Annotated in this window: 55 protein-coding genes (2 of these 55 only partly in view); 18 read left to right on the forward strand and 37 right to left on the reverse strand. The window is 71.6% G+C overall.

What is annotated here, in order from left to right; genetic code table 11:
• Positions 1–3,130, reverse strand: partial view of an ATP-dependent DNA helicase gene (locus AB0B33_RS16890; protein WP_360772783.1) — the 5' portion only. Its footprint begins 44 nt before the window's first position; only the first 3,130 of its 3,174 coding nucleotides appear in the window; its start codon is at positions 3,128–3,130; its stop codon lies off the left edge, out of view.
• A gap of 139 nt (positions 3,131–3,269) precedes the next feature.
• Here AB0B33_RS16890 and AB0B33_RS16895 point away from each other — a divergent pair, with 139 nt between their 5' ends.
• Both AB0B33_RS16895 and AB0B33_RS16900 read left to right on the forward strand, forming a co-directional pair.
• Positions 3,270–3,593, forward strand: coding sequence for an MGMT family protein (locus AB0B33_RS16895; protein ID WP_360772246.1), 324 nt, complete (start codon positions 3,270–3,272; stop codon positions 3,591–3,593).
• A 28-nt stretch (positions 3,594–3,621) separates the two neighbouring features.
• Positions 3,622–4,479, forward strand: a complete 858-nt coding sequence (locus AB0B33_RS16900; protein ID WP_360772249.1) for a siderophore-interacting protein — start codon at positions 3,622–3,624, stop codon at positions 4,477–4,479.
• A gap of 110 nt (positions 4,480–4,589) precedes the next feature.
• Here the strand turns inward: AB0B33_RS16900 and AB0B33_RS16905 are convergent, their stop codons facing one another.
• Together AB0B33_RS16905 and AB0B33_RS16910 are read right to left on the reverse strand one after the other, a co-directional pair.
• The gene (locus AB0B33_RS16905) at positions 4,590–5,399 is read right to left on the reverse strand and encodes a uroporphyrinogen-III synthase (protein ID WP_360772252.1); all 810 of its coding nucleotides are present in this window, start codon (positions 5,397–5,399) and stop codon (positions 4,590–4,592) included.
• Complete coding sequence (locus AB0B33_RS16910) at positions 5,392–6,360, reverse strand: YafY family protein (protein WP_247014481.1); 969 nt, start codon at positions 6,358–6,360, stop codon at positions 5,392–5,394. The genes AB0B33_RS16905 and AB0B33_RS16910 overlap by 8 nt, the downstream gene beginning before the upstream one ends.
• Before the next feature lie 63 nt (positions 6,361–6,423).
• On the opposite strand from AB0B33_RS16910, the gene AB0B33_RS16915 reads away from it, so the two are divergent.
• Entirely contained in the window at positions 6,424–6,819 is a 396-nt protein-coding gene (locus AB0B33_RS16915; protein WP_360772256.1) for a DUF3224 domain-containing protein, read from the forward strand.
• Between the two features lie 9 nt (positions 6,820–6,828).
• Complete coding sequence (locus tag AB0B33_RS16920; RefSeq protein WP_360772259.1) at positions 6,829–7,926, forward strand: crosslink repair DNA glycosylase YcaQ family protein; 1,098 nt, start codon at positions 6,829–6,831, stop codon at positions 7,924–7,926.
• Positions 7,927–7,955: 29 nt separating this feature from the next.
• Here the strand turns inward: AB0B33_RS16920 and AB0B33_RS16925 are convergent, their stop codons facing one another.
• The 12 genes from AB0B33_RS16925 to AB0B33_RS16980 form a co-directional block, all read right to left on the reverse strand.
• Positions 7,956–8,621 carry a DUF4097 family beta strand repeat-containing protein gene (locus AB0B33_RS16925; RefSeq protein ID WP_360772262.1) on the reverse strand — a complete coding sequence of 222 codons (666 nt, stop codon included), beginning with the start codon at positions 8,619–8,621 and terminating at the stop codon, positions 7,956–7,958.
• A 101-nt stretch (positions 8,622–8,722) separates the two neighbouring features.
• Positions 8,723–9,826: a uroporphyrinogen-III synthase gene (locus tag AB0B33_RS16930; RefSeq protein WP_247014485.1), complete on the reverse strand. Its 1,104-nt coding sequence runs from the start codon at positions 9,824–9,826 to the stop codon at positions 8,723–8,725.
• Positions 9,823–10,167: a nitrite reductase small subunit NirD gene (gene nirD, locus AB0B33_RS16935; RefSeq protein ID WP_360772265.1), complete on the reverse strand. Its 345-nt coding sequence runs from the start codon at positions 10,165–10,167 to the stop codon at positions 9,823–9,825. The genes AB0B33_RS16930 and nirD overlap by 4 nt, the downstream gene beginning before the upstream one ends.
• On the reverse strand, positions 10,164–12,671 hold the full coding sequence (gene nirB, locus AB0B33_RS16940) for a nitrite reductase large subunit NirB (RefSeq protein WP_360772268.1): 2,508 nt from the start codon (positions 12,669–12,671) through the stop codon (positions 10,164–10,166). Before nirB ends, nirD begins: the two co-directional genes overlap by 4 nt.
• A gap of 1 nt (position 12,672) precedes the next feature.
• Positions 12,673–14,064: a nitrate/nitrite transporter gene (locus AB0B33_RS16945; RefSeq protein ID WP_360772271.1), complete on the reverse strand. Its 1,392-nt coding sequence runs from the start codon at positions 14,062–14,064 to the stop codon at positions 12,673–12,675.
• Complete coding sequence (locus AB0B33_RS16950) at positions 14,061–15,488, reverse strand: FAD-dependent oxidoreductase (protein WP_360772274.1); 1,428 nt, start codon at positions 15,486–15,488, stop codon at positions 14,061–14,063. The genes AB0B33_RS16945 and AB0B33_RS16950 overlap by 4 nt, the downstream gene beginning before the upstream one ends.
• Positions 15,485–17,533 (reverse strand): molybdopterin oxidoreductase family protein, encoded by a 2,049-nt coding sequence (locus tag AB0B33_RS16955; protein WP_360772276.1) that lies wholly within the window; start codon positions 17,531–17,533, stop codon positions 15,485–15,487. Before AB0B33_RS16955 ends, AB0B33_RS16950 begins: the two co-directional genes overlap by 4 nt.
• Before the next feature lie 193 nt (positions 17,534–17,726).
• Positions 17,727–18,152, reverse strand: coding sequence for a hypothetical protein (locus AB0B33_RS16960; RefSeq protein WP_360772279.1), 426 nt, complete (start codon positions 18,150–18,152; stop codon positions 17,727–17,729).
• Positions 18,153–18,271: 119 nt separating this feature from the next.
• A complete protein-coding gene (locus AB0B33_RS16965; RefSeq protein ID WP_360772282.1) occupies positions 18,272–19,069 on the reverse strand; it encodes a TIGR02569 family protein in 798 nt (265 codons plus the stop codon).
• Positions 19,070–19,202: 133 nt separating this feature from the next.
• Positions 19,203–20,378 (reverse strand): adenylyltransferase/sulfurtransferase MoeZ, encoded by a 1,176-nt coding sequence (moeZ, locus tag AB0B33_RS16970; RefSeq protein ID WP_247014492.1) that lies wholly within the window; start codon positions 20,376–20,378, stop codon positions 19,203–19,205.
• A 95-nt stretch (positions 20,379–20,473) separates the two neighbouring features.
• On the reverse strand, positions 20,474–21,625 hold the full coding sequence (locus AB0B33_RS16975; protein ID WP_360772284.1) for a DUF3152 domain-containing protein: 1,152 nt from the start codon (positions 21,623–21,625) through the stop codon (positions 20,474–20,476).
• Positions 21,626–21,705: 80 nt separating this feature from the next.
• Positions 21,706–22,749, reverse strand: coding sequence for an alpha/beta hydrolase (locus AB0B33_RS16980; protein WP_247014494.1), 1,044 nt, complete (start codon positions 22,747–22,749; stop codon positions 21,706–21,708).
• Positions 22,750–22,862: 113 nt separating this feature from the next.
• Between AB0B33_RS16980 and AB0B33_RS16985 the strand changes: the two genes are divergently transcribed.
• A complete protein-coding gene (locus AB0B33_RS16985; RefSeq protein ID WP_086863845.1) occupies positions 22,863–23,489 on the forward strand; it encodes a TetR/AcrR family transcriptional regulator in 627 nt (208 codons plus the stop codon).
• Between the two features lie 65 nt (positions 23,490–23,554).
• Here AB0B33_RS16985 and AB0B33_RS16990 read toward each other — a convergent pair whose 3' ends face one another.
• Together AB0B33_RS16990 and AB0B33_RS16995 are read right to left on the reverse strand one after the other, a co-directional pair.
• Positions 23,555–24,469, reverse strand: coding sequence for an alpha/beta hydrolase (locus AB0B33_RS16990; RefSeq protein ID WP_360772289.1), 915 nt, complete (start codon positions 24,467–24,469; stop codon positions 23,555–23,557).
• Positions 24,466–25,374: a diiron oxygenase gene (locus tag AB0B33_RS16995; RefSeq protein ID WP_360772291.1), complete on the reverse strand. Its 909-nt coding sequence runs from the start codon at positions 25,372–25,374 to the stop codon at positions 24,466–24,468. Before AB0B33_RS16995 ends, AB0B33_RS16990 begins: the two co-directional genes overlap by 4 nt.
• Positions 25,375–25,429: 55 nt before the next feature.
• On the opposite strand from AB0B33_RS16995, the gene AB0B33_RS17000 reads away from it, so the two are divergent.
• Positions 25,430–26,197 (forward strand): TetR/AcrR family transcriptional regulator, encoded by a 768-nt coding sequence (locus tag AB0B33_RS17000; RefSeq protein WP_247014498.1) that lies wholly within the window; start codon positions 25,430–25,432, stop codon positions 26,195–26,197.
• Positions 26,194–26,511, forward strand: a complete 318-nt coding sequence (locus tag AB0B33_RS17005) for a DUF4873 domain-containing protein (RefSeq protein ID WP_247014499.1) — start codon at positions 26,194–26,196, stop codon at positions 26,509–26,511. Before AB0B33_RS17000 ends, AB0B33_RS17005 begins: the two co-directional genes overlap by 4 nt.
• A gap of 20 nt (positions 26,512–26,531) precedes the next feature.
• Here the strand turns inward: AB0B33_RS17005 and AB0B33_RS17010 are convergent, their stop codons facing one another.
• From AB0B33_RS17010 to AB0B33_RS17020, 3 genes are all read right to left on the reverse strand, one after another.
• Positions 26,532–26,981 carry a pyridoxamine 5'-phosphate oxidase family protein gene (locus tag AB0B33_RS17010; RefSeq protein WP_360772294.1) on the reverse strand — a complete coding sequence of 150 codons (450 nt, stop codon included), beginning with the start codon at positions 26,979–26,981 and terminating at the stop codon, positions 26,532–26,534.
• Positions 26,982–27,293: 312 nt separating this feature from the next.
• On the reverse strand, positions 27,294–27,524 hold the full coding sequence (locus tag AB0B33_RS17015; protein WP_125307071.1) for a DUF3107 domain-containing protein: 231 nt from the start codon (positions 27,522–27,524) through the stop codon (positions 27,294–27,296).
• A 119-nt stretch (positions 27,525–27,643) separates the two neighbouring features.
• Positions 27,644–28,297: a ferritin-like fold-containing protein gene (locus AB0B33_RS17020; RefSeq protein ID WP_247014501.1), complete on the reverse strand. Its 654-nt coding sequence runs from the start codon at positions 28,295–28,297 to the stop codon at positions 27,644–27,646.
• Between the two features lie 417 nt (positions 28,298–28,714).
• Between AB0B33_RS17020 and AB0B33_RS17025 the strand changes: the two genes are divergently transcribed.
• Together AB0B33_RS17025 and AB0B33_RS17030 are read left to right on the forward strand one after the other, a co-directional pair.
• Positions 28,715–30,319: a DEAD/DEAH box helicase gene (locus tag AB0B33_RS17025; RefSeq protein ID WP_360772785.1), complete on the forward strand. Its 1,605-nt coding sequence runs from the start codon at positions 28,715–28,717 to the stop codon at positions 30,317–30,319.
• Positions 30,320–30,343: 24 nt separating this feature from the next.
• On the forward strand, positions 30,344–31,687 hold the full coding sequence (locus AB0B33_RS17030) for a hypothetical protein (RefSeq protein WP_360772298.1): 1,344 nt from the start codon (positions 30,344–30,346) through the stop codon (positions 31,685–31,687).
• Here AB0B33_RS17030 and AB0B33_RS17035 read toward each other — a convergent pair.
• From AB0B33_RS17035 to AB0B33_RS17065, 7 genes are all read right to left on the reverse strand, one after another.
• Positions 31,680–32,474, reverse strand: a complete 795-nt coding sequence (locus AB0B33_RS17035) for a hypothetical protein (protein WP_360772301.1) — start codon at positions 32,472–32,474, stop codon at positions 31,680–31,682. The two genes, AB0B33_RS17030 and AB0B33_RS17035, sit on opposite strands and share 8 nt — an antisense overlap.
• A gap of 12 nt (positions 32,475–32,486) precedes the next feature.
• The gene (locus tag AB0B33_RS17040; RefSeq protein ID WP_360772787.1) at positions 32,487–33,338 is read right to left on the reverse strand and encodes a PD-(D/E)XK nuclease family protein; all 852 of its coding nucleotides are present in this window, start codon (positions 33,336–33,338) and stop codon (positions 32,487–32,489) included.
• Positions 33,339–33,484: 146 nt separating this feature from the next.
• Entirely contained in the window at positions 33,485–35,947 is a 2,463-nt protein-coding gene (locus AB0B33_RS17045; protein ID WP_360772303.1) for an alpha-L-rhamnosidase C-terminal domain-containing protein, read from the reverse strand.
• A 136-nt stretch (positions 35,948–36,083) separates the two neighbouring features.
• Entirely contained in the window at positions 36,084–36,713 is a 630-nt protein-coding gene (locus AB0B33_RS17050; protein ID WP_360772306.1) for a MarC family protein, read from the reverse strand.
• A 1-nt stretch (position 36,714) separates the two neighbouring features.
• Positions 36,715–37,587 (reverse strand): PHP domain-containing protein, encoded by an 873-nt coding sequence (locus AB0B33_RS17055; protein WP_360772309.1) that lies wholly within the window; start codon positions 37,585–37,587, stop codon positions 36,715–36,717.
• A gap of 40 nt (positions 37,588–37,627) precedes the next feature.
• The gene (locus tag AB0B33_RS17060; RefSeq protein WP_247014507.1) at positions 37,628–38,188 is read right to left on the reverse strand and encodes a PH domain-containing protein; all 561 of its coding nucleotides are present in this window, start codon (positions 38,186–38,188) and stop codon (positions 37,628–37,630) included.
• Positions 38,189–38,208: 20 nt separating this feature from the next.
• Entirely contained in the window at positions 38,209–38,373 is a 165-nt protein-coding gene (locus tag AB0B33_RS17065) for a hypothetical protein (RefSeq protein WP_163046845.1), read from the reverse strand.
• Between the two features lie 184 nt (positions 38,374–38,557).
• Between AB0B33_RS17065 and AB0B33_RS17070 the strand changes: the two genes are divergently transcribed.
• On the forward strand, positions 38,558–38,971 hold the full coding sequence (locus AB0B33_RS17070; RefSeq protein ID WP_247014508.1) for an NUDIX domain-containing protein: 414 nt from the start codon (positions 38,558–38,560) through the stop codon (positions 38,969–38,971).
• 89 nt (positions 38,972–39,060) lie between these two features.
• Here AB0B33_RS17070 and AB0B33_RS17075 read toward each other — a convergent pair whose 3' ends face one another.
• Positions 39,061–40,155: a DUF2332 domain-containing protein gene (locus AB0B33_RS17075; RefSeq protein ID WP_360772313.1), complete on the reverse strand. Its 1,095-nt coding sequence runs from the start codon at positions 40,153–40,155 to the stop codon at positions 39,061–39,063.
• Between the two features lie 7 nt (positions 40,156–40,162).
• Positions 40,163–40,666 (reverse strand): MaoC family dehydratase, encoded by a 504-nt coding sequence (locus AB0B33_RS17080; RefSeq protein WP_247014510.1) that lies wholly within the window; start codon positions 40,664–40,666, stop codon positions 40,163–40,165.
• Between the two features lie 312 nt (positions 40,667–40,978).
• Between AB0B33_RS17080 and corA the strand changes: the two genes are divergently transcribed.
• From corA to AB0B33_RS17095, 3 genes are all read left to right on the forward strand, one after another.
• Positions 40,979–42,061: a magnesium/cobalt transporter CorA gene (corA, locus tag AB0B33_RS17085; RefSeq protein ID WP_247014511.1), complete on the forward strand. Its 1,083-nt coding sequence runs from the start codon at positions 40,979–40,981 to the stop codon at positions 42,059–42,061.
• 183 nt (positions 42,062–42,244) lie between these two features.
• Complete coding sequence (locus AB0B33_RS17090; RefSeq protein ID WP_360772317.1) at positions 42,245–42,895, forward strand: metallophosphoesterase; 651 nt, start codon at positions 42,245–42,247, stop codon at positions 42,893–42,895.
• Positions 42,892–43,731, forward strand: a complete 840-nt coding sequence (locus tag AB0B33_RS17095; protein ID WP_360772319.1) for a chromosome partitioning protein ParB — start codon at positions 42,892–42,894, stop codon at positions 43,729–43,731. The genes AB0B33_RS17090 and AB0B33_RS17095 overlap by 4 nt, the downstream gene beginning before the upstream one ends.
• 212 nt (positions 43,732–43,943) lie before the next feature.
• Here the strand turns inward: AB0B33_RS17095 and AB0B33_RS17100 are convergent, their stop codons facing one another.
• Together AB0B33_RS17100 and AB0B33_RS17105 are read right to left on the reverse strand one after the other, a co-directional pair.
• Positions 43,944–44,684: a hypothetical protein gene (locus AB0B33_RS17100; RefSeq protein ID WP_360772322.1), complete on the reverse strand. Its 741-nt coding sequence runs from the start codon at positions 44,682–44,684 to the stop codon at positions 43,944–43,946.
• A complete protein-coding gene (locus AB0B33_RS17105) occupies positions 44,684–45,178 on the reverse strand; it encodes a SigE family RNA polymerase sigma factor (protein ID WP_360772325.1) in 495 nt (164 codons plus the stop codon). Before AB0B33_RS17105 ends, AB0B33_RS17100 begins: the two co-directional genes overlap by 1 nt.
• Before the next feature lie 177 nt (positions 45,179–45,355).
• Here AB0B33_RS17105 and AB0B33_RS17110 point away from each other — a divergent pair, with 177 nt between their 5' ends.
• Genes AB0B33_RS17110 through AB0B33_RS17120 form a run of 3 tightly spaced genes read left to right on the forward strand, consistent with a single transcriptional unit; the run spans position 45,356 to position 47,975 of the window.
• Complete coding sequence (locus AB0B33_RS17110; protein ID WP_360772328.1) at positions 45,356–46,192, forward strand: type II CAAX endopeptidase family protein; 837 nt, start codon at positions 45,356–45,358, stop codon at positions 46,190–46,192.
• A complete protein-coding gene (locus tag AB0B33_RS17115; RefSeq protein ID WP_360772331.1) occupies positions 46,189–47,322 on the forward strand; it encodes a histidine kinase in 1,134 nt (377 codons plus the stop codon). Before AB0B33_RS17110 ends, AB0B33_RS17115 begins: the two co-directional genes overlap by 4 nt.
• On the forward strand, positions 47,319–47,975 hold the full coding sequence (locus tag AB0B33_RS17120) for a response regulator transcription factor (protein ID WP_360772334.1): 657 nt from the start codon (positions 47,319–47,321) through the stop codon (positions 47,973–47,975). Before AB0B33_RS17115 ends, AB0B33_RS17120 begins: the two co-directional genes overlap by 4 nt.
• A gap of 47 nt (positions 47,976–48,022) precedes the next feature.
• Here the strand turns inward: AB0B33_RS17120 and AB0B33_RS17125 are convergent, their stop codons facing one another.
• On the reverse strand, positions 48,023–49,522 hold the full coding sequence (locus AB0B33_RS17125) for an MFS transporter (protein ID WP_247014519.1): 1,500 nt from the start codon (positions 49,520–49,522) through the stop codon (positions 48,023–48,025).
• 119 nt (positions 49,523–49,641) lie between these two features.
• Between AB0B33_RS17125 and AB0B33_RS17130 the strand changes: the two genes are divergently transcribed.
• On the forward strand, positions 49,642–50,307 hold the full coding sequence (locus AB0B33_RS17130; RefSeq protein ID WP_247014520.1) for a TetR/AcrR family transcriptional regulator: 666 nt from the start codon (positions 49,642–49,644) through the stop codon (positions 50,305–50,307).
• 240 nt (positions 50,308–50,547) lie between these two features.
• On the opposite strand, the gene AB0B33_RS17135 is transcribed toward AB0B33_RS17130, so the two are convergent.
• Positions 50,548–50,742, reverse strand: coding sequence for a PspC domain-containing protein (locus AB0B33_RS17135; RefSeq protein ID WP_247014521.1), 195 nt, complete (start codon positions 50,740–50,742; stop codon positions 50,548–50,550).
• 253 nt (positions 50,743–50,995) lie between these two features.
• On the opposite strand from AB0B33_RS17135, the gene AB0B33_RS17140 reads away from it, so the two are divergent.
• A complete protein-coding gene (locus AB0B33_RS17140) occupies positions 50,996–51,895 on the forward strand; it encodes a hypothetical protein (RefSeq protein WP_360772339.1) in 900 nt (299 codons plus the stop codon).
• Positions 51,896–51,950: 55 nt separating this feature from the next.
• Here the strand turns inward: AB0B33_RS17140 and ugpC are convergent, their stop codons facing one another.
• The 4 genes in view from ugpC to AB0B33_RS17160 are tightly spaced (at most 4 nt apart) and all read right to left on the reverse strand, a layout consistent with a single transcriptional unit that may run on beyond the window.
• Positions 51,951–53,132, reverse strand: coding sequence for a sn-glycerol-3-phosphate ABC transporter ATP-binding protein UgpC (gene ugpC, locus AB0B33_RS17145; RefSeq protein WP_247014522.1), 1,182 nt, complete (start codon positions 53,130–53,132; stop codon positions 51,951–51,953).
• Positions 53,133–53,136: 4 nt separating this feature from the next.
• A complete protein-coding gene (locus AB0B33_RS17150) occupies positions 53,137–53,976 on the reverse strand; it encodes a carbohydrate ABC transporter permease (protein WP_155549210.1) in 840 nt (279 codons plus the stop codon).
• The gene (locus AB0B33_RS17155; RefSeq protein ID WP_281506199.1) at positions 53,976–54,938 is read right to left on the reverse strand and encodes a sugar ABC transporter permease; all 963 of its coding nucleotides are present in this window, start codon (positions 54,936–54,938) and stop codon (positions 53,976–53,978) included. The genes AB0B33_RS17150 and AB0B33_RS17155 overlap by 1 nt, the downstream gene beginning before the upstream one ends.
• Positions 54,935–56,128: the 3' portion of an ABC transporter substrate-binding protein gene (locus AB0B33_RS17160; protein ID WP_360772341.1), read on the reverse strand. The gene runs 129 nt beyond the window's last position; the window shows 1,194 of its 1,323 coding nt (coding positions 130–1,323); its start codon lies off the right edge, out of view; it ends in the stop codon at positions 54,935–54,937. The genes AB0B33_RS17155 and AB0B33_RS17160 overlap by 4 nt, the downstream gene beginning before the upstream one ends.

Raw genomic sequence — 56,128 nt, forward strand, 5'->3', positions numbered from 1 at the left:
AGCCGCGGGCCGGGCAGCGGTCGCAGTCCGGGTTCTCCTGCGCCTGGTAGTCCGGCCCGGCGGCCGACGCCGCGGCGTCGCGGACCAGCTCCAGCCACTGCTTGCCGCCCACCTCGTCCAGCGGCGGCTGGGACCGTTCGGTGGCGCCGGTCTGTTTGTTCGCCTTCGCGACGTAGACCAGCTTCGCGCCGCCGGGTTCGTTGCTGCCCTTGATCGCCCCCAGCAGCACCGCGAGCTGGTACGCGGCCAGCTGCGGGTGCGCCTCGGCGTCCGCGCCGGAAACGGGCACCTTCCCCGTCTTGATGTCGACGATCACCGGCCGCCCGTCGGCGTCGAGCTCCACCCGGTCGACGCGGCCCCGCAGCAGCACCCGGACCTCGTCGGCGCCACCGGCCGGCAGCTCCACCTCGATGTCCTGCTCGACGCCGGCTTCCTTGAGCTCCGCCCGGCTGCGCTCCAGCCACGTCACGAAGTTCTGCAGCATCTGCTCGACGCGCCGCCGTTCCCGCCGCGAGAACCACGGCGCCCCGGCGTCGACGCGCACCCAGGCATCGTCCAAAGCGGACTGCAGCTCCGCGTCCGTGCGACCGGACGCGACCGCCTGCGCCAGCCCGTGCACCAGGGTGCCGGTCACCGCGGCCAGCTGGGCGGGGTCGCTGCCGCCGTGGCGCTCGATCATCCAGCGCAGCGGGCACTTCGTCAGGATTTCCACTGTGGACGGTGAGATCCGGATGAGGTCGCCGGGCGGGTGCACCGGGACGTCGGTGGACGCCGGGAGCAGGCCGTACCACGTCGACGGGTGCGCGCCCGGCACCTTCGCGTCGGCCAGGCGCGCCAGCTGCTTCGCCGCCCGGCGCCGGCGCGCGGGCTCCGCCTTGTCGTCGCAGACGACCTCGCGCAGCTCCCCCACCAGCTCGGCCAGCACCAGCGACCGCCCCGGCGGCTTCATCCGCGAGTCGAGACCGCCGTCGTCGGCGCCGTTCTCCTCCAGGTCGTCGAGGAACCGGGACGGCTGCTCGTCCTCGCCCGAAACCGCAGTGACGAGCAACGTCTGCTTCGCGCGGCTCATCGCGAGGTAGAACAGCCGCCGCTCCTCGGCGAGGATCGGGGCGGTCTGGGACACGGCGTCGTCGTCGACCCCGGCCATCAGGTCCTTGAGCCGTTCCACGCCCAGCACGGATCCGCGCAGCCGCAGGTCCGGCCACGCGCCCTCCTGGACACCGGCGACGGCGACGACCGTCCACTCGCGACCGGCGGCCGAGTGCGCCGTGAGCAGCGAAACGCCGTCGCCCGGCACAGCAGCCGGAGCGAGCGTGTCGCCCGCGATCCGTTGCGCACCGAGGTAATCCGCGAAGGACGCGACACTCGCGCGCGGTAGCCGGTCGACGTACCGGCCGGCGGCGTCGAACAACGCCACCACGGCGTCGAGGTCGCGATCGGCCTGCGCGGCCAGCGACCCGCCGCGCTCGACCTGGCGCAGCAGCTTGTCCTGCAGGCCGCTTTCCCGCCACAGCTGCCACAGCACCTGCTCGACACCGTCACCGCGGGCCACGGCCTGGTGCGTGACGCGCAGCAGCCCGCCGACGCGCCGCACCGGCTCGGCCTCGGCGTCGGCCAGCCCGGCGAGGACGTCCCCGCCCCGCAACGCTTCCACGAGCAGCTCGTCGCTCGAGCGCTGCCCGCCGCCGGCCAGTTCGAGGCGACGCAGACCGCGCCGCAACCGCCGCAGCGCCAAGGGATCCGCGCCGCCGAGCGCGGACGACAGCAGCATTTCCGCGAGGTCGACGTCGAGGAGGTCGGGGGCGGGCGCGAGCTTCAGCACGGCCAGCAGCGGACGCACCGCGGGCTGCTTCGCCAGCGGCAGCTCCTCGGTCGCCGACCCGATCGGGACGCCGGCGGCACGCAAAGCGCGTTGCAGCACCAGGAAAGTCCGCGCCGGCGACCGGACGAGCACCGCGATCTCCGACCACGGCACGCCGTCGACGAGGTGCGCGCGGCGCAGCTGGTCGGCGATCCAGCTCGCCTCGGCGGCGGGCGTCGGCATCACGCGGACGCGCACGTTCCCGCCGGTGGCGCCCTTCGGCGGGACGATCTTGCGGTGCTGCGACGCACCCGGCAGCGTCGCGCCGATCTTCGCCACCGCCAGGCGCACGGCCGGGGCCAGCCGGTGCGACGTCGTGAGCGTGACGGTCCGGCTGCCGTCCGGATCGGCGTCGGCGAACAGGCTCGCGTCCGCGCCGCGGAAGGAGAACACGTTCTGGTCGGGGTCGCCGGCCACGACGAACTCGGCCGCGGTGTGCCCGATCACCCGGACCAGGCTGGTCTGCAGCGGGTCGAGGTGGTGGGCGTCGTCGACGAACAGGTGCCGGACGCGGGTGCGCTCGCGTTCGCGCAGCTCGTCGTCGTCCTCGAGGGCGAGCAGCGCGGAGGTGACCAGCTCCGCGGCGTCCAGCGCGGGCGAGCTCGCGACGCCGAGCGCGTTGCCGCCCGCGCCCTGCAGCTGCGTGACTTCTTCGTACTGGGCCCAGAACTGGCCGGCGGCGATCCACTCGTCACGGCCGCGGCGGCGGCCCAGCTCGGCGAGGTCCTCCGGGCCGAGCCCGCGCTCGGCCGCGCGCATCAGCAGGTCGCGCAGCTCTTCGGCGAAGCCGGGGACGATCAGGGCGGGCCGCAGCGGTTCCGGCCAGTACTCGGCTTCTTCGTCGAGGTCACCGGCCAGCAGTTCGCGCACGACGACGTCCTGCTCGGCGCCCGCGAGCAGGCGTGGCGGCGGGAGCTCCCCGGCCATCGCTTCCAGCCGCAGCAGGGAATAGGCGTAGGAGTGCACGGTGCGCACGAGCGGTTCGCGGACGGTCCGCGGCAGCGGCCGCGCCTGGTCCGGGTCGGCGGTGAGCCGGCGCGTGATGTCGGCGCGCAGGGCGTCCGCGGCCTTGCGGGACGTGGTGAGCACGAGCACGCTCTCGGGGTCCGCGCCCTCGGCGATGCGGCGGGTGGCGGCCGAGGCGAGCAGCGACGTCTTGCCGGTGCCGGGCCCGCCGAGCACGCGGCGGAACCCACCGGGTGCGGAGAGCACGCGCCGGGCGCCTTCGTCCCAGGTGAACGTGGGTGCGTCGGGGACCGGCGTGCGCACCAGCCGCGCGTCCGCCTGCGCCGTTCGCCTCCCGTTCACCCCGCGATGGAACCACGTCCGGAGTAGTGGGTGCGGCACCGGCACGGCTTAGCGGCGGACGGCCACGAAAAGTGTCGTACCCATCCGGCAGAGTGTCGGTATGGACGACGTTCTGCACGAGCGCGTGCGGGAGATCATCGAGTCGGTGCCGGCCGGCACGGTCGCGACGTACGGCGACATCGCGGCGCTCGCCGGCGCGCCTTCGCCGCGGATGGTGGGCGCCATCCTCGCCGAGGACGGGCACGACCTGCCGTGGCACCGGATCCTGCGCGCGAACGGCACCCCGGCACCCCACCTGGTCCACGACCAGCTGGAGCGGCTGCGGGCAGAAGGGGTGCTGGCCGACGGCCAGCGCGTGGACCTGCGGAAGTACCGCTGGAAGCAAGGAGGTGACGAGGATCCCGGTCCGGAAGGGCTGTTCTGACCGCTGTTGCTTAGGTTAGCCTCGCCTAATGGCGACTCAGGCGGAGCGCACCACCCTGACTTACCACCGGGCCTCGGTCGCGGTGGTCCGGCCGCTGTCGCCGCACCTGGTGCGCGTGACGCTCGCCGCGGAGACGTTCCGCGACCTGGTGCCGCAGGCGCCCGACCAGTACGTGAAGCTCTTCTTCCCGCTCGCCGGGCAGGAGGAGCCGGTGCTGCCGGAGACCGCTTCCGACGTCATGTCCTGGTACCGCACGTACCTGGCGATGCCGGACGATCTCCGACCACCGATGCGCACGTACACGGCCCGGGCGATCCGGCCGGACGCGGCAGAGGTCGACATCGACTTCGTCCTGCACGGCGACGAGGGCCCGGCGTCGGCGTGGGCGTCGCGCGTCAGGCCGGGCGACCAGGTGGCGTTCATGGGCCCGCACGGCCTGTACGCGCCCACGCCCGCCGCCGACTGGCAGCTGCTGGTCGGCGACGAAACGGCGTTGCCCGCGATCGGTGCGATCATCGAGCAGCTGCCCCCGGGCACCCGGGCGTCGGTGTTCGTCGAGCTGGCGGACCGGGCGGACCGGCAGACGTTCGACACCTTGGGCGCGGTCGAGGTGCACTGGGTGCTGCGCGACTCGCGTCCGCTGGGCGAGGCGTTGCTGGAAGCCGTCCGCGGCGCGACGTTCCCCGGCGGGACGCCGTACGCGTGGGTGTCCGGCGAGGCGGGCGTGGTGAAGCTGGTGCGACGGCACCTGGTGCGGGAGCGCGAGGTCGGCAAGCGGGCGATCTGCTTCACGGGCTACTGGCGGCGCGGGCTGAGCGAGGAAGCCGCGAGCCGGGAAGCGGTCCGGGCGGCCGAGGCCGGCGAGGTCCCGGCCGAGGAGGACTGACCTCGGCGGCGCCCCGGCGAGGAGCTGCGCGAGGACAACTCCACGCTGGCCGGCTGCCGACGCCCGGGGGCGTCTTCGAGACGTACTGGACGAAGCTCTGCCCCGGCAGCTCAGTGCTGACTGTCGCCGAGGGTCGCGACCAGCAGTTTGACCAACGCGCCCAGCCGCTGGCGGTCCGGCTGCAGGGTCGATATCCCGGCCTCCTCCAGCGGTGCCGCCGTCACCGGCCCCACGCACGCGACCACCACCGGTCCCCGCAACGCGGCCACCACCGCCTCGTACCGCCCGTAGGACCGCGCCAACGAAAGGAAGTTCGCCGCCGCGGGAGCGCTCGTGAACGCCAGCGCGGCCACCTCCCCCGCCACCGCCGCGTCGATCAGCTCGTGCACCGGCGCCACGTCCGCCGGCGAATGCCACCGGTACGGCTGCACCTCCACCAGCGACGCCCCGGTCAACAACTCCGTGTGCTCCGGCAACGGCGTCCCGTGCAGCTGGACGGCCACCCGCGCACCCTCGACACCCGCCGAAGCCACCGCCCCGAACAGCTCCGCGTTCGACTCCGACTCCGCCGAAAAGAACTCCCGCAGCCCGGCACCCCGGACCGCACCGACCGCCTTCGGGCCGCGCGCGTAGATCCGGGACTCCCGAAGCCGCTCCAGCAACGGCTCGCGCAGGCCCCAACCATCAGCCGCGTCGAGCCAGCCGCGGAAGCCCGCGCCCGTCGTCACCGCCGTGAACGCGACCGGCTCCGCCAGGACCGCTTCGGTGGCCGACCGCAGCGCGGGATCCGACTCGAGCGGCACGATCGTGATCGTCGGCGCGTGGCGGACCTCGGCGCCGTAGCGTTCGAGGGCCGCGATGAAGTCCTCCGCCCGGCGTTCGGCCGTGACGCCGATGGCGATGCCGCTCAGCTCACCCATAGATCGCGCCCATCTCCTCGATCGCTTCCGCCAGCTCCGCCCGCAGGTCCGCCGGTTCGAGGACCTCCAGGTGCGGCCCGAAGCGCAGCAGCTCGCCGATGGCCGGTTCGCCGCGCTCCACCGGCAGCTCCACGGTGAGCCAGCCGTCCGCGTCGGGTTCGCCCACGGCCGACCGCAGCGCGCGGGCCCCGGCCGGACCCGCGTAGAACGGTACGAGAGCCTGCGCCCGCGGCGACAGCCGCACCACGGCCACGCGCGGGAACATCCGGCGTTCGAACTGCTCCGACCACTCCTGCCAGTACCGCGCGAGGTCGAAGCCGGCCGGCCGCTCGAACACCTCGCCGAGGTCCTCCAGCGCCTGCACCCGCGAGATCCGGTACGTCCGGTCGGTGCCTTCGCACCGCGCCGCGAGGTACCAGTTGCCCGCCTTGAGGATCAGTCCCAGCGGCTCGACGTCCCGCTCGACGACGCGCTGCCCCCACCGTTCGTAGCGGATCCGGATCCGGTGCGACGACCACACCGCGTCGGCGACGGCGGACAGCGCCGGCAGGCTCTCGATCCCCCGGTGCCAGCCAGGAACGTCCAGGTAGAACCGCTCGGCGACGCGGCCGGCCCGGTCGCGCAGCTCCGACGGCAGCGCCGCGTACAGCTTGAGCTGCGCCGCCGCGAGGACCGTCCCGAGCCCCAGCTCGGCGGCCGCGACCGGCAGCCCGGCCAGCGACAGCGACTGCGCCTCTTCCTCGGTCATCCCGGTCAGCCGGGTGCGGTAGCCGTCGACCAGGCGGTACCCGCCGGTCCGCCCGCGGTCGGCGTACACCGGGACACCGGACGCCGACAGCGCGTCGATGTCCCGGTAGATCGTGCGCACCGAGACTTCGAGCTCTTCGGCCAGCTCCTCGGCCGTCATCCGGCCGCGGTTCTGCAGCAGCAGGAGGACGGACAGGAGGCGGCTCGCGCGCATGCCGCCGATTCTGGCAGAAATACCTGACACAAGCTGACAGGTATGTCCGGCAGGGTGACTTCCATGAACGAGTTCATGACGAAGAACTGGGAAGAGAAGATCGTCAGCGGCACCGAAGGCGGCCCGCGGGTGGCCTACGCACACGTCACGTTCGCGTACGAAGGCGTCATCGAGGGTGAATCGATCTGCGACCTTCTGCTGTACTACGCGGGCGAAGGCTACAACAGCGGGCAGACGACGTCGCCGAGCTTCGAGCGCTTCGAAGGCAAGGTCGACGGTCGCGAAGGGACGTTCATCGTGCGCCACGAGTACACGTTCGACGACAAGGGCTTCACCTCGACGTTCAAGGTCGTCCCCGGTTCGGGTACCGGCGGACTGGCCGGCCTGACCGGCAGCGGGACCGCCGGCGGCGCGACCGGCGTGGACAAGGTGGGCTACACGTTCGAGTACGCGTTCTAGGAGTCGCAAGTGGACCGCCGCCAGGTACTCGCCTACCGCATCGCCGAGCACGGCCTGCACCGCACGGCCGGCGACGTCGCCGACCTCGCCGTCGTCAAGGCCGGGCTGCAGGACAGCATGCGCGACACCGCGCTGCTCGCCCTCGTGGCCCGACTGGACGGCGAGGCGTCCCTTGTGGACGATCCGCGGCTGGTGCTCGCCTGGACGTTGCGCGGCGCGCCGCACTACCACCTGGACCTCGCCGAGGTGACGCGAGCGCTGGTGCCCCTCGACGACGCGGACGCGCTCGCCCGGATGCTGTGGCAGCGCAAGGAACTGGCGGCGACCGGACAGTCGGCGGCCGAGGTGGTCTTCACGGCGGCGGCCGCGCTGCGGAAGGTCGTCACCAAGCCGATGACGAAGGGCGCGGCGAGCACCGCGGTGACGAAGGCGCTGCCGCCGTCGTTCTCCCGGTGGTGCCGCGGGTGCGGTGCCACCCACATCCAGGAACAGCTGATGCGGATCGCGGCCCCGCACGCGGGTGTCCGCCTGGTCGCGGGCGCCTCCCCGGCGACGCTGGCGCCGCTCGAAGGACGCGGCCGGCTGCGCCGCACCCCGGACCCGGCGGCCGCGGCGAAGGTGGTCGAGGACTACCTGCGGCTCAACGGCCCCGCGTCCCCGGGTGAAGCGGCGGAGTTCGTCGGGACGGCCAAGGCGGTCGTGGACCGGACGTGGCCGGCGGACCTGGCCGAGGTGAAGGTGGACGGACGGCGGAAGTACCTGCCGGCCGCGCAGCTGTCCGCCTTGGAGAACCCGCCGGAGCCCGACGTCGTGCGGCTGCTTCCACCGCTGGACCCCTTCATCCAGGCACGCGACAAGGCCCTGCTGGTCCCGGATCCCGCGCGCCGCAAGGAGGTCTGGAAGATGCTGGGCAACCCCGGCGTCCTCGTGGCCGACGGCGACATCGCGGGCACCTGGCGCACGAAGGGCAGCGGCGCGAAGCTGACGTTCACGGTGACGGCGTTCGACCCCCTCCGCCCGGCGGTCCGCGAGGACGCCGAAGCCGAAGCGGCGCGGGTGGCGGCGGCGCGCGGGTTCGAGAAGCACGCGGTCACCTGGGTGGGCTGAAGCGCGGCTCCAGCCCACCCCGAGCGCGGTCACCGGGCGGCCGCGTCGATGTCGCCGTACGCCGTGGTCGCGTGGATGGTCAGGGCCGCCGCGCCCTCGGTGTTCTTGAGGGAGTTGCGGATCCGGCCGTACGTGGTGCCGGCGTCGAGGGACGCGGACACGCCGGTGGCCGCGCCGACCGTGATGTCGCCGGCCTGGGTGCTCAGGACGAGGTTGCCGCTGACGGCCTCCGCGATCCGGATGTCGCCCTTGCCGGTGGTGATCTCCGCCGGGCCGGTGAGGCGCCCGACCGAGACGTCGCCGGCGTGGGCGGTCAGGTGCAGGCTCGCGGCCTCGTCGAACACGGCCTCGCCGTGCGCGCCTTCCACGGTGACGTCGCCGAGGCGGCCGACGCCCCGCAGCGCGACGCTGGCGGCCTTGGCCCGGACGTCCGAACCGGCGGGCAGCTTGACCACCACGTCGAGGGAGCCGGACGGGCCGAAGTACTGGTTCCCGGCCGCGCCTTCGATGTGCAGGACGCCGTCGGCGAAACCGACCTCGACCTGCTCGGCCGCCCTCACGTCGCGGCTCTTGGCGGGGTCGGCGGGCCGGACGTCGACGGTGGTCTCGCCCGGCTCGGCGGCGACGAACCGGACGCGGCCGGCGGGGATGTCGAGGACGGTGGCGATCGGGGCGGTGGTGGCGAAGTGCTGCATTTCGGGGCTCCTGAGTGGCTCTGTTCCGGTGATGAAGCCACTTTCACCGGGGCCGCTGACACCGGGTGGCCACCGCGCTGACACGCCCGCTGACACGCCGGTCAGGCCTCGACGGCCAGCCGGTACCCCCGCTTCACCACCGTCTGGACGACCTTCCCGCCGCCCAGCGCCGTCCGCAGGCGGCCGATCGCCGTCTCCACCGCGTGCTCCTCGCCGCCGCCCGGCAACGCCGAGATCAGCTCGCGGCGCGACACCACCCGGCCCGGTGACGCCGCCAGCGCGCGCAGCAACGCCATCGGTGCCGGTGCCACCTCGCGCCAGTCACCGTCCACGATGGCCGCCTGGCCGCGCAGTTCGATCTCCCGGCCGCCCGCGAGGAACCTCGGCGACCGCGTCACCAGCGTCTCCGCCACCGTGCGGGCCAGCGCGCCGATCCGCGCCCGGTGCGGCTGGACCGTCGGCACCCCCAGCGCCGCCAACGGTCCCGCCGTGATCGGGCCGACGCACGCCGCCACCACCGGGCCCGACAGCGCCGCGACCAGGCCCGGCAGCCGGCCGGTGCGCCGGGCCAGCGCGAGCAGCGAAGCCGCCGCGGGCGCGCTCGTGAACGGCAGCGCGTGGATCGAGCCGTCCAGCACCCCGTCCAGGAGCCGGTCGACCGGGCCCGGGTCCACCGGGCCGACCCAGCGGTACACCGAGATCTCGATGACCTCCGCCCCCGCCGCCCGCAGCGTCTCCACGAAGTACGGCAACGGTTCGCCGTGCAGCTGCACCGCGATCCGCTTCCCCGACACGTCCGCCGCCAGCAGGTGCTGCAGCAGCTCCGCGTTGCTCTCCGACGCCGGCGAGTACGCCTCCGTCAGCCCCGCCGCCCGGATCGCGCCGGTCACCTTCGGGCCGCGGGCCAGCAGGGCGCACTCCGCAAGGCGCGAGAGCAGCGCGTCGCCGAGGCCCCAGCCTTCGGCCGCCTCGAGCCAGCCGCGGAAGCCGATGCCCGTCGTCGCCACCACCGCGTCCACCGGCGCCTCGAGCAGCCCGGCCGTCGCCGCGTGCAGCTCCGTGTCGTCGGTCAGCGGCACGATCCGGATCGCCGGGCCGTAGCGGACACCCGCCCCCTTGCGCACCAGAAGCGCGCCGAGCTCGTCAGCCCGGCGCGCCGCGGTGATGCCGACCACGAACCCGGTCAGCGGGAGGACATCGGTCACGGGCTCTCCACTTCGACCACGCCCCCTCGCACGCGCACCTCGTACACCGGCACGGACACGTCCTCGGCGTCCAGGCACTGTCCACTGTCGAGCGCGAACCGTTCCTTGTAGACGGGCGACGCGACGACCGGGACGCCGCCCGTGTCCCCGACGATCCCGCGGGAGAGCACCGCCGCGCCGCTGCACGGGTCCCAATTGGACAGTGCGTACCAGCGCTCGCCCGGCAGGCGGAAGATGGCCACCTGCACGCCGCCGTCGAGCAGCGCCGCCACCCCGGCGTACTCCGGGACCGCCTCGGCGGCGCAGACCGCCGTCCAGGTTCGCTCGATCGACGTCGTCATCGCCGCACCTCCGGGACACCCAGCATGACCGGGACCTTCTGCTCGCGCTCCGAGCGGAACGAGATCGCCGGGTCGGGCGTGCCCGGCGCGTTGACGAACGACGAGAACCGGGCCAGCTTCTCCGGGTCCTCGAGGACGCCCTTCCACTCGTCGGCGTAGTTGTCGACGTGCTTGGCCATCGCCGCGTCGAGGTCTTCGCAGATGCCGAGGGAGTCGTCGACGATCACCGCGCGCAGGTGGTCGAGGCCGCCGTCGAGCTCCTCGATCCACGGCGCCGTGCGCTGCAGCCGGTCGGCGGTGCGGACGTAGAACATGAGGAACCGGTCGATCGTGCGGATCAGCGTCCCGGTGTCCACATCGGACACGAGCAGGTCGGCGTGCCGGGGCGTGGTGCCGCCGTTGCCGCCGACGTAGAGGTTCCAGCCGTTCTCCGTGGCGATGATCCCGAAGTCCTTGCTGCGCGCCTCGGCGCACTCCCGCGCGCAGCCCGAGACCGCCGACTTGAGCTTGTGCGGCGACCGCAGCCCGCGGTAGCGCAGCTCCAGCTCGATCGCCAGCCCGACGCTGTCCTGCACGCCGTAGCGGCACCACGTCGACCCGACACACGACTTGACCGTGCGCAGCGCCTTGCCGTACGCGTGCCCGGACTCGAAGCCCGCGTCCACCAGCCGCCGCCAGATCAGCGGCAGCTGGTCCACGGTGGCGCCGAACAGGTCGATCCGCTGGCCGCCGGTGATCTTGGTGTACAGCCCGAAGTCCTGGGCCACCTGGCCGATCACGATCAGCTTCTCCGGCGTGATCTCGCCGCCCGGGATCCGCGGGACGACCGAGTACGTGCCGTTGCGCTGCAGGTTCGCCAGGTACCGGTCGTTGGTGTCCTGCAACGTCATCTGCTCGCCACCGAGCACGTGCCCGTTGCCGAGGGTGGCCAGGATCGACGCCACCACCGGCTTGCAGACCGCGCAGCCGCTGCCCGAGCCGTAGCGGCCGATCAGCTCGCTGAACGTCGTGATGCGGGTGGCCTGGACGATCTCGAACAGCTCCGCGCGCGACTGCGCGAAGTGCTCGCACACGGCCTTCGACTGCTCGACACCGGCCGCGCTCAGCAGCCGTCCGAGCAGCGGGACGCACGAGCCGCACGCGGTGCCCGCGCGGGTGCACGCCTTGAGCCTCGGCACGGTGTCGCAGCCGTCTTCGTGGATCGCGCGGGTGATCGCGCCCTTGGACACCGCGTTGCACGAGCAGATCTGCGCCGCGTCCGGGAGCGCGTCGACGCCGACCGCCGCCCCGCCACCGGCCGGGGCGAGGATCGCGCCCGGCTCGGCCGGCAGCGGACGGCCGACCAGCGCGCGCAGGGTGTTGTACTCGGTCGCGTCGCCGACGAGCACGCCGCCCAGCAGCGTCTTGCCGTCGTCGGTGACCACGAGCTTCTTGTACGTGCCGGCGACCGCGTCGTTGACGGCGACTTCCAGCGCGCCTTCGGTGCGGGCGTGCGCGTCACCGAACGAAGCGACGTCGACGCCCATCAGCTTCAGCTTCGTGGACGTGTCCGGCTCCGGGAACTCGCCGGCACCACCGGTGAGCTGGGCCGCGACGATCTCGGCCATCGCGTACCCGGGTGCCACGATGCCGTAGACGCGGCCGTCGACCGCGGCGCACTCGCCGATCGCGTACACGGCGGGATCGCTGGTGCGGCAGGACGAATCCGTCAGCACACCGCCACGCGGACCGACGTCCAGACCGGACTGCCGGGCGAGGTCGTCCCGCGGCCGGACACCGGCGGAGAACACGACGAGGTCGACGTCGAGTTCGGTGCCGTTGCCCAGCTTGGCGAGCAGCCGCGAGCCGTCGGCCTCGATGGCGTCGGTCGACGTTCCCGTGTGGACGGTGACGTCGAGGTTGGTGATGAGCCGCCGCAGCAGCGAGCCGCCGCCCTCGTCGACCTGCAGGGGCATCAGCCGCGGCGCCATCTCGACGACGTGCGGCGAAAGACCCATGTCCCGCAACGCCTTCGCAGCCTCCAGGCCGAGGAGGCCACCGCCGATGACCACGGCGGACCGCCGGCCGCGGCCGGGCTTGTCGACGGCCGCGGCGCGGATCGAGTCGAGGTCTTCGATGGTCCGGTAGACGAAGCAGCCGGGCAGGTCGTGGCCGGGCACCGGCGGTACGAACGGCCGTGAGCCGGTCGCCAGCACCAAGGCGTCGTACCCGACTGTGGCACCGGACGCCGTGGTGACCGTCTTCGCGGTCCGGTCCACCGAGACGGCCGGCTCACCGAGCCGGAGGTCGACGTGCGGGTCGCCCGCGTAGTCCGAGCCGGGCAGCGCGAGCGCGGCCGGGTCCCAGGTGTCCACGTAGGACGTGAGCGCCACCCGGTCGTACGCCGGGCGCGGCTCCTCGGACAGGACGACGACGTGCCAAGCGCCGGGGCTGTCTCGATGGCGCACCGCCTCCACGAGCCGGTGGGCGACCATGCCGTGTCCGGCGACGACCAGGGTGGGCATCTCAGACCTCCGCTCCCGCGAGCGCCAGACCGCGCTCACTCGTGGGCTGTTCGGCGGGCTTGCGCAGGTAGACCGCCCAGGTGACGGCGAAGCACAGCCCGTAGAAGACGAGGAATCCGATGAAGGCGGGGACACCGCTCTTCGCGTCGGCGAACGACTGCCGGAAGGCGAGGTTGATGAACAGCCCGCCCTCGGCACCGATCGCGCCGGCCAGGCCGATCAGCGCGCCCGAGAGGCGGCGCGCCTTGAGCAGCTCGGCCGTCTCTTCGGCGCCGTTCGCGATCGCCACCTTCGCCTTGGCGCGGAAGATCGCCGGGATCATCTTGTACGTCGAGCCGTTGCCGACGCCGGTGAGCACGAACAACACGATGAACGCGACCGTGAACAGCGCCAGGGACTTCGAGGTCGAGGCGAGGATCAGCACGACCGTGGCCAGCGCCATCCCGATGAACGTGAAGAAGGTGATCTTGCCGCCGCCGACCCGGTCGGCCAGCCAGCCGCCGGTCGGCCGCGAGAGCGAGCCGAGCAGCGGACCGAGGAACGTCACCGCGGCCGCCTGCAGCGGGGTGCGGCCGAACTGGTTCTGCAGCACCAGGCCGAAGGCGAAGCTGTAGCCGATGAACGAGCCGAACGTGCCGACGTAGAGGAACGACATCACCCAGGTGTGCGGGTCCTTGACGACCTCGCGCATCGCCTTGGTGTCGCCCTTCATCGTGGCGAGGTTGTCCATGTAGAGGTACGCGCACACGGCGGCGACGACGATCAGCGGCAGGTAGACGAAGAGCACCACCCGCGGCGCGGTCGCGCCCGCCGTGCCGATCACCAGCAACCCGACGAGCTGGATCGCGGCGACGCCGAGGTTCCCGCCACCGGCGTTGAGGCCGAGGGCCCAGCCCTTGTGCTTCTCGGGGTAGAAGGCGTTGATGTTCGTCATCGACGACGCGAAGTTGCCGCCGCCGACGCCGCCGAGCGCCGCGACCAGCAGGAACGTGCCGAGCGACGTCCCGGGGTGCAGCACGACGGCCGCGAGGACCGTCGGGATCAGCAGCAGGACGGCGCTGACGATCGTCCAGTTGCGACCGCCGAACTTCGCCACGGCGAAGGTGTAGGGCAGCCGCATCAGGCCGCCGATCAGCGTCGGCGTCGAGACGAGCAGGAACTTGTCGGCGGCGGAGAACCCGTAGTCCTTGCCCATGAACAGGACGATGACCGACCACAGTGTCCAGACCGAGAAGCCGATGTGCTCGGCCAGCACGGAGAACCAGAGGTTGCGGCGGGCGATCTTCTTGCCCTTCGCCTCCCAGAACTCTTCGTTCTCCGGTTCCCAGTGCTCGATCCAGTGCTTTCCTTGGTGTACCACGGCGTTCTCCTCAGAGCGGGTCGGGTCGGTCATTGCGCCGCGAGCCAGTTGGCGATGCCGCCGACGGTGTCGGTGCACCCGCCACAGCCCGTCGTGGCTCGCGTGGCCCGCGCCAGTGCGGGAGTGTCGGTGGCGCCGCCCTTCCAGGCTTCGATCAGGCGGCTCTTGGTGACGTTGTTGCAGCGGCAGATCACCGCGGCGGCGGGCAGGTCGGCCGGGCTGGCGGCCGGGGTGCTGCCGGTGGGCAGCGCGCGGCCCAGCAGGACGGCGAGCCGGTCGTCGGGCAGCAGCGTGCCGCGGTCGTGGAACTGGGTGATGGTCGCGGCCGCGTCGGGCAGCCCGAGCAGGATCGCGCCGGCCACGCGGTTTTCGCGGACGACGAGCTTGCCGTACCGGCCGCCGGTGGGGTCGTTGAACGTCAGCACCTCGGCGTCGGGGGTACCGGCTTCGAGCTGCGTCTCGCCGAGCGCGGCGAGGTCGATACCGCGGGCCTTGAGCCGGGTGACGGCGGTCGTGCCGCGGTAGCGGGCGGCCGCGTTCGTGCCGGTCAGCACGTCGGCGAGGACCGCGGCCTGTTCCCACGCGGGCTGGATCAGCCCGGCCGGGGCGCCGGGGTGGCGCGCGCAGTCGCCGAGGGCGTGGATGCGGCCGTCGCTGGTGCGCAGGGTGTCGTCCACGAGCACCGCGCCCTCGACGTCCAGCCCGGCTTCGGTGGCCAGGCGCGTTTCGGCGCGGACACCGGCGGCGACGACGACCAGGTCGGCCGGGACGAGGGTGCCGTCGTCGAGCTTGAGCCCGTCCCCGGGGAGGTAGCGGGCGGCGGTGGCGCCGAACTTGAACGTCACGCCCATGTCGGTGAGCCGGCGGGCCAGCACGTGCCCGGCGGCCGCGTCGAGCTGGCGTTCCATGACGTGACCCAGCGGGTGCACGACGGTGACCTGGTTGCCGCGCCCGGCCAGGCCGCGGGCGGCTTCCAGACCGAGCAGGCCGCCGCCGAGCACCGCGACGGGCGCGCCGAACCGGGCCGCTTCGAGGATCTTGGCGCAGTCGTCGAGGCTGCGGAAGGCGACCACGCCCGGCCCGGCTTCGAGACCTTCGACCGGCGGGATCCACGGGTTGGCGCCGGTGGCGAGCACCAGGGCGTCGTAGTCCACGCACGCACCGTCGGCGAGTTCGACGCAGCGCTTCTCGCGGTCGATGCGGGCGACGTCGACCCCGAGCCGTAGGTCGATGTTGTGGCGCGCGGCCCATTCGTCGTCGTGCAGGCGGACGCTTTCGGCGCTCATCCCGCCGGCGACGACGGCCGAGAGCAGCACCCGGTTGTAGGCGGCGTGCTTCTCGGCGCCGAGCACGGTCAGCCGGACACGTTCGGCGATCGGGTCGCGGCGGCGGATCTCGTCGGCCAGCCGGGCACCGGCCATGCCGTACCCGACGATGACGACTTCACGCGGTGTCATGCGGCACCATCCACAGTAGACAGAGAAACGGCACACACCTTGAACTCCGGCATCCGGCTGACCGGGTCGAGCGCCGGGTTGGTGAACAGGTTCGCGCGCTGCTCACCCGGGAAGTGGAACGGCAGGAACACGAGATCAGGCTTCAACGACTGCACGAACCGCACCTTGGCCACGGTCTCGCCGCGCCGGGAACGGATTCTCGCGGGATCGCCTTCCTCGAGACCGGCACGCTTGGCCGTGTCGGGGTGGACCTCGACGAACGCCTCCGGCACGACGTCGTTCAGCTCGTCGATCAGCCGGGTCTGCGCGCCCGACTGGTAGTGCTGGAGCACGCGGCCGGTGGTGGCCTGCAACGGGAACTCCTCGTCCGGCAGTTCGGCCGGGCCGGTGTACTCGACCGGCACGAACCGCGCGCGGCCGTCCGGGTGGGCGAAGGCGTCGAGGAACATCCGCGGGGTACCGGGGTGGTCGTCCGCCGGGACCGGCCAGTGCAAGGCTTCGCCGTTGCGCAGCCGCTCGTAGCTGACGCCGGAGTAGTCGGCGATGCCGCCCTTGGACGCGATCCGCAGCTCTTCGAACACCGTCTCGGCGTCGACGGGGAACCGGTTTTCCGGCTGTCCGAGCCGTTTCGCGAGTCCGTTGAGGACGTCCAGATCGGACCGGACACCGGGCGGCGGGTCGAGTGCCTTGCGGCGCAGCAGGACCCGGCCTTCGAGGTTGGTGAGCGTGCCGTGCTCCTCGGCCCACTGGGTGACCGGCAGGACGACGTCGGCGAGGGCCGCGGTCTCCGACAGCACGAAGTCGGCGACGACCAGGAAGTCCAGTTCGGACAGCCGATCTTGGACGCGCTGCGAGCGCGGCGCCGAGACAACGACGTTGCTGCCGAACACCATCAGCGCCTTCGGGCCGCCTTCCTGGCCGAGCGCCTCGAGCAGTTCGGTGGCCGAGCGGCCGGGTCCGGGCAGGCTGTCCGGGTCGACGCCCCACACGCCGGCGACGTACTCGCGGGCGGCCGGGTCGTCGAGCTTGCGGTAGCCGGGCAGCTGGTCGGCCTTCTGGCCGTGCTCGCGCCCGCCCTGGCCGTTGCCCTGCCCGGTGAGGCAGCCGTAGCCGGAGCCGTCCCGGCCCGGCATGCCGAGCGCGAGGGCGAGGTTGATCCAGCCGCCGACGTTCGCGGTGCCGGTGGCGTGCTGCTCGGTGCCGCGCGCGGTGAGGATGTAGGCGTTGCGGGCCCCGGCGAGCTTCTCCGCGGCGAGGCGCATGTCGGCGGCCGACACCCCGGTGACGCGCTCGGCGCGTTCCGGCCACCAGGACGCGACGATCCGCCACACGTCCCCGAAACCGTTGGTGCGATCATCCACATAGGACTGATCGAGGTGACCGCCTTCGACGACGGCGTGCAGGATGCCCAGCGCCAGCGCGAGATCGGTGCCGGGCCGGGGAGCGAGGTGCAGGCTCGCCAGCTCGGCGGTCGGCGTCCGCCGCGGGTCGACGACGATCAGGTCGGTCCCGCGCAGGTGCTGGGTGAACGGCGGCATCGTCTCGGCCGGGTTCGCCCCGGCGAGCAGCACGACGTCGGCCCGCTTGAGATCGGTGACGGGGAACGGCATCCCGCGGTCGGCCCCGAACGCCTTGATCCCCGCGGCGGCGGCCGAGGACATGCAGAACCGGCCGTTGTAGTCGATCTGCGAGGTGCCGAGCGCGACGCGGGCGAACTTGCCGAGCAGGTAGGCCTTCTCGTTGGTCAGCCCGCCGCCGCCGAAGATCGCGACGCCGTCCGGACCGTGTTCGCCGGTGATCCCGGCCAGCTTGCGCGCGACGAAGTCGAGGGCGAAGTCCCAGCTGACCGGCTCGAGCCCGCCGTTGACGCGCAGCAGCGGGGTGGTCAGCCGCTTCGGCGAAGTGAGGAGACTGCCGGAGGTCCAGCCCTTCTGGCAGAGGCCGCCGGCGTTGACCGGGAAGTCCCGCGGCGTGACGCGGGCACCGTCGAGGCTCATCCCGCACTGCAGCGCGCAGTACGGGCAGTGGGTGTCGACCTGCGGCACGGGCACCTCCTCGGCGGTTCGGGAATGCCCTGACGCTAAGGAGGCCGTGTTACTCGGAATCGACCGAATGTTTCAGGCAGTTGACATTGCGGCGGCGCGCCCGCCGCCCGGCCGGTGAGATCCGCGTCCACGGACCGGGAGACCTGAGGTCAGCGGCGCCTCCCCGGCCGTGACGGCGACCTTGCGACCTCGGTCACAGCCGTCCCCAGCCGCTTTGCTCGAACAGCCGCCGCTCGAACCACCACGGCGAGGGGTTGAGCGGATCGGGCAGCGTCCGCGCGGCGAACCGCCGATCGACCCGCGACAGCACGGCGCCGACCAGCGCCCGGTCCCGGCGCGGCAGCTCGGCCAGCACCCGAGCGAGGAGCCAGCGTGTGCCGACCGGGTCGCAATCTGGGTGCGGGGAGGCGGGCAGGGTCAGCCGGAAGGGCGGCCGGGTGGCGCGGTCCCAGTCTTCGAGCAGGTCGGCCACGAACCCGGGCGAGCCGCCCGCGGCGGCTTCGGCGAAGGCGAGCTGCCGCTGCGCGCGCCGGGAGAGGTGGGGAATCTTGGCCGGCGGCGGTCCGGCGACGTCGAGTCGCTGGGCGCGGCGCAGGCTTGCGGGCCGCCTACGCGGCATGGCCCTTTCGGCAGCGGGTGCTCATGAAGCCAGCATCCCAGGCGGCCGGGGCCCGTCACAAGACAGCAGGCGCCGGGTACCCGAGGCGCGATCCCGCAGCGACGGCCGGGCCGCCACCCTTACAAAACCCCGCTCACCTCGCGAGCCGCGGCCCGCAACCCGTCCAGCGAGGCCTGCGTCGAGCGCGGGTTCAGCGCGTTCGCCGCCAGCCGGAACAGCACCGCCCGCAACAGCAGCTGCGGCCACTCCGGCAGGTGCGCCCACCGCTCCAGCAGCTCCCGCGTCGCCCCGCCCCACGCCAGCGCGTCCACCGCGACGATCGCGGCGCCGTACTCACCCGGGCGGTAGTACGGCACGAAGTCCACCAGGCCCGGTGCCCCGGTGCCGTCGAACAGCAAGCCCGCCAGCAGTTCGCCGTGCGCCACCTGCGACGGCAGGCGGATCGGACGGCGGGCACCCGCGAGCACCTCGAACCACCGGCCGCCCTTCGTCTCTTCCAGCGGAACCTCGAGTTCCTCCCACGCCACCCGGTCGGCGATCGCGTCGACGTCGCGGCGGGTGGCCAGGAACTCCGGCCGGGGCAGGCCCAGCGTCGCGCGGTGGAGCTTCACCGCCGCCAGCACCGACGCGTCGCCGCGGTGCTCGGGCGTGCCGGAGACGAAGCGGGACGCCGTCCAGCCGCCGACGATCCAGCGGCCGTCGCTGGAGCCGACCGGCTTCGCGACCCGCAGTCCCGGCTCGGCGATGTAGTCGAGGGCGCGGGCGGTCCACAGCGTCTTCGCCTTATCGGTGACCGGCTTGAGCACGAGGTCGCCGCAGCGCCACGCCGTCGAGTCCGGCAGCGGTTCGCTGGCGTCGTCGAGGCCGCCGAAGGCCGAGCAGACGTGCGCCGGAGGGCGTTCGAGGGTTGACCGCACGAGTCTTGACGTTACCCGGCCGGGTGGTCCACGTTCGAGAAGACGCGCTGGTCACACAGTGTTTTGCGACTCGGACGAAACGCCGCGAAGGCCGCCCCCGGAAGCCGGAGGCGGCCTTCGCGAAAAGCCACTGTCAGTAGGTCGGCAGGCTCGGGTCGATCTGCTTCGCCCACGCCAGGACGCCGCCACCGAGGTGCGTCGCGTCCTTGAAGCCGGCCGCGTGCAGGGCGGCGAGGGCCTCCGCCGAGCGGGCGCCCGACTTGCAGTGCAGGACGATCGGCTTGTCCTGCGGCAGTTCCGCCAGCGCCTCGCCCGAGAGGATGCGGTCCTTCGGGATCAGCGTCGCGCCCTTGATGTTGACGATCTCGTACTCGTGCTGCTCGCGGACGTCGATCAGGGCGAAGTTGTCGCCGTTGTCGAACTTGGCCTTGAGCTCCGCCGGCGTGATCGTGCTGCCCGACGCGGCCTGGGCGGCCTCGTCCGAGACGACACCGCAGAACGCCTCGTAGTCGATCAGCTCGGTGATCTTCGGGGTCTCCGGGTCCTTGCGGATCTTGACCTCGCGGTACTTCATCTCCAGCGCGTCGTAGCTGATCAGGCGGCCGAGCAGCGGCTCGCCGATGCCGGTGAGCAGCTTGATCGCTTCGGTCACCATGATCGAGCCGATGGACGCGCAGAGCACGCCCAGCACGCCACCCTCGGCGCAGGAGGGGACCATGCCCGGGGGCGGCGGCTCCGGGTAGAGGTCGCGGTAGTTGAGGCCCTTGCCGTTCGGCGCGTCCTCCCAGAACACGCTGACCTGGCCCTCGAACCGGAAGATCGAGCCCCACACGTACGGCTTGCCCAGCAGCACGGCGGCGTCGTTCACGAGGTAGCGCGTGGCGAAGTTGTCGGTGCCGTCGACGATGAGGTCGTACTGCTCGAAGATCTCGAGCGCGTTCGACGAGTCCAGCCGGTCGGTGTGCAGGTGCACCTTGACCAGGGGGTTGATCTCGGCGATCGACTCCTGCGCCGACGCGGCCTTGAGCTTGCCGACGTCGGACTGGCCGTGGATGACCTGGCGCTGCAGGTTCGACTCGTCGACGACGTCGAAGTCGACGATGCCGAGCGTGCCGACGCCGGCCGCGGCAAGGTAGAGCAGCGCGGGGCTGCCGAGGCCGCCGGCGCCGATGACCAGGACCTTGGCGTTCTTCAGCCGCTTCTGCCCGGTCACCCCGACGTCCGGGATGATCAGGTGACGGCTGTACCGCGCCACCTCTTCCTTGGTGAGCTCGGCAGCCGGCTCGACGAGCGGCGGCAGTGCTGACATGGGTCCTCCATCTCGCGCGCGGTTCGCGTCCATCCCACTATGCACAACACGCGCAGGCAAACAGACCTTCCCTGATGCCACATGCTGGGAAGGTCTTACGGAGTGGGATTGGGCCACGCGTTCGGCGTGCAGACGCGGCCGTCCTTGGCCACCTTGCCCTTGTCGCCGCCGGGGATGTCGTTGAGCATCGAGACGTAGTCGTCGGAGACGCCGAACGACTGCTGCATCATCACCGGGGCCGGCTGGCCGTTACCACCGCAGCCGACGTGCTGGTTGCCCAGGGCGTGGCCGACCTCGTGGTTGATGGCGTACTGGCGGTAGCCGGTCATGTCCGCGTAGAACGCCTTCGCGCCGCGCACCCAGCGGGCCAGGTTGATCAGCACCCGGCCCATGCTCTTGCGGTAGCAGGACGCCTCGAAGGTGATCTGGAAGCCGCACGCGTCGGCGCGGTGCGTCGTCTCCGGCGTGGTGAGGCTCACGCGGAACGACGGGTTCGGGAAGTTCGCGTCGACGCGCTGGAGGGCGATCTTGCCGTCCCACGTCCAGCTCTTGGGATCGGACAGCGTGCCCTGGACCGCGGCGGCGAAGGCGTCGTCGCCGGCGTAGCTCGAGGCGTCGATGCCGTCCTCGACCTCGACGGTGTAGGTGTACAGCTTGCCGCTGCCGACCTTGGGGCCGCTGCCGGGGACGACGTGCCAGCTGCCCCGGCCGGCCTGGGTGAACGGGCTGCCGTTCGGCAGGTCCGCCGTCGGGACCTTGAGGTCGACCGGCTTGGCCGGGTTCTCCGGGATGCCCGCTTCGCCCTCGCCGTCGATGGCGCCGCCGGCCGCGTCGCCGCCCGCCGACTCGACGCCGGGCGCGGCGCTCTGCTCAGCGATCGGCTGGGCCGGGCTGGTGGCCGTGTTGACCACGACGAGCACGGTCAGCACGACGAGGATCGGCAGGGCGTAGACGCGCCAGCCGTAGGTCTTGGTGAGCTTCGCGAGACCGGACTTCGGCGGCGCTTCCTTCGGCTGCTCGCGCGGCGTCTCGACGTGGGGCTTCCAGGAGGCGCTCAGCGGCTCGGCGCTGGTCCGCCGCCCGCCCGGGCGGTAGCGGTCCTCGGTGACGCGCTGCGCCGGCGCCTTCGACGACGGGCGGTACTGCCCGGTGCGCGGCGACTCCTCGGGCTCCGGGGTCCGGCGGCCCGACGCGCGGTGGGGAGCCCGCCGATCGTCGCCTCGCGCGTCCTGCTTCACCCGGTCCACCGCACCAGGGTGCCACAGCGCCACCGAACCGTTATCGGCGACTGGCTGACCACGCAGGGGTTTGTCCTCACTCGATCGGGCTACCAGGTACCGGCTTCGACGTGCTCCCACATGCCCAGAACGGCCTTGGCGACGACCACCGGACGCTCCATCTGCGCCACGTGCCCGGTCCGCGGCAGCACCAGCAGCCGCGCCCGCGGGATCGCCCGCGCGGTCCGCACGGCCCGCTTCACCGAGATGACGCGGTCCTCCCGGCCCCAGACCACCAGCGTCGGCGCCGTCACCCGTGGCGCGACCGACCACAGCGACGCCTTCCCGAGCGTCGACCAGGCCCGGAAGATGGCGAACGTGCTGCGGGCCATCGCGGGCGCCGCCCAGGTGAAGCCGGCGCGGGCGCCGTGCTCCTCGGTGAGCTCGTCGAGCCGGCTGTCCGGGAACCTCGACGGGTCCGCGAAGCAGAGCTTGATGACCTGCGCGGCGCGTTCGCGCGGCCCCAGCGCCGCGAGCTGGGCCCGCACGCGGGCGCCGACCAGCGGCAGGTAGGCGAGCGCCATCCGCGGGTCGGACAACCGGCGCGGGTCGGGCCGCCGGTCCGGGACCGCCGGCGAGATGAGCGTGAGCGTCTTGACCAGCTCCGGGCGCCGCGCGGCGACGAGCAGCGCGATCGCCCCGCCCATCGAGTTGCCGAACAGGTGCACCGGCCCACCGACCGCTGCCGAGACAGCCGGAGCTTCGCCCCGGGGCGGGGACTCCGCCACCCGCGCCCCCGAAAAACCGGTTTCGATGTGCCGCGCGACGACGTCGGCGTGCGCGTCGAGGGTGAAGTCGAAGCCCGCTTCGGGCTCGGAGTAGCCGAATCCGGGCAGGTCGGGGGCGGTGCCGCCGGCGACCGGCGCGAGCAGCGCGGCCAGGTCGGTCCAGTTCGTCGACGAGCCGCCGAGGCCGTGGACGTACACCGCGGGCACGCCGTCGGGTCCCGGCGTGCGGCGGACGTGGAGCCGCGCGGTCCCGACTTCTTCGAAGGCCGCCGGCCACGGCGGTTTCAACGGCTCGAGAGACGGCAATTCCCTGGTCGACAGGGGCACGTGCGTCAGCGGCGCCCGCGCGGTCACGGCGGTGTTCACGGAACCAGGATGCCCGACCCGTGGCACGGCATACATACCGGCGAGTAATCTTCAGGACGACTTCACGCGGTGGCGACCCCGCCCGTCGAAGGTGTGAAGACGGGAGGATGAGCATGACGGAGATGACGCGGCTGCAGCAGCGCGGGGTGCGGCTGCCCCGGACGGAGCGCCGGGCCCAGCTCCTCGCCGCGGCCCAGCGGGTCTTCGCCGAGAACGGCTACCACGCCGCCGCGATGGACGAGATCGCCGAAGTGGCCGGTGTCAGCAAGCCGGTTCTCTACCAGCACTTCCCCGGCAAGCTCGATCTGTACATCGCGCTGCTGGAGAGCCACGTCGACGAGCTGGTCAAGCGCGTGCAGACGGCGCTGGACTCGACCACCGAAAACCGCCAGCGCGTCCCGGCGACGGTCGGGGCGTTCTTCGACTTCGTCAGCGAGGACGCGGGCGCGTTCCGGATGGTGTTCGAGTCCGACCTGCGCGGCGAACCGGCGGTCCAGGAAGCGGTCGACCGCGCGACGTCGGCGAGCGTGGACGCGATCACGGAGACGATCACGGCGGACGCCGGCCTCGACGAGGACAAGGCGCGGCTGCTGGCGGTGGGGCTGGTCGGGATGAGCCAGGTCAGCGCCCGGTTCTGGCTGCAGCACCACCAGTCGATGAGCCAGGAGGAGGCGGTGGCCCTGACGGCCAACCTCGCCTGGCGCGGCATCGGCGGCGGCTTCCCCCTCAAGGACGCCTGAACCGCACTTTCATAGGGAAAGCTCCGCTTTGTGTCGCAAAGCGGAGCTTTCCCTATGAAAGATGCCTAGTTGCCGCGAGTGGCGACGCGGACCAGGGCGGAGATGCGGCGGGCGACCTCGAAGGGGCGTTCCTGCGGGAGCATGTGACCCGCGCCCGGGAACCGGACGAACTCCGCGTGCGGCAGCTCGTCCGCGATCACCTTCGCGTGCGCCAGCGGGCACAGCCGGTCCCGCTCCCCCGCCAGCACCACCGACGGCACGTCGCACAGCGCGCCCAGCCCGCCCACACCGCGGTGGGCGGCGATCGCGTCCAGGAACAGCCCCGCGCTCGCCGGGTGCGCGCACAGCAGCTGCTCGACGACGCTGTCGACCTGCGCCCGCCCCGGGCGTGCCCCGAAGACGAGCTGCCGGGCGCCCGAGCGGACCATCGCCGGCCGCAGCCGCAGCGTGTCCGACCGCAGCCGGGCGAGCAGGCGGGCCACCCGCGGCTCGAAGCGCGTCACGCCGCGGCCGACCAGGCCCGGGAACCCCAGCGTCAGCTGGTCCATGTCCCCCGACGACGTCGCCACGAACGCCGCCCCGGCCAGCCGCTCCGACACGAGCTCCGGGTGCCGTTCGGCCAGCACCATGAGCGTCATGCCGCCCATCGAGTGCCCGGCCAGCACGAGCGGGCCCGACGGGACGCGGTCGGCGATCAGCTCGGCGAGGTCGTCGGCCAGCCGCGAGATCGTCGCCGAACCGGGGCGCGCGTGCGCCGAACCGCCGTGGCCGCGCAGGTCGTAGCGCAGCACGCGCACGCCGGGGTCCAGGTGCGGCAGCACGAAGTCCCACGTCCGGTGGTCCTGCGTCCAGCCGTGCACCAGCACCAGCGTGACCGCCGAGTCGGCCGGGCCCGACTCCTCGACGTGCAGCGCGGCGCCGTCGCTCGCGACGAACCGGTGCCCGATCGAGGGGTCGCGCAGCCGCGACGCGGTCGTCACCGGCCCGCCGGGAGCAGGAAGGACTTGCGCCAGAAGTACTTCCCGGGCAGCCCGACCAGGCCGGACTCCTCGAGGAACGGCATGATCTTCTCCCCCGCCCACGCGATCGTCCCCTGCCAGTGCGGGTTGTTCAGCGCCGCTTCGACGCCGTCGCGCGGCCGGATGCCGACCGCCTTGTAGACGTTCGGGTTGATGAACGCCCGCGTCACGAAGTACGAGATCAGCGCGATGATGAACTGCTGGTAGGCGATCTCGGCCTTCGACAGCTTCGCCATCCCGCGCGTGACCTCTTCGCGGGCGAAGGTGACGTGCCGGGCCTCTTCGAGCACGTGGATCCGGTTGACCATCCGGACCAGCGGCTGGACGCCTTCGTCGTTCATCTGCTCGCGCTGCAGCCGGTCGAGGACCTCCTCGGCGACCAGGATCGCGCCGTAGCGCGCCGGGCCGTAGGAGATCGACGGCATGAGCTTCGCCAGCTTCCGCAGCCACGGCACCGGGCCGTAGGCGGGGCAGCCGATCCGCGACGCCATCCGCGCGAACATCGTCGAGTGCCGGCATTCGTCGGCGATCTCGGTGAGCGCGAACTGGGCGTGCGCGGACGTCGGGTCCTGCTCGTAGACCTCCTTCAGCAGCATCTGCATCAGGAGGATTTCGAACCACAGCCCGGTGGTCGCGACGCTGGCGACCTCGTGCTTGCCCAGCTCGATGCGCTGCTCCGGGGTCAGCTCGTCCCACAGCTTCGTGCCGTACAGCGAGGAGCGTTCGTCCAGGATGAAGCGTTTGCCCTCGACCAGCGGCGCGGCCCAGTCGATGTCGACGTCGGGGTCGTAGAACTTGTTCGCCGACGACTTCAGCAGGCGTTCCGCGGTCTTGTCGCGGTCCGGTTCCTTCAGCGTCCGCGTCATTGCCGACACCCCTTCCGCAATGTGTAACTTGAGGTAACAGTTACCTGTGCGTAGCATGACCTTCGTGATCGAACGTGTCAAGCGCTCCGGCAAGCAGTCCAGCAAGGCCTCGCGTGGCGAGGAGACGACCGGCGACGCCCGGCGCGACCGCTGGCGCAAGCACCGGATCGCGCGGCGCAAGGAGTTCGTCGAAGCCGCGTTGCGGGCGCTCGACACGCACGGCCCCGACCTCGGCATGGAGGACGTCGCCGCGGAGGCCGGCGTCACGAAACCGGTGCTGTACCGGCACTTCGACGACAAGGCCGACCTCTACGTGGCGCTCGGCCAGCGCGGCACGGAGATCCTGTTCGAGCGGCTGATCCCGGCGATCAACGCCGAACTGGCGCCGGTGCCGCGGATCCGGATGGCGCTCGACGCGTTCTTCACCGTGATCGAGGAGCACCCGAACCTGTACCGGCTGCTCGCGCACGGGCGGCCGGAGAAGCCGGTGTCGTCGGACGTCGTGGCCGAGGACAAGGAGCTGATCGCGTCGGCGCTGACCGCACTGCTCGGCGACTACATGCGGATGTTCAACATGGACTCCGGCGCGGCCGAGCCGTGGGCGCACGGCATCGTCGGCATGGTCCAGAACACCGGCGAGTGGTGGCTGGACCGCCGGTCGATGGGCCGCGACTCGGTCGTGGAGTACCTGACGCAGATCATCTGGGCGGCCATCGACGGGCTGAGCCGCCAGCACGGCGTCGTCATCGACCCGAACCAGCCCCTGGAAGCCAACAAGGTGGTCCAGCTGGGCCGCGCCGAAGCGGTGGAGGAGACCTCATGAGCGAGCACGACGAAGACGGCTACAGCGGCGAAGCGACCCTCGTGGTCGACGGCGTGTCCGTGTCGACGACGGTGGAGCTGCGCGGCTACTTCCAGCCGATCGACGGCTATTACCGCTGGTACGGCCGGGTGGCGGTGAACGAGGAGCTGACCAAGCTCGCCGGCGGCAAGAAGAAGCCGGTGTCGATCCAGGCGGGCGAGTACACGGCGGACGGCGAGCTGTCCGACCCGGACCCGTGGGGCCGCTACCGGATCATGGGGACGAGCACCCCGCCGTTCCACGTCCCGACGTCGCTCGAAGAGCTGAACGCGTAACGGCGAGGCGCTCGCGGGCCTCAGGGCAGGCGCGGGCCGGGCAGCTCGACGCCCGGGATCAGGCCGTTGGCGATGTCGGTGGCGCGCCACTTCCGCACGGTCAGCTCGACGGCCGTGACCGGCGCGTCGAGGAACGGCGCCGCCTCCGGCACCTTCGCCACGAGCAGCTCGCGCACCCGCGCGTCCCCTTCGCCGCCGACGACCTCGGCGAGCGCCTGGGCCTGCAGGAACGGCTGCATCGGCGAGCCGGTGGAGACGACCACCGAAACGACCGGGTTCTCCCGGATGGCGGCCAGCGTCCGGCCGCGGTCCTCGAGGACGAGGTTCAGGGTGAACTCGCCGCTTTCGGCGAAGTACACCCCGCCGACCCACGGCCCGGTGCTGCCCGAGGTGGCCAGGAACAACGACTTGTGCGCGGAGAGCGTGCTCCGCACGAGGTCCGCGACGGCGGACTGCTCGAGAGTGGTCACCGGCCGAAGCTAGGTGGCGGGAAACCGACACACCAAGCGAAACACCACAATCCGGTGAACCGCGGCATGCGAAAGGCCGCCACGGGCTCGCGCCGGCAACGCCGGGTCAGGCGCCAGGCGCGGCCGCCCCCACCGGCGTCGCGACGCCCGCGCCACCCGAGCCGCCAGCAGCAGCTCGGCCGCCCCGATCGACGACGCCCGCCACGGCGCGGGCACCGAGGGGCCACTCGACCGGCCGACCTTCGACGCGCGAACCCGGGCATGCGAAAGGCCACCCCGGGAACGTCCCGGAGTGGCCTTGGCCGCGAGGGATCAGTCGCCGACGCCGAAGCCGACCTTGCGGACGTCGGACGGGGCGATCTCGACGTACGCGATGCGGTCGGAGGGGACGATGTACTTGCGCCCCTTCTCGTCGCTGATGCGGAAGAGCCCGTCACCGGCCGTCAGGGCCTCGGCGACCAGCTTCTCCACCTCTTCGGGAGACTGGCCGCTGGACACCACCAGCTCGCGCGGTGTGTCCTTGATGCCGATCTTGACCTCCACGTGGGACCTCCGCTGGAAATTCGTAAGGGATGTGCTCGGCAAGGCTAACCGAACGGGCTCGTTCCGGTGGCGCATGACCGCGCCTGACCGCGTCGTCAATTCCGGGTACTCCATCGGGGTCAGCCCAGGCCGAGCGCCTGCATGCGCTTGGTGTGCCCCTGCTGCAACCGCCGGAACAGCGCCGCAATTCCGGAGAGGTCGCCGGAGCCGCCGATGATGAGCTCGGCCAGGCCGTCGCGCTCGGCGACGACGTACTGGGCCTGGGTCAGTGCCTCGCCGAGCAGGCGGCGGCCCCACAGGGCGAGTTTGTCGCGGGTCTTGGGGTCGGCTTGGATGCCGGCGGCCACCTCGCGCTCCGCGAACGCCGAGTGGCCGGTGTCGGCGAGCACGGTGAGCACCAGGTCCTTGGTCTCCGGGTCGAGCCAGCTGGCGATCTCGCGGTAGAGGTCGGCGGCCAGCCCGTCGCCCACGTAGGCCTTGACCAGCGATTCCAGCCACGACTTCGGTGGCGTCGAGGCGTGCCAGGCGTCGACCTGGGCCACGAACGGCGCCATCGCGTCCTCGATCTTGACGCTCTGGGCGGCCAGGTGCTGGGCCAGCAGCCCGTAGTGACCGATCTCGGCGGCCGCCATGGTCGCCAGGGCGGCGCGCCCGGCCAGCGTGGGGGCGGTGCGCGCGTCCTCGGCCAGCCGGTCGAAGGCGGAAAGTTCGAGGTAGGCGATCACACCCAGCAGGTCGACTACGCCTTCGCTGATCTCTTTCGGGTCGGTCACGGCGGCCAGGGTATCGCCGAAGCACCCGGACGTGCCGCGACGAGACCGATCCCACTGGCTCCGGCGCGGCGGGTACTGTCGAAAAACTGCTGACCAGGTACACTGTCTTTGATAAAGAAGCTTCCGTACGTCATACCGACGTCGGGAAACAGGCAGGTCACGTGGCTTGCCGACGTACTGCAATGTGCGTGCACGCCTCTTCCGGCATTCCCGGGACGGACCGGTTCCGCGCTCCAGTTCAGCGCCAGGGACCAGGGTTTACTCCCGGTCGAGTGTCGAGCGGACCCACGGCTGTGCGCGCTGGTCACGAGAGAGGCGATCACCCTGACCGCAGAAATTCCCACAACCGAACAGACCCCCGCCGTCGCGCTGGAGCACAGCGAGACCGGCCCGGCCGCGCTCGACACCTCGCACCCGCTGCAGGCGGGCGTCGAGGTCGAGCCTGAGAACCCGACCTTCGCGTCCTTCGGCGTCAAGCCGGAGATCGTCAAGGCCCTGGGCGAGGCCGGCATCGAGCGCACCTTCGCGATCCAGGAGCTCACCCTGCCGCTGGCGATGGCCGGCGACGACCTCATCGGCCAGGCTCGCACCGGCATGGGCAAGACGCTGGGCTTCGGCGTCCCGCTGCTGCACCGCGTGCAGGTGCCGGGTGACGGCACCCCGCAGGTGCTGGTCGTGGTGCCGACCCGCGAGCTGTGCATCCAGGTCGCCAACGACCTCAAGGGCGCCGGCAAGCACCTCGGCATCCGCACCCTGGCCATCTACGGCGGCCGCCCCTACGAGCCGCAGATCGAGGCCCTCCGCAAGGGCATCGACGTCGTGATCGGCACCCCGGGCCGCCTGCTCGACCTGGCCGAGCAGCAGCACCTGGTGCTCGGCAAGGTCCGCGGGCTCGTGCTGGACGAGGCCGACGAGATGCTCGACCTGGGCTTCCTACCCGACATCGAGCGCATCCTGCGGATGGTGCCGGACGAGCGGCAGACCATGCTGTTCTCGGCCACCATGCCCGGCCCGATCATCACGCTGGCCCGCACGTTCCTGCGGCAGCCGACGCACATCCGCGCCGAAGAGAACGACGCGAGCGCGATCCACGAGCGCACCACCCAGTTCGTCTACCGGGCGCACTCGATGGACAAGCCCGAGGTCATCGCCCGCGTGCTGCAGGCACAGGACCGCGGCCTCACGATGATCTTCAGCCGCACCAAGCGCACCGCGCAGAAGGTGGCCGACGACCTGGTCGAGCGCGGCTTCGCCGCCGCCGCCGTGCACGGTGACCTGGGCCAGGGCGCCCGCGAGCAGGCGTTGCGCGCGTTCCGCTCCGGCAAGGTCGACGTCCTGGTCGCGACCGACGTCGCGGCCCGGGGCATCGACATCGACGACGTCACGCACGTGATCAACTACCAGTGCCCGGACGACGAGAAGACCTACGTCCACCGCATCGGCCGCACCGGCCGCGCGGGCCGGACCGGCGTCGCCGTCACGCTCGTCGACTGGGACGAGATGCCGCGCTGGAAGCTGATCTCGGACACCCTCGGCCTCGACAAGCCGGAGCCGGTGGAGACGTACTCGTCGTCGCCGCACCTGTTCGAGGACCTGGGCATCCCGGAGGGCACGAAGGGCCGGCTGCCGCTGGCCAACCGCACCCGCGCGGGCCTGGCCGCCGAGGAGGAAGAGGACCTGGGCGGCAAGAAGCGCGGCCCGCGTGGCCGGGGCAAGGCCGGCGAGGCCGCTCCGGAAGAAGCGCCGCGCAAGCGCGCCCGCGCCCCGCGCAAGCGCACCCGCGGTGGTTCGCGGGCGGCCGAGGCGATCGAGTCCGCGGACAACGCCGCCACGTCCTCGGAAGACGCTCCCGCCGGCGAGGGCCGGAGCCGTTCGCGGCGCCGCACCCGCACCGGCAACGCCCCGGAAGCGACCGGCCCGGCCGTCGAGAAGGAAGCCGGCGAGAACGCCGAGCGCCCCGCTCGTCGGCGCCGCCGTCGCCGCCCGGCGGCCACGTCTGATACACCTGCGTCGGCAGACTGAGGCCTACGCACGGGGGTCGGGTAAGTGAGCGAAGACGAGAAGGCGCCCGAGAGCGCGCCTGAACCGGTCGAGCCCGCGGAAGAACCGGCCCCCGAGTACGGCTCCGAAGACGTCCTCGAGGACGTTCCCGCACCCGCGCCCGCTCCGCGCGTCAAGGCACGTCGTTCGCCTTGGAACCGCGGACGGGACCGGGTGCTGGCCGCAGGTCTCGCGGTGGCCGTGGTGGCGGTCGCGCTGGTCATCGGCGCGACCAGCGACAGCGCGGCCACCGACCACACCGAGGCGGCCCCGCCCCCGCCGTTGCCCGCGGCCCCGGACAAGGTGCCGGGCTCGCTGGCGGAGCTGTGGAGCGCCCGCAGCGGCGCGACCCCGGTCCCGGTGGTGGCGGGTGACGCGGTGGCCACGGCCGACGGCGGCGAGGTCGCCGCCCGCGACCCGCTCACCGGCCAGATCCGCTGGCACTACGCGCGTGACCGGCAGCTCTGCACGATGAACGAGACGTGGGGGCGGCTGAACGCCGTCTACCACAAGGACGTCAACTGCAGTGAAGTGACGCAGCTGGACCCGGCCACGGGCCGGATCACGGCGCAGCGCAACGGCAACGCCGAGCTGGGCACGCAGCTGGTCAGCGACGGCTCCCACGTGACGGCGACGGGCAAGAAGCTCCTCGACACCTGGCGCGACGACCTCGTGAAGAGCGCCGAGTACGGCGAGGTCCCGGCGCTGGTCAACGCGGGAAAGCAACCGCGCACGGGCTGCACGTACGGCACGGTGGCGGCGTCGTCGGGCAAGGTCGGCGTGATCGAGCGCTGCCCGGGCGACCCGGCCGACCGCCTGACGGTCTACAAGGCGGCCCCGGAGAAGGACGACGAACCCCAGGTCAGCTTCAGTTCGGTGCTGGCGGGCAAGCGCGCCCGCGTGGTCGCGATGTCGGGTGAGCTGACGGCGGTGGTGCTGCCGGACCAGAAGCTCCTGGTCACGTACAACGGCGACGGCACCCAGCGCGCGGCGTACCCGCTGGACGTCCCGCCTTCGGACCTGGCCCAAGACCCCCCGGCGGGCGTCGAGGCGACCACCCAGACGGCGGCGAACGTGTACTGGTTCAGCGGCTCGAAGGTGCTGGCCCTGTCCCGCGACGACCTGTCCCCCCGCTGGACGCTGGGCAGCGCGATGGGCCCGGGCATCACGTTCGCGAACCAGCTGGTCATCCCCATCAAGGGCGGCCTGGCGGTGCTGAACGAAAACGACGGCTCGACGATCCGGACGGTCGGCGTCGACCGCCGCGGCTACACCGGAGCGGTCCGCCTGGGTGCGGCCGGGCCGGTGCTGCTGGAGGAGCGCGGGGACACGCTGACCGCGCTCAAGTGAGCCAGAAGAGGGTCACCGCGGAGGCGGCGAAGAGGACGACGGCGACGCCTGCCCCGGCGGCGGCTGGACCGTTTCGCCGGTCGGCGACGCGCTGGGCGAGCAGGGCGAGGGCCGCGGCGATGGGGTGGCCGACGAGGAGCGTCGCCCCGGGGCCCGGAGCGCCGGTGTAGAGACAGACGCCGGCGACGACCAGAACACCGAGGGCGAGCACGGTCAGGCCGGCGGCCAGTGAGCCGGTGAGGCCTCGCCACCAGCGCCCACGTTCTTTCGCCGGGGCTGGGGTTTCTGCCGCTTCGGGTTCCGGTTCGGCCGGATCCGGTTCGATTCGCTCGGGCTCGACCCGCTCTTGCGGCACGGTGTGCGCTTCAGCCCGGTCGGCGGCGGGCAGCTCGTGCGGCGCGGTCTCGGCTTCCGCCGCACCCGCAGCGGGCAGCGTGTTCTGCGCGGTCTCCGCCTCGGACGCAGCAGCTTCACCCTCGCCGACGGTGGGCAACTCGTGCCGCGCGGTCTCCGCCTCCGCCGCCCCGGCAGCAGCCAGCTCGCGCGGCGTAGTCACCGCTCCCGCCGCACCGGCAGCGGGCAGCCCCTGCCGCGCGGTCTCCGCCTCCGCCGCACCGGTCGCAGCGCCCGTCTCGGCCGCACCGCGCGCAACCCGCCCCCGCGCCACCTGCCCCTGCGCAGCAGCACGCTCCTCGCCGCCGCCGTCGGACTCCGCCCCCTGCGGCGGCGCGGGCGTACCTGCCGCCACGGGGAGCGTCGTCAGCTTGTCGGTGTCCGGTGAAGCCACATTCCCTCCCGTTCAGGGCGCGAGCAGGTCCCACGGCTGCAACTGCTGGGCCGTCTCCTGGCCCGCCGCGCAGCTCGGCCTGAAGTCGCACCAGGCGCAACGCCGGTCCGGGCGGGCCGGGAACAGCACGTCCCCGTCGCCGCCCGCTTTCAGGGTATCCGTGGCGAGCCTGAGGTCTCCGGCGGTCTCGTCGGCGCGTTGGAGGTGGCGCCGGAGGCTTTCCGGGGTGTGCTCCGCCGCCGCGATCGTGCCCGTCGGGAGGTGGTGCAGCTCGACCGTCGTGCACGGCATGCGCAACGTCCGCGCCGCCGCCACCGCGTACAGCGCCAGTGCCTGCGACGCCCGTGCTTCGTACTCGTCCGGGGGACGGCGGCCCGTCTTGTAGTCGACGATGACCAGCTCGCCCTCGCGCGCGTCGATGCGGTCCGCGCGGCCCTCGATGATCATCGACGGCCGCTCCCCCGGCACCGGGTTGACCGGCGCCGACACCCAGCGCTCCAGGCCGGCCGGCTCGTGTGTGACGTCGTTGTCCTCGACGTACTCCGCCACCCAGCCCTTGGCCCGCGCCCGGTAGCGCGCCGCCTGCTCCTCGCTCTCGAAGCCCGCGTCCTTCCAGAACTCGGCCACCAGCGCCACCGCCCGCTGCGGCACCCGCTTGAGCACCGGCAGGTCGAACAGCGCCCGCAACGCGTTGTGCACCACCGCGCCGAGCGTGCTGTGCGCCCACGGCCCGGTGCGCTGCGGCGTCGGCCGGTCGAGGTAGGCGAGGCGGTACCGGCGCGGGCAATCGTCGAAGGTCGCCAGCCGTGCCGGCGAGACCTTCGTGAGCCGAACCGGTTGCGCGACGCCGAAGTCGAACCCCATCTGCTCCTTCACGCCGCCCACGCTACGCACCAGCACCGACACTTTTTTCGGGGGTTCGGGTGGCGGAGCCCCCGACCTGGGGCGAAGCCCCAGATGTCACCGACACTTTCCGCGCGGGGCGAGGCCACCCCGCGCGGAAAGTGCGGCTACCGCACCACCAGCACCGTGTGCGTCCCGCCGGAAACCGCCATCGGCCCCGCCGCGCGGATCGGCCGCCCGTCCAGCAGCACCACCCGGCCCGACGGCACGACCAGCGACCCCGACGTCCCGCGCGGCGCGGAAACCGTCAGCGAGAACACCGAACCCCGCTGGGACCACGAAGCCGACAACGCGCCCTTCGGCGTCGGCACCGCTCCCCGCGCCCACTCGACGCCGCCCGGGTTCGGCGCGACAGTCCACGTCGCGAACCCCGGCGAAGTCGGCGAGACACCCAGCAGATCGTTGGTCAACGCCGGCACGACTCCCGTCGACCAGCCGTGCGCCGCCGACGTGTAGCCCTGCTCGTAGTGCGAGCCGCCTTCGCCGATGCCTTCCCACGCCGTGATTCCCGGGTCGTGCGTGGCCATCCAGCCGTACATCCGCTTGATCTGGTCGATCGCCGACGCCGCCTGCCCGGTCCGGAACCGCGCCTGCAGCTCCGGGAACGACGTGAACGCGTACACGCGCTTCGTGCCGTCCGACACCAGGGTGTCGTTGTCCATGAACGGGTTCCCGTACGGCAGCGCACCGGCCGCGAGCCGCGCCAACGCCGAGGAAGCCTGCGCCGGCGAAGCGATCCCGGCCAGGATCGCGTGGCTGTTGCCGTCCTGGCCGTGCCGCACCGCGCCCGTCCCCGAGTCGAGGTACGCGCCCGCCGCCGGGTCCCACAGGTACTGGTTCACCGCCGCCGAGACGCCGGAAGCGCGCGAAAGCCACCGGTCGGCGTCCGCGGGGTGCCCGGTCGCCCGCGCCAAGCCCGCCGCGCCTTGCAGCGCCCGGACGTACAACGCGTTGTAGTACGTCACTTCGCCGGTGCGCGGCAGGAACGCGTAGTCGCCGTAGCCGCCGGTGCCGTTGAGGCCCTTCGCGAGCAACCCGCGCGAATCGGTGACCGACGGATACCAGCTGTCGAGCGTCTTCACGAGGTGCGAGTAGTACGAGGCCGCGTACGCGGTGTCGCCGGTGTAGAGCACGTAGTCCCAGCTCGACGTCACCCACCAGAGCGGGTAGTCGAACAGCGGCAAGGTGTAGCTGTTGATCGACGCCGGCGGGATCCAGCCGTCCGCGCGCTGGTGGTCGGCCAGATCGGCGAGGACGTTCTTCGCCGCCGTCCCGTCCTGGTGCGTCAGGTACTGGGTCAGCCCGGACACCGCGACGTCCCCGACGTACGGGGCGCGGTCGCGCTTCGCGCCGTCGTGCAGCACGAGCTTTCCGTCCAGTGACGGCGAAAACGCGCCGCGCGGGTCCACATCGGACTCGCGGAACGTGTCCATGCCCAGCTCGTTCGTGTAGGACGCGGCGTACCAGTAGCGGTTCAAGGCGTCGTCGGACGACTCGAACCAGCCGCGGTAGCTGGCCGGCGTGCCGAGGAACGGCGTGAAGTCGAGCGAGACGCCGCTGATCCGCACCTCACCGGACGGCTGGGTCAGCGGCGCGTCCGACGCGAGCGCGTCGAGGCTGATCCGCAGGTAGCGGAAGCCGCGCAGGCCGTCAGCGCACACCTGCGTGCCGCTCTGGCAGCCCTTCGCGTCCCGCCAGACGGCCGGCGTCGCGGGCACGGCGATCTGGTCGCTGCCCGGCCCGCCGGCGAAGTCCGACCGCGAGAAGTCGGAGCGTTCGCCCAGGTACTGCTGGGTTTCCGAGGTCGACACCCGGATGCCGGGGTGGTTCGCCGACGCGCCCGCGAAGGCGATCTTCGGGTACCCCGCGACGACCTTGCCGAAGTCGACCACCGCGACCGGCACCGGCGGGTCGGCGACCAGGCCGGGCCAGACCTCGGCGACGCGGCTGAACTCGCCGGACGGCGTGTTCTGGTCCTTCGCGATGGTGATCCGGACCTGCGTGGTGGTCACCGGCCGGTCGAACGCGACCGCGCGCTGCACCGCGGTGTTGCCGGTCACCGAAGCCGCGACGCGCCACGCGCCGCCGTCGAGCACCTCGACCGTGAAGTCCTGCGGCACGCCGTCCACATGGGACAGCACGGTCACGCCGGGCAGCGCGGCCGGCGCGCCCGCGGTGACGGTCAGGACGTCCGGGTAGGCGCCGATCGTGTCGTCGTTCCAGAACGTGTCCGGGTTGCCGTCGACGGCGTTGCCCGGGTCGTACGTGCGCGGCTGCCCGTTCCCGCCGTTGTTCGGCGCGTGGAACGAAGACGCGGCGGCCGTCGTCCCCGCGGGCCAGGCCGGCTTCGGCGGCGGCGCCTGCCGCTTGAACGTCGCGACACCCCGCCCGAGCAAGCCGTCCGGGTTCGTGACGTCGCCGGTCGTGGACAGCACCTTCACCGGCCGGACGTCCCGGCTCGACGGCGCGACGACGTACTTCTGCCACCCCGGCGCGGCGTCGGCGGGGGCGGCGACCACGCCGCTCGCCACCAGCACCGTGACCGGGAGGAATGCTCTGAGCCACTTCATCGAGGCCTCCGAAAACCGACGCAGGACGATTGAATCGTTTCAAGCGCTGAGCTGAGGTTCAGGCTGCGCGAGCGGTGCCAACGATGTCAACGAACGCGGGAGTTCCTGTCCGGCAGGACAACCCGAAAGGCGGGGGTCAGTTGCCGCCGGAGATGAAGCCGCGCACGGAGTTCGCGACGAGCTCGACGGCGATGGCCGCGAGCAGCAGGCCGGCCACCTTGGCCAGCAGCGTGATGCCGCTTTCCTTGATCAGCCGGATGACGACGCCGGAGTAGCGCATGCAGATGTAGATCACGAAGTGCGTCATGACGATCGCCGCCGCCAGCGCGATGTACGCGCCGATGTGCCCGTCGGCCTGCCGGACGAACACGATGGTCGCGGCGATCGCGCCGGGCCCGGCCAGCAGCGGCGTGCCGAGCGGCACGAGCGCGACGTTGACGTCGTCGGCGGCCGCTTCCGGTTCGTGGCCACTGCCGGTGAGCAGCTGCAGCGCGATCAGCAGGAGCAGCAGGCCGCCCGCGCCCTGCAGCGCGGGGATGCCGATGCCGAGGTAGGCGAGGATCGCCTGGCCGGCGACCGCGAACAGGCTGATGACCAGCAGCGACACCAGCACGGCCTGCCGGGCGGCGCGCGCCCGCGTCGCGACCGGCTTGCGGCCGACGAGGCTGAGGAACACCGGCACGGTGCCGGGCGGGTCCATGATGACGACGAGGGTGATCGTCGCGCTCATGAAGAGCTTCGCGTCGAAGACGTCGGCGAGCGCCATGTCAGCCCTTCACGACCTGGTACCCGGTCGCGCGCGCCACGAGCTGCTCCAGCTGGCCGGGGTCGGTGGTGCACGCGCCGAGCGGAATCGTCTTGTTCGTGCCGTGGTAGTCGCTGGACCCGGTGACGAGCAGGCCGAGCTCGCCGGCGAGCGCCCGGGTGCGGGCGCGCGTCGGCTCGTCGTGGTTCGGGTGGTCGGCCTCGACGCCGGTGAGCCCGTGCGCGGCCAGCCCGGCGAGGGTGTCCTCGCTGATGGTGGCACCGCGGCTGAAGGCGAAGGGGTGCGCGATGACGGTGACGCCGCCGGCCGCGCTGATCATGTCGATGGCCTCTTCGACCGGGGTGTCCCGGCGGGCGACGTAGTAGCCGCGGCGCGGGCTGAGGTAGTCGGCGAAGGCCTCGTCGACGGACTTGACCAGCCCGGCGCGGACCAGCGCCTGGGCCAGGTGGGGCCGCCCGGGCGGCGAGTCCTCGGGCAGCAGGCCGAAGATCTCGTCGGCGTCGACCGGCAGGCCGTCGGCGGCCATCCGCTCGGCCATCCGGCGCAGCCGCGTGCGGCGCTCGACGCGCAGCCGGGTCTGCTCGGTGACGACCGGCTCGGACGTCGGGTCGAAGAGGTAGGCCAGCAGGTGGACGCTGATCTGCCGCCCGGTCGCGGGGTCGATCGACACCGTGGAGAGCTCGGCGCCGGGCACGAGCGTCAACCCCGGCGGCACCGCCTCGGCGGCGGGCGCCCAGCCCGCGGTGGTGTCGTGGTCGGTGATCGCGACGACGTCGAGCCCGGCGTCGACGGCCGCGGCGACGAGCCCGGCCGGCGTGTCGGTGCCGTCGGAGGCGGTGGAGTGGGCGTGCAGGTCGATGCGCATCGTGTCCATTGTCGACGATGCGCTGCGTCACACGCTCGGCGGGATGAGGCTAGCCGACGGGCTTCTTGCCGCGGGCGGCTCGCTGGGCCTTGATCATGGAGAAGCGCTCGGCCTGCTTCTGCTTGTCGCCGAAGACGAGCTCCGAGATCGTGTCGTAGAACTCTTCGGGCCGCGGCAGGAAGTCGATCTTGTTGAGGGCCTGGATCTGACCGGCCGACTCGACGACCATCGTGCCGTACCCCATCATGCGGCCGGTGGCGGTGCGCACGTAGCTGAGGTCGGTGACCTTGCTGATGGGCATCATCAGCACCTTGGTCGTGAACACCCCGGTGGTCATGACGAACCGCTTGTCGGTGACCACCAGCCGCTCGACCCACCACTCCATCACCACGTAGGCGAACCGCAGCACGACGATCAGCGCGACGTACCAGAGGATGTTCTGGCCGATGTAAAGCGCCGGTGGCAGCAGGTAGGACACCAGGACGCAGATGGCCAGCAGAGCGGCCGCCTCGAAGGTGTCCCACAGCAGCACCGCCCAGTGGCGGCGGATCCGGATGACCCGCCGCTCGGTGTCGAGGAGGTACTCGTCGGGGTCGCGTGGCGCGAACATGGCTCGAGGGTAGCCCCCGATCAGCCCTTGAAGACGTTGCTGACGAAGGTGATCACCGATTCGGCCGAGTCACGGAGGAACTGGATGATGTTGCCGACGAGGCCAGCGGCCTGCCCCGGCTGGGCAATGACGAAGAACAGCACCAACGCGATACCGGCGAGGCCCGCAATCTTCTTCACGTTCACCGCGATCAAATCCCGTCTCTTACGGTGACACCGGACAACAGACTTTTACGTTGTACCGCACTCAACTGGCGCACGGGAGGTAAGTCCCGCGCTTGGGTCAGCACGCGGTCCGAAGTGTACCGCACGGCTACTCTCCGTGTACAGGACATCCGTTTTCAGTTCGGTCACGTCTACCGTTGGGGCCATGGAGGCTCCCACCAGCACCACGATCCGCTGCATCGGCGGCATAGCGTTCGACGACCACGGCCGACTGCTGCTCATCCGCCGGCGCAACGACCCCGGTTCGGGGCAGTGGTCCCTGCCGGGTGGCCGAGTCGAACCGGGCGAAACGGACGAACAGGCCGTGATTCGCGAGCTTCGCGAAGAGACAGGATTGGACGTGATTCCGGGCACAGTGATCGGCAGCGTCCGGCGCGGGCCGTACTTGATCTTCGACTACGCCTGCGCGGTCACCGGTGGGGAGCTCACGGCGGGTGACGACGCCTCGGACGCGCGTTGGGCCGATGCGGCAGACCTTTCGGACATGGAGGCGGCCGGGGAGCTGGTGGATCTCCTGTACGTGACGTTGCGTGACTGGAACGCCTTGCCCCGTGCTTGAAGTCCGCTTTGTCCGGGTGGTGGGGTCGCGAACGAGTCATCCGCGACCCCACGGCAGCGGATCGCATGCGCCCGCCGGTCGCGCGGGACCTACAGCGGCAGCCAGGTCATCCGCTGCCCGTGCGGGGCGGTGCGGGCCAAGGCGTGGGCCTCCGCCTTCCCGTCCTCCCACCGGACCACGCCCAGCGTCGCCAGCCCGTCCCCGCCCGCGAGGTCCGACCGCCCGGGCAGGACCTGCTCGAGACCGGCCCCGTAGAACTCCTCCGACACCCACCAGACCGGCCGGGAAGCCGCCAGCGAAGCCAGCTCCGAGACGAACTCGGCCCGCCGCGAAGCCCCGAAGTACGCCAGCACGTGGCTGGTCAGCACCACCAACGGCCCGTCCAGCGACGCGGCCGCCGCGGCGAAGTCCGTGACCCCGTCTCCGGTGATCAGCCGCGGCCGGTGCTTGGCCTGCTCGGCCGCCGCCGTGCGCAGCAGCCTGATGCGGTCCGGCTGGTCGGCCCACACGCACGCCTCGAGCCACGCCAGCTCGTCCTCGTCCGACAGGTCCACCGGGGCCCGGTCGAGACCCGCCCGGTCCGTCACCGCCAGCTTCTTCGGCAGCTTCGGCGCGACCGCGCCCGGGGCCAGGTCCAGTGCGCAGTGCAGGCCGACCGCCGACTTGGCCGGGCCGGCCGTCAGCTGCTCGCCGCCGTCGCACTGGTAGCGGTAGCCGAAGCGGTCCATGCCCAGCAGGAGGCCCGCGGAGCAGCCGACCTCCAGCAGGGCGACCTTCCCGCCTGCTTCGCGAGCCGCCCGCGCCACGCCCGGGTACAGCAGCGCCGCCCGGCGGACCTCGTTCGTCTGCGTGTACCGCGACGAAATCAGCGCCCGCGCCTTGTCCGCCCGCTCCAGCAGGAACGACCGGAACAGCGGCCACGTCTCCGGATCGACGCCGTCGAAGCCGCCCAGGGACGGGTAGTAGCGGGACAGCGGGTGGATCGGGTCGGCCTGCACGAGCCGGTGCGCGGTCGCCATCAGCAGCGTCGCGCGCACCTCGCCGTCGCGCGCGACCGACAGCAGCCCGGCGACGTCGTCGTCCTCGGCCGCCTGAAGGGCCAGGTGCTCGTACAGCGGCGAGACCCCGCGGGCCTCGACTTCCGCGAACGTGCGGAGTACGTCCTTGATCGCGTCCAGGTCCATCAGAGCCTCATTCGTGCGGCACCGGCCGGCCCGGCTGCTCCCCGCCCCGAGTTTCCCCGTAGGAGCGCTTCGGCACCATCACCTTCCGCCGGAAGGTGCACACGATCAGGCCGTCCTGCTTGTAGCCGCGCGTCTCGACGTACACGACGCCGCGGTCGTCCTTCGACTTCGACGGCGTCTTGTCGAGCACCTCGGTCTCGCCGTAGATGGTGTCGCCGTGGAACGTCGGCTTGACGTGCTTGAGCGACTCGACCTCGAGGTTCGCGATGGCTTTGCCGGAAACGTCGGGCACGGACATGCCCAGCAGCAGCGAATAGACGTAGTTGCCGACGACGACGTTCTTGCCGAAGTCGGTCGTCTCCCCGGCGTAGTGCGCGTCCAGGTGCAGCGGGTGGTGGTTCATCGTGATCAGGCAGAACAGGTGGTCGTCGTATTCGGTGACCGTTTTGCCCGGCCAGTGCTTGTAGACCGCACCGACCTCGAACTCCTCGTAGTACCGACCGAACTGCACTCGTCTTCTCCTGTCCCGCGTAACACCGCGTGAGCCTGGTACGACACGCATCCGTAGTGAGGAGTACCCTCAACCATCGGTTCTCGTGCGTCAACGCGAGCCCCACCACTCTGCACCCGGCCCGAAGGAGGTGAGGAACCCGATGAGCAGTGGCGATAGTCCGCTCCCTAGTAGTCCCAGCGTTCCCACCTCACGGGTCGTCTCCAGGTAGGCCTTCTTCCACCCCCTCGGGAACGCTGGTGTCGCCGGGCGGACGTACTCCGCCCCTGGTCAGTCGTCTCGCACGACCACGCACGACGCCCAGGAGATCCCATGCCTGCCATTCCCTCGCTCGGCGGCCTCCGCGGCCGCGGTAACAAGGGCGCCGTCCCCGTCCGGCCCGTCCCGGTACCGCTGTCCGCCTACGTCGTCGACTGCGCGGTGTACGTCGCGGGCGAGCGCCTGCCCGGCCGCTGGACGCACATCGAGGCGATCAAAGAGGTCCGCAAGCGCCACGAAGGCTTCGTCTGGATCGGCTTGCACGAGCCGGACTCGCAGCAGATCCAAGGCATCGCCGAAACCTTCGGGCTGCACGAGCTGGCGGTCGAGGACGCGCTCGAAGCGCACCAGCGGCCGAAGCTCGAGCGCTACGACGACACGCTGTTCCTCGTGGTGAAAACCGTCCGGTACGTCGAACACGAGTCACCCACAACGGCGAACGAAATCGTCGAGACCGGCGAGCTCATGGTGTTCCTCGGCCGCGACTTCGTCATCACGGTGCGGCACGGGAACCACTCCGGGCTGGCGCGGCTGCGCCGGGAGCTGGACGACGACCCCGAGCGCCTGCAGCTGGGCCCGGCCGCGGTCGTGCACGCGATCGCCGACCACGTCGTCGACCACTACCTCGACGTCACGGGCCGGATCGAAAACGACATCGACGTCATGGAGGCGCAGGTCTTCGCGCCCCGGTCGCAGGTCAGCGCGGAGCAGATCTACCTGATGAAGCGGGAGGTGCTGGAGCTGCGGCGCGCGGTGATGCCGCTCGCGACGCCGGTGCAGCGCCTGGCCGAGGGCTACACGCGGCTGGTGCCGGACGAGGTCCGCTCGTACTTCCGCGACGTCGCCGACCACCTCACGACCGTGTCCGACCGGGTGGCGGCGTTCGACGAACTGCTGTCCACCCTGGTCGACGCGACGGTGGCGAAGATCTCGCTGCAGCAGAACACCGACATGCGCAAGATCACGTCGTGGGCGGCGATCATCACCGTGCCGACGATGATCGCCGGCATCTACGGGATGAACTTCGACTACCTGCCCGAACTGCACTGGAAGTTCGGGTACCCGCTGGTGATCACCGTGATCCTCGGCATCTGCCTGTTGCTGTACCGAATATTCCGGAAGAACGGCTGGCTCTAGGTCCCCTTTCTTTCCACCGGAATCAGTGCAGGAGAATTCGTGATGCCCCGGATGCTGTCCAACCTCAAGTTCTGGGCGCTCGCGCTCAGCGTGCTCTGGATCGTCGTCATCACTTTCGTCATCGTCGCCGACCCGGGGTTCGCGCACGGCATGAAGTAGGGCCGCCCGTCGTACCCTGGGTGCGTGCCGAAAGCGCTGGTCGTCTCCGACGAGGTCGACGAGCGGTTGTGGACCGACGCGGTCCGCACCGTCTCCGTCGACCTGGTCATCGGCGCCGGCGACCTCCCCTACGACTACCTCGCGTTCCTGGCCGGCGCGCTCGACGTGCCGTGCGTGTTCGTGCCCGGCAACCACGACCCGGACCTGAGCGGCTACACCCGCTACGGCGGGCTGTCGATGAAGGACGGTTTCCCGACGGTCTGGCCGGGCCCGGCGGGCGGCGTCAACGCGGACGGCCGGGTCGTCGACGTCGCCGGGATCCGGTTCGCCGGGCTCGGCGGCTCGATCCGCTACAACGACGGGCCGAACCAGTGGACGCAGCGCCAGCAGGCGCGCCGCGCCCGCGGCCTGGTGCGGCGCGCTCGCCGGCGGTCCCGTCGTGACGGCCGTGCCGTCGACGTCCTGCTGACGCACTCACCGCCGCTCGACCTCGGCGACCGGGCGGACCCGCCGCACCGCGGGTTCGCGTGCCTGCACCGGACGATCGACGCCTTGCGCCCGAAGTGGTTGCTGCACGGGCACATCCACCCCCACGGCGAGCCGGTGCCGGACCGCGTCGTCGGCGAAACCCGGATCCGCAACGTGGTGGGCCACCGGATCATGGAGTTCTCATGAAAGAGACGGGGTTCCCCCGCGCCGACGCGGAGAACGACTTCCTCCGCGCGCGCCGGGGCCAGGTGCTTTCGCGGCTCTCGACGTGGCTGCGCCGCGAGCCCGACGACGTCAACATCATGCTGCCGTTCCACGAAGTCGTGGAGGCGCTCGGCTACCTCGGCGAGCACCGGATCGGGTTGCGGGTGATCAAGCTGGACTCGATCGCCGGCACGGTCGACCGCAGCCGCGACTTCGACCGCCGCTTCCGCCCGACGTCGGCCCGCGTCCGCGAACGCTGGGAGCGGCTCGCCTTGGCGGCGCGCCGAGGCGAGGAAATCCCGCCGATCGAGGTGTACCGCGTCGGCGAGCTGCACTTCGTCATCGACGGCCACCACCGGGTTTCGGTCGCGATCGCGCAGGGACTGTCCACAATAGAGGCGGCGGTGACGGCGGTCCGCACCAAACTGGACCCGAGCGGCATCCGCCACCGCGGCGACCTGATCGTCAAGGACTACCGGCGCCTGTTCCTGGAACGGGTTCCGCTGACGGGCCACGCGCGCGCGTCGGTGATCGTGTCGGACCCGTGGGACTACGCGAAGCTGGGCGAGCACGTGGAGGCGTGGGGCTTCCGGCTGATGCAGGACGAGGGCCGGTTCTGCGACCGCGCGAGCGTGGCGCAGCGGTGGTTCGAAGAGGAGTTCGTCCCGGTGGTGGCGATGCTGCGCCAGGCCGGCCTGATCGGCGACCGCACGGACGCGGAGGCGTACATGTGGGTGGCGGCGGAGCGGTACCGCCTGATCCGGACCCACCGCTGGGACGACGAGGTCATCGAAACGCTGCGCTCCCGGCGGCACTAGGAGTCCGGGCGGTTGAACCGGTGGGCCCTGCGTTCGTCGAAACGCTGGTCCGCGTCCTCGACGAACCTCCGCGCACGCCCGATCGCGAAGCTCGAAGGTGGCTCGGCCGTCCGGTCGGTTCCCTCTTGCCGGGCGGCCAAAAGCTCGACGCGGCCGGCGAGCAGGTTCGTGGTTCGCAGGATTCCGGCTTGGGCGAACCGGACCGGCAGTCCTCAGAAGTCCAGCCCCGGCGTCAGCGCCAGCTGCCGCACCTGGGCCGCCGTCAACGTCGGCTCCGGGCGCTGTCCCGGCAACCTCACCCCCGACCGCTCCAGCACGCCGCTGTTGTTCGACCAGAACTGCACCTGCGCGTCCGGTCCCGCGCGGGCCACCCGGTGGGTCACCACGTCACCCGACCGCAACGTCGAGAGCCACATCAACCCCTGCGGTGTCGGTTCCGTGCGGCACGAGAGCTCCTCCGGCGCGCCGCACGGTGGGCCGCCCGAGCTCCCCGGCAGCATCAGCACGTACACCGATCCCGAGCCCTCCGCGTCCGTCACCCGGACGCCCATGTGGAACAACGCCTCCCGCGGGGCGTCGCCCGCCGCGTCGGCGATCAGGTGGAACGGGTCCTCGGGCGGGGTCTCCCCCGGGATCGTCAGCCGCGTGATCTGCGCGTCCGGGGACACCAGCGCGCGGATCGCGCGGCCCACCACGCAGCTCAGCCGGTCGACCAGCGCCTCCCGCGTGTCCGACGCGGTGGGGCACGGGACGTTCGCCACCGAGCCGCGGTGCGGCAGGACCACCACCGCCACCCCCAGCGCCAGGACCACCACCGCCAGCGCCGCCGCGCCCGTCAGCAGGTGACGGCGGCGAGCCGCCCGGGCCGCCGCGAGGACCGCCTCGCCGGACAGGCCGATCGGGGGCTCGTCTTCGGTCACGTACGCCGTCAACACCGAGCGGACGTCTTCCATCACCACTCCTCGCTCGTCGGCGCCGGCAGGACCGCGCGCAGGGCTTCGACCCCGCGGGCCGTCTGGGACTTGACCGTGCATTCGGCCACGCGCAGCAGCGCCGACACCTCGGCCACCGGGAGGTCCTCCAGGAACCGCAGCACGACCATCGCGCGCTGCCGCGGCGTCAGCCCGCCCAGCGCCCGCTCGACGTCGAGGCGCAACGGCGTGTCCCGGCCCGGTGGGGCCGCCGGTTCCGGCACCGCCGGCGTCACGTACTCCCGCCCCGATTTCCGCCGCCCGGCCAGGAAGAGGTTCAGCAGGATCCGGCGCGCGTACGCGTCGGCCGTGTCCGGCCGCACCCGGCGCCACCGGCGGTAGAGCTGGACGAACATCGCCTGCACGAGGTCTTCCGCGCCGTGCCAGTCGCCGCACAGGGCGAACGCCACCCGGCGGAACCGCTGGACCCGCGCGGCGAAGTACTCGCTGAAATCGGAATCTCCCGACGCCCCCACCCGGCCTCCTTCGCCCGTTCAGTCTTACTAGTGCGCGAGGGGCCGGAAAGGTTCAAGCGTCCCCCGTGCGAGCTACGCGCGGGTGTCCACCGCGTGGGGACGATCCCGGGCCGCCGGATCCCTAGCGTTCTTCCCAGGCGCGGCACGTCGGTGCGCGAATTCGGCGAAGGAGTTCTGATGAGGCTGCTCTGGCAGTTGCCGGCCGTCGTGGCGATCGCGTTCGTCGGCGGCCAAGCCGTCAACGTCGTGGCCGGGAACCCGTGGCTCACGTTCGTCCTCGGCGCGGTGACCGCCGTGCTCGCGGTGCTGGTCTACCGCTGGGTGGTCCGGCGGACCGAGCAGCGCCCGGTGACGGAGCTGGCCGGGCCGGGCGCCCCGCTCGCACTCGGCCGGGGCGTGCTGGCCGGGTTCGCGCTGTTCGCCGTCGTCATCGGGAACATCGCGCTCCTCGGGGACTACGAGGTCCACGGCTGGGGCACGGTGACCGGCGCCGTCGGGCTGGTCGGCTTCATGGCCGCCGCCGCGGTGACGGAGGAACTGCTCTTCCGCGGCGTCCTGTTCCGGATCGTCGAAGAGCGCACCGGCACCGCGATCGCCCTGGTGCTGACCGGGGTGTTGTTCGGCCTGTCCCACCTGTTCAACGCGCACGCGACCCTGTGGGGCGCCGTCGCCATCGCGATCGAGGCCGGCGGCCTGCTGACCGCCGCGTACGTCGCCGCCCGCAAGCTGTGGCTGCCGATCGGGCTGCATTTCGGCTGGAACTTCGCCGCGGCCGGCCTGTTCGGCACCGAGGTTTCGGGCAACGGCACGCCGCAGGGCCTGCTCGACGCCGTGACGTCGGGCCCGGTCGCCGTCACCGGCGGTTCCTTCGGCCCGGAAGGCAGCCTCTACTCGGTGCTGTTCTGCCTGCTGGGCACGGGCGCGTTCCTGTGGCTGGCCCACCGGCGCGGGAACCTGGTGCCCCGCGGCGGGCGCGCCGAGCGGGTCGACAGCGTCACTACACTCGCCCGGTGATCGAGCGGACGCCGGCGCGGTGGCGCCGGTTCGACGTCGTCGTCCGGGACTTCCCGCTCGCGGTGGTGTTCCTGGCGGCGGCGTTCCTGCCCGCCGTCCAGAGCCACGGCACGCAGCTCGGCGGGCTCCCGCAGCGGCCCTTCGACGCGCTGGCCCTCGTGGCCGTCGCCTTCGAATGCCTCCCGCTGGCCGTCCGCCGGCGGTGGCCCGCCCTGTGCCTCGTGCTGGTGTCGCTCGGCTTCGCCCTCGACCAGCTCCGCGGCTACCACTCGGTGTCCGGCGCGGCGCTGGCCGTCGCGCTGATGAGCGCGGGCGCGCACTTGCACCGGCGAAGGCTCGTTGCCGCGTCGGTGTTGTCCGCGGCCTACGTGCCGCTGGCGGTCGTCCTGTTCCGGCTCGGTTCGGAGCCGCCCGCCGAGTTCGTCACGTTCTACCTGCTGCTGGTGTTCGCGTGGGGCGTCGGGGCGTGGCTGCGCGCCTCCCGCGCCACCGAGACCGAACGCCGCCGCCGCGTCGCCGACGACACGCGCGCGGCCGAACGCGCCCGCATCGCGCGCGAACTCCACGACGTCGTCACCCACCACGTGACGGCGATGGTCGTGCAGGCCGAGGCGGCCCGGTACCTGACCGCCGCCCCCGACCGCCTCGGCGAGTCGCTGACCGCGATCACCGGCACCGGCCGCCGCGCCATCGCCGACCTGCGGCACCTGCTGGACCTGCTCAACCCCGACCACGGTCCCGGGAGCACGCCGCCGCCGGGCGGGCTCCGCACGCTCGTGGAGCACGCGCGCGAAGCCGGGCAGCCGGTGGAGTTCGCCGAGGAGGGCACGCCGGCCGACACCGCCGGCAGTGCCGACCTCGTGGCCTACCGCGTCGTGCAGGAAGCACTGACGAACGCCCTCAAGCACGCCCGCGGCAGCCGGACGTCGGTCCGGGTGGACCACGGCGAACGGGAGATCGAAGTGGCCGTCAGCACCGAAGGCCCGGGCAGCGCGTCCCCCGGCGGCAGCGGACGCGGCCTCGCGGGTCTCCGCGAACGCGTCGGCCTCCTGGGCGGCGACTTCAGCGCGGACCACCACGGCACCGTGTTCCTCGTGCACGCCCGGATCCCCACCGGGAACCGGGCGTGACCGCGCGGATCCGGGTCCTCGTCTGCGACGACCAGATGCTGATCCGCACCGGCCTCGTGACGATCATCGGCGCGCAGCCGGACTTCGAGGTGGCGGGCGAGTGCGGGGACGGGAAGGCCGCGGTCGAGCTCGCCGGGCGGGTTCACCCCGACGTCGTCGTGATGGACGTGCGCATGCCGGTGCTCGACGGCATCGAAGCCACCCGCCTGCTGGCCGGGCCCGGCGTCGCGCACCCGGTCAAGGTGCTCGTGCTGACGACGTTCAACCTCGACGAGTACGTCTACGAAGCACTGCGCGCGGGCGCGAGCGGGTTCCTGCTCAAGGACGCGCCGCCCGAGCACCTGCTGCACGGGATCCGGACCGTCGCCGCCGGTTCGGCGCTGCTCGACCCCGAAGTCACGCGGCGGCTCGTGGGCCGGCACGCCGCCCGGATCCGGCCGGCCGGCACCGCGCCCGAGCACCCGCTGACCCCGCGCGAACTCGAGGTGCTCCGCTTGATCGCGGACGGCATGTCGAACGCCGAAATCGCCGCGAAGCTCTTCATCAGCCCGGAAACCGTGAAGACCTTCGTCTCGCGCATCCTGACCAAGCTCGACCTGCGAGACCGCGTCCAGGCGGTCGTCTACGCCTACCGCCACGGCTTGGTCACCTGACGCGCCGAAGCGGGCCCCCCGAAGGCCCGCTTCGGCGCGAAAGGGTCTTACATGTGGACGGCGCCGGGAGCGGCTTCGCCCTTCGGGACGCCCGGGCGCAGCAGCAGCCCGCTGAGCACCGCGCCGACCGCGAAGATCACGGCCGCCCAGGTGAACGCCGTCGTGTAGCTCTCGATCGACGCCTCGGCCGCGAGCTGCGGGGTCGGGACCTTGCCCGCGAGGTAGGCCGTCGCCGCGTTGCCGGCCAGCGTCGACAGCAGCGCCGTGCCGATCGAACCGCCGACCTGCTGCATCGTGTTGACCGCGGCCGACGCGACACCCGCGTCGTGCGCCTCGACGCCGAAGGTCGCGACGCTCATCGCCGGCGCCATCGCCAGGCCGATGCCGAAGCCCATCACCAGCAGCGGGCCCAGCACGCCGGAGGTGTACGTGCTGTCGAGGCCGATGCCGCTCAGCCAGAACAGGCCGACGGCGGCGATCGCCATGCCGGTCGGGACCAGCGGACGCGGGCCGAAGCGGGGCAGCAGCACGGCCGTCGCCGTCGTCGCGGACAGCATCAGCGTGGCGACCATCGGCAGGAAGCCGACGCCGCTCTCGATCGGCGTGAACTGCAGGTTCTGCTGCACGTAGAACGTCAGGAACAGGAAGATCGCGAACATGCCGATGGCGAGCAGGAACATCGCCAGGTACGAGCCGCCGCGGTTGCGGTCGAGCAGCACGCGCAGCGGGAGCAGCGGGTGCGAGACGCGCTGCTGCAGCCACACGAACACGCCCAGCAGCACGACACCGGCGGCGAGGAAGCCCCACACCGACACGGCGGACCACGAGTCCGACTCGGCGTTCGCGAAGCCGTAGACGAGGGCGAACAGACCGGCCGACGCCGTGACCGTGCCGGGCAGGTCGAGCTTCGGGCGCGGGCCTTCGGTCTCCTGGCTGCGCAGCAGGATCGAGCCGCCGACGAAGGCGACGACGGCGAAGATGATGTTGACGAACATGCACCAGCGCCAGTCGAGGTACTCGGTCAGCACGCCGCCGAGCAGCAGGCCGATCGCGGCACCGCCACCGCCGATGGCCCCGAAGACGCCGAACGCGCGGCCACGCTCCTTCGGGTCGGTGAACGTCGTGGTCAGCAGCGAAAGCGCGGCGGGCGCGAGCAGCGCGCCGAACACACCCTGCGCGGCGCGCGCGATCAGCAGCATCTCGATGTTGGCGGCCGCGCCCCCGAGCGCGGACACCGCGGCGAAGCCGGCGAGGCCGACCAGGAACGCGTTCTTGCGGCCGAAGACGTCGGCGAGCCGGCCGCCGAGCAGCAGCAGGCTGCCGAACGCGAGCGCGTACGCGGTGACGACCCACTGGCGGGCGTCGTTGGAGAAGCCCAGGTCGACCTGGGCCGACGGCAGCGCGATGTTCACGACGGTCGCGTCGAGCACGACCATCAGCTGCGCGATGCCGATCATCACCAGGATCAGCCACCGCCGGCTGTGGTGGGGGTTCTCGGCGGCGCGCGCGTCCCCCGGCGGCGCGACGGCGAGAGTGGATTCGGACATGGGTGTCCCCTCACTGGGAGTGATCAGGAAGCTATGTGGAGTAGGTATCTCCCCTTACGCGACCCAAGGTACACACAAACCGGAGATGGTGCCTCTACTTTGTGAGCTAGACTGAGGGAATGACACGGGACGCAGGTCCCGCCGCACCGGCGCGGCCGCTGCGGCGCGACGCCGAACTCAACCGCCGCCGCATCCTGGCGTCGGCCCGCGTGGTGTTCGGCCAACGCGGGCTCGAAGCCACGCTGGACGACATCGCCCACCACGCCGGCCTCGGCGTCGGCACGGTCTACCGCCGGTTCCCCAGCAAGGAACACCTGGTCGAGGCGATGTTCGCCGAGCGCATGGAGGAAATCGGCGATCTCGCCGAGGAAGCGCTGAAGGCCGAAGACGCGTGGCAGGCGTTCGTCGACTTCACCTGGAAGTCGATCGAGCTCCACTCGGGCGACCGCGGGCTGCGCGAGATCATGCTGTCCAACAAGTTCGGCCACGAGCACGTCGCCGAGGAGAAGGCCCGCATGGTGCCGTTGATCACACGGCTCGTCGAACGGGCCCAGGAGGCGGGCGGCCTGCGCGCCGACTTCTCCCCGACGGACATCCCGCTGCTGCACATGATGATCGGCTCGGCGATCGAGTTCACGTCGGCGGTGGAGCCGGATCTGTGGCGCCGCTGCCTCGCGATGCTGCTCGACGGACTGCGCGCCGAGCCGGGCAAGCCATCGAAGCTGCCGCGGCCACCGCTCGGGGTGGACGAGGTCGACGAAGCCATGTCCTGCTGGCGCCCCTGAGGCTCAGCAGGTGCTTCCGGCCCGTTCGGGGATCGGGGCCGGCTGCGGGCGCCACCGCGCGGCGATCCCGCAACGGCAGCCGCACCCACAACGCCACGGCCCCCGTACCCGCCGAGCCGCTCCGCCGGGCGGACGTCAGCGCGACGAGGGCGCGCACGTCTCCGGCGGCCCGCGCGGCCAGCCTCGGGACCGCGGGCGAGTTCCCCGCCGGCGCCGAGGACTTCGGGGTGCGCGGGTCCGTCACTCGGACGGGATGACCGCCCACATGATCAGGTAGGCCACGAACTGCGGCCCGGGCAGCAGGCAGGACAGCACGGCCAGCAGCCGGACCGTGCCGGGCTTCATGCCGAACCGCCGCGCCAGGGCCGCGCAGACGCCGCCGATCATGCGGCCGTTGCGGGGGCGGGACAGTCGCTGGGTGACCGGTGCGCTCATCGTCGTTTCCTTTTCCTCGAAGTTCCGATGACTCCACTTCACCACCGGAGTACCCGCTTCCGCATCGCTCGCGGGAAGGATCGCTCCCTTAGGGGACGGCAAAGCCGAAAAACATTCGTGAGTCCGGCGAAATCGCTGCCGCCCGGCCCGGATCGGGCTGAACTGCGGGTTTGCCGGTGGGCACTCCGAAAATACTGAGAGATGTCCCCGTCAGGGCTGGTTTTTCGGCCCGATGTGGTGATACTTGCTCCCCGTGTACCCGCTTGCGAAAAGCTTGGCCGTCGCGGTGTTCTGCGCCCTGCTCACGGCGGGGTGCGCGACGACTCAGGCCACACCCGAACCCGACCACTCCGGCCCGTCGCCGCTCACGGCGTCCGCCGCGCTCGGCGACTTCGGCACCGTCGACTACTGCAGCCTGCTGAACGTGGCCGAGGTCGCGCCGGGCGCGGTCGCCGTGCCGACGTTCGAGAGCTGCCAGGCGACCCGCGGCGCGCAGACGATCCAGCTCGGGCCGCTGGCCTTCGACTCCGACCCCAACATCAAGCCCTACGCCTACCCCGGCCCGGTGCCCGACGGCGTCGCGATCCAGCAGTCGGCGTTCAACGACCGCAGCGCGTGCACCCGCGCGATCACCTTCGCCGACGGCAACCGGGTCGACCTGTCGGTCACCGACACCGGGAACGACCAGGCGGCGCGCTGCGGTGTCGCGGACGCCGCCATCGGTTCGGCGCTGGCCGCCGTCACCGCGAACAAAGTCGGCAGGCTGACGTTCCCGGACCGCTCGTGGGGCCGGGTGGCGCCGTGCGTGCTGCTCGACAACCACGACCTCGACGCCGCCGCCGGCCCCGGCAGCAAGCCGACGACCGGGCTGTCCGGGCACAGCTGCATCCGCGGCAAGGTCAGCCTGAAGCTGACGGTCGAGACGGCGGAATCCCCCGCGCCGCCGGAAACCCTGGGCGGCCGCCCGGCCCGGGTCCGGACCGCGGGCGCGTTCTGCCTGGTCGACACCACCCAGCCGGCCCCGGGCCCGCCGGGCCGCCGCGAGCTGGCCGAGATCAGCGTGGTGGAGACGGCCGGCACGGCGAACGACGCCACCTGTGCCCTGGCCCGCACGGCGGCGACGTCGATCCTCCCGCGCCTGCCGACCGCCTGAACGCCGTGAAGGCCGCCCCGGAACCCCGGGGCGGCCTTCACGGTTTTGAAGCGGCTCAGTCCTCGTACGTCAGGTTCTTGCCGTTCGAGGGGTCGAACAGCTTGATCTTGTCCGCGTCGTACCAGACCTCGAGGTCCGCGTTCTCCGCCGCGGACGACTCGGCCGACAGGCGGGCCACGATCTGGGACTCCGAGCCCGGGACGTCGGACGAACCGCTGTCCGCGGCCAGTTCCGCCAGTTCCTCGGACGTCGCCACGTCGCCCTCCAGCGTGAAGTGGGCGAACTTCTCCGAGCCCATCGACTCGAGCACGTCGATGTGCGCGGTGAACGTGCCGCCGCCCGACTTCTGGCCGGCTTCGACCAGCGCCGCGTCCTCGAAGTGCTCCGGCCGGATGCCGACCAGGACCTCCCGCGGCGCGTTCGCCTTCTCCACCAGCTGCCGGATCCGGTCCGTCAGCGGGGTGGTGCCCAGCGCGCTGCGCAGCTCGTTGTTCTCCAGCGTCGCCGGGACGAAGTTCATCGACGGCGAGCCGATGAACCCGGCCACGAACAGGTTCGCCGGGTTGTCGTAGAGGAACTGCGGAGCGCCGATCTGCTGCACGTACCCACCGCGCAGCACCACGACCCGGTCGCCCAGGGTCATGGCTTCGGTCTGGTCGTGCGTCACGTACAGCGTGGTGGTGCCGAGCTGCTTCTGGATCTTCGACACCGACGTCCGCATCTGGCCGCGCAGCTTGGCGTCCAGGTTGGACAGTGGCTCGTCCATCAGGAACGCCTTGGGGCTGCGGACGATCGCCCGGCCCATCGCGACGCGCTGGCGCTGGCCACCGGAGAGGTTGGCCGGCTTGCGGTCCAGGTGCGCGGTCAGGTCGAGGATCGTCGCCGCCTCTTCGACCTTCGCCCGCACCGTCTTGTCGTCCACTTTGGCCAGCCGCAGCGGGAAGGCCATGTTCTCCCGGACGCTCATGTGCGGGTAGAGCGCGTAGGACTGGAACACCATCGCGATGTCCCGGTCCTTCGGGGCCTTCTCGTTGACGCGCTTGCCGTCGATGCGCAGCTCGCCCGAGGAGATGTCCTCCAGGCCCGCCACCATGTTCAGCGTCGTCGACTTCCCGCAGCCGGACGGGCCGACCAGGATGATGAACTCGCCGTCGGCGATGGTGATGTCCACTTCGGACACGGCGAGGGCGCCGTCGGGGTACTTCTTCGACACCTTGTCGAGCACGATCTCTGCCATAGCGCTACCCCTTCACCGCACCGGACGTCAGCCCCGCCACGATGCGACGCTGGAAGAACAACACGAACACAATGATCGGGATGGTGATCACGACCGCGGCCGCGCTCACCTGGCCCGTCGGGTCCTCGAACTGCGAGGACCCGGTGAAGAACGACAGCGCGGCCGGCACCGTGCGCGACGCCGTGGTCGACGTCAGCGAGATGGCGAACAGGAAGTCGTTCCAGCAGAAGATGAACACCAGGATCGCGGTGGTGAACACGCCCGGCGCGGCCAGCGGCGCGATCACCTTCCGGAACGCCTGGGCCGGCGTCGCGCCGTCCATCTTCGCCGCTTTTTCCAGTTCCCACGGGATTTCCCGGAAGAACGCCGACAGCGTGTAGATCGACAGCGGCAGGGCGAACGTGATGTAGGGCAGGATCAGCCCCGGCCAGGTGTCGAACAGCGCCAGGTTCCGCTCGATGTTGAACAGCGGGGTCACCAGCGACACCTGCGGGAACATCGCGATCAGCAGCGAAAGCCCGACCAGCAGCTGCTTGCCGGGGAACTCCAGCCGCGCGATCGCGTACGCGGCCATCGTGCCCAGCACCACCGCGATCACCGTCGAGATGATCGCGATGCCGATGGAGTTGACCAGCGCCAGCAGGAACTCCGACGTCTGGAAGATGTCCGCGTAGTTCTGCCAGGTCCACGACTGCGGGATGAACGACCCGTCGGTCAGCGTGTCCTTGGTCTTGAACGACAGCGAAACCACCCAGAGCACCGGCACCAGCGCGAACACCAGCACGAGGATGTCGACCAGGCCCCACCTGAGCTTGCGGCCCGTCGTGACGGTTCCCATCACCATCAGCGCTTACCCCCGTCGTCCGAACCCGGTGCGGCCGTGCCGAACACCTTGATGAAGATGAAGGCGATGATCGCCACGGTGATGAAGATCAGCACCGCCATCGTCGACCCGATCCCGAGGTTGAGCCCCTTGACCAGGTTGTTGTAGGTCTGCATGGAGACCGACCCGGTGTCCTGCGCGCCCGAGGTGAGCACGTAGATGTTGTCGAAGATGCGGAACGCGTCGAGCGTGCGGAACAGCAGCGCCACCAGGATCGCCGGCTTCATCACCGGCAGCATCACCTTCGTGAACCGCTGCCACGCGCTCGCGCCGTCCATCGACGCGGCCTTGAGCAGGTCGTCCGGCACCAGGGCCAGGCCCGCCATCAGCAGCAGCGCCATGAACGGCGTGGTCTTCCACACCTCGGCGCCGATGATGATGAACAGCGACGGCCACTGCTCGGTGAGCGGTGCCGCGTCGGCGGCCAGCCAGTTCGCCAGGTAGCCGGTCTTCGGCGTCCACGCGTAGTACCACGAGAACGCCGCGACGACCGTGACGATGCCGTACGGGATCAGCGCGACCGTGCGCACGAGCCCGCGGCCGACGAGCGTCCGGTGCATCACCAGCGCCAGTGCCATGCCGAGGACGAACTCGATCGCCACCGACACCACGGTGAGGAACATCGTGGTGCCGAACGCCGTCCACCAGTACGAATTGGACAGCACGGCCCCGTAGTTGTCGAAGCCGACGAACTCCTGCTGCGCGGGGAACCTGAGGTCGTACCGCTGCAGCGACAGCCAGATCGAGTAGAGGATCGGGTAGCCGGTGACCGCGATCATCACGAAGAACGCGGGCGCGCACAGCCAGAGCCCGAGCCGCCGCTCGGCCCGCTTCCCCTCGGACAGGGCGGGTTTGCCCTTCTTGTGGGACACGGGTTCCTGGGCGGCGGTGGCCCCCGCCGTGGTCGGGTCCTGGACGGTCACGGGATCACTCCCTTCGACTGGAGCGCGTCGTTGAGCTGTTCGCGGAGCTTGTCCGCGGTGGCCTTCGGGTCGATTTCCGCGGGCGGGGAAAGGACCTTGGACATCACCGTGGACAGGTTCTGGTAGGCCGGGGTCAGCGGCCGCACCGCGGAGTCCTTGATGGCGGCGATGATCGAGTCGCGCATCGGGTACTTGAGCGCCATGTTCGGGTTGTCGGCGCTCGCCGGCTTCGACGGGTCGAGCGGCGTGTCGTTGCGGTACACCGATTCGATGGTCGGCGGGACGCCGTCGTTGATCGCCGAGAACTTCTGGTTCTCCGCGTTGCGCAGGCACAGCGCCGCTTCGAACGCCTCGGGCTTGTGCGCCGACAACGAGCTGACGCCGAGGTCGTAGCCACCGATCGTGGTCTTGGCCGGCGTGCCGGCCTTCGCCTCGGGGTAGACGGCCCACTTCATGTGCGAAACGTCCTGCGGCTTGTCCTTGGCGTAGGAGGCGTAGACGAACGGCCAGTTGAGCTCGAACGCGGCGTCACCGCGCTGGAACGCCTGCCGGACGTCGTCCTCCTTCGAGTTGGTCAGCGACGGGTCGGTGATGCCCGACGACGTGACCTCCTTGAGCAGGGCCAGCGCCTGCACGGCGCCGTCGTCCATGACGACGGACTTGCCGTCGTCGGAGATGATGTGCCCGCCCATCGAGTTGACCAGCGTGTTGTAGAAGACGACGAGGCCTTCGTACTGCGCGCCGGTGAAGACGATGCTGTACGGCTTGCCCTGCGCCTTCAGCTCCTTCGACTTCGCGATCATCTCCTGCCACGTCTTCGGCGGCGTCGGCGTGATCCGGTCGTCGTACCAGAGCAGCTGGACGTTGGTGTTCTTCGTGGCCGCGTAGAGCTTCCCGTCGTAGGTCGCCGTTTCCAGCGGCCCCTGCAGGACGCCCTGCGTCGCCTCGGCCTTGTTCCGGCCCGTCCACTCCTCGACCCAGCCGGCTTCGGCGAACTCCGAAACCCAGGTCACGTCGAGGCCGAGGACGTCCATCGCGGTGTCGCCCGCGGCGAGCCGCCGGGCCATCTGCAGGCGCTGGTCGTCGGCGCCCCGCTGCAGTTTGTTGTAGACGATCTCGTAGCGCCCGCCCGCCGCCTGGTTGCAGTTGTCGACGACTTTCTGGAAGCTGTCTTCGGGCGCGTAGTAGAC

This window comes from Amycolatopsis sp. NPDC049159 (genome assembly GCF_040648295.1).
Lineage (GTDB): Bacteria > Actinomycetota > Actinomycetes > Mycobacteriales > Pseudonocardiaceae > Amycolatopsis > Amycolatopsis pretoriensis_A.

Bases quoted from the DNA above. Each gene is read 5' to 3' on its own strand.
- AB0B33_RS17075 (WP_360772313.1), bottom strand. From the start codon at position 40,155: ATGGACCTGGACGCGATCAAGGACGTACTCCGCACGTTCGCGGAAGTC.
- AB0B33_RS16905 (WP_360772252.1), bottom strand. From the start codon at position 5,399: ATGGGTGAGCTGAGCGGCATCGCCATCGGCGTCACGGCCGAACGCCGG.
- AB0B33_RS17000 (WP_247014498.1), top strand. From the start codon at position 25,430: ATGACCTTCGTGATCGAACGTGTCAAGCGCTCCGGCAAGCAGTCCAGC.
- nirD (WP_360772265.1), bottom strand. From the start codon at position 10,167: ATGACGACGTCGATCGAGCGAACCTGGACGGCGGTCTGCGCCGCCGAG.
- AB0B33_RS16910 (WP_247014481.1), bottom strand. From the start codon at position 6,360: ATGCGCGCGAGCCGCCTCCTGTCCGTCCTCCTGCTGCTGCAGAACCGC.
- AB0B33_RS17110 (WP_360772328.1), top strand. From the start codon at position 45,356: ATGAGGCTGCTCTGGCAGTTGCCGGCCGTCGTGGCGATCGCGTTCGTC.
- nirB (WP_360772268.1), bottom strand. From the start codon at position 12,671: ATGCCCACCCTGGTCGTCGCCGGACACGGCATGGTCGCCCACCGGCTC.
- AB0B33_RS16915 (WP_360772256.1), top strand. From the start codon at position 6,424: ATGAACGAGTTCATGACGAAGAACTGGGAAGAGAAGATCGTCAGCGGC.
- AB0B33_RS16995 (WP_360772291.1), bottom strand. From the start codon at position 25,374: ATGACGCGGACGCTGAAGGAACCGGACCGCGACAAGACCGCGGAACGC.
- AB0B33_RS17045 (WP_360772303.1), bottom strand. From the start codon at position 35,947: ATGAAGTGGCTCAGAGCATTCCTCCCGGTCACGGTGCTGGTGGCGAGC.
- moeZ (WP_247014492.1), bottom strand. From the start codon at position 20,378: ATGTCAGCACTGCCGCCGCTCGTCGAGCCGGCTGCCGAGCTCACCAAG.
- AB0B33_RS16945 (WP_360772271.1), bottom strand. From the start codon at position 14,064: ATGACCGACCCGACCCGCTCTGAGGAGAACGCCGTGGTACACCAAGGA.
- AB0B33_RS16925 (WP_360772262.1), bottom strand. From the start codon at position 8,621: ATGCAGCACTTCGCCACCACCGCCCCGATCGCCACCGTCCTCGACATC.
- AB0B33_RS17150 (WP_155549210.1), bottom strand. From the start codon at position 53,976: ATGGTGATGGGAACCGTCACGACGGGCCGCAAGCTCAGGTGGGGCCTG.
- AB0B33_RS17135 (WP_247014521.1), bottom strand. From the start codon at position 50,742: ATGAGCGCACCGGTCACCCAGCGACTGTCCCGCCCCCGCAACGGCCGC.
- AB0B33_RS17040 (WP_360772787.1), bottom strand. From the start codon at position 33,338: ATGGGGTTCGACTTCGGCGTCGCGCAACCGGTTCGGCTCACGAAGGTC.
- ugpC (WP_247014522.1), bottom strand. From the start codon at position 53,132: ATGGCAGAGATCGTGCTCGACAAGGTGTCGAAGAAGTACCCCGACGGC.
- AB0B33_RS17130 (WP_247014520.1), top strand. From the start codon at position 49,642: ATGACACGGGACGCAGGTCCCGCCGCACCGGCGCGGCCGCTGCGGCGC.
- AB0B33_RS17095 (WP_360772319.1), top strand. From the start codon at position 42,892: ATGAAAGAGACGGGGTTCCCCCGCGCCGACGCGGAGAACGACTTCCTC.
- AB0B33_RS17060 (WP_247014507.1), bottom strand. From the start codon at position 38,188: ATGTTCGCGCCACGCGACCCCGACGAGTACCTCCTCGACACCGAGCGG.
- AB0B33_RS16895 (WP_360772246.1), top strand. From the start codon at position 3,270: ATGGACGACGTTCTGCACGAGCGCGTGCGGGAGATCATCGAGTCGGTG.
- AB0B33_RS17055 (WP_360772309.1), bottom strand. From the start codon at position 37,587: ATGGACACGATGCGCATCGACCTGCACGCCCACTCCACCGCCTCCGAC.
- AB0B33_RS17005 (WP_247014499.1), top strand. From the start codon at position 26,194: ATGAGCGAGCACGACGAAGACGGCTACAGCGGCGAAGCGACCCTCGTG.
- corA (WP_247014511.1), top strand. From the start codon at position 40,979: ATGCCTGCCATTCCCTCGCTCGGCGGCCTCCGCGGCCGCGGTAACAAG.
- AB0B33_RS16950 (WP_360772274.1), bottom strand. From the start codon at position 15,488: ATGACACCGCGTGAAGTCGTCATCGTCGGGTACGGCATGGCCGGTGCC.
- AB0B33_RS17125 (WP_247014519.1), bottom strand. From the start codon at position 49,522: ATGTCCGAATCCACTCTCGCCGTCGCGCCGCCGGGGGACGCGCGCGCC.
- AB0B33_RS16985 (WP_086863845.1), top strand. From the start codon at position 22,863: ATGACGGAGATGACGCGGCTGCAGCAGCGCGGGGTGCGGCTGCCCCGG.
- AB0B33_RS17100 (WP_360772322.1), bottom strand. From the start codon at position 44,684: ATGGAAGACGTCCGCTCGGTGTTGACGGCGTACGTGACCGAAGACGAG.
- AB0B33_RS17050 (WP_360772306.1), bottom strand. From the start codon at position 36,713: ATGGCGCTCGCCGACGTCTTCGACGCGAAGCTCTTCATGAGCGCGACG.
- AB0B33_RS17070 (WP_247014508.1), top strand. From the start codon at position 38,558: ATGGAGGCTCCCACCAGCACCACGATCCGCTGCATCGGCGGCATAGCG.
- AB0B33_RS16960 (WP_360772279.1), bottom strand. From the start codon at position 18,152: ATGCCGCGTAGGCGGCCCGCAAGCCTGCGCCGCGCCCAGCGACTCGAC.
- AB0B33_RS16900 (WP_360772249.1), top strand. From the start codon at position 3,622: ATGGCGACTCAGGCGGAGCGCACCACCCTGACTTACCACCGGGCCTCG.